We start from the raw sequence: 56828 nt of genomic DNA, 5'->3' as shown, positions 1-56828 counted from the left end.
CCCCGCCGGCGTGTAGGAATCGTAATGCAGAGCGCTGTTGTGCGGAGCCACCCACAGTCCGGGTTTGCGATTTTCATCCCCACTTTTGCCCAGAATGCCGTGGTACGCCCCATCATCTAGAATAGAGGGCTTTACCCACAAACAAATGCTAAACGCCGTATTGTTCTCGAAGGGATCTTGGACTTCCACGGAGTCATCCTTGCCGTCGAACGCCAGCACCGGCGCTTGCGCTATCGGTGTGTGCGCTGGAATCGGGAAAGGCAGTTCCGCTTGCTGCCATATAGCCCCTCGAATTATCCCATCCTTGGGACGAGTGACGCACTCGTGAACGGTATTGCCGCTGCCTTCATTGAAGCCCCAGTAATACGTCAGTCCGGGCTCATCTCCCTTCAAGTGCCGGTGCGTGTCCTTTTGAATGTCCTCCTGCGTGCGAGCCACACTCCAGAAACTCACTTCTGTGATTCCCCCGGCAAAGAAATTATCCACCCGTCCAATCCAGTAACTCGTCTTGGCGGTATAAAACGTTTCCGGTGCCGGTTTGGTGGCAAACAGCTCCCCATTGCGGTAGAACCGGTACTCCGTTCCTTCTTTCACCCAAGTGATGTGAACCCACTCATCCAATGCTAAAAAGAAATTTTGCAATATATCCGAGTAACGGGTCTGCCCTTCAGGGGGGTAAGAATCATAATGCAAGGCACTTCTATCGGGCGCAACCCACAGTCCCGGTTTGCTACAGAGTTCTCCCCACCGCTTGCCCAGGATACCGTGCCAAGCTCCATCATTGAGTACAGATGGTTTCACCCACAGGGAAATCGTAAATGCCGCGTTATTCTTAAACGGATCTTTGATTTCTACAAAGTCATCTTTCCCATCGAATACCAAAACCGACTGTAGCGATTTTACAGGTGGAGTGCTGGGTTCAGATGGAGATGGCGTCTGGGACTCTTGCCCTGTGCCAGTCCCAGCCGTACCCTTGTCCGATTGAGCCGTGCCGGTGTCCGATTGAGCCGTACCGGTGTCCGATTGAGCCGTGCCGGTGTCCGATTGAGCCGTACCGGTGTCCGATTGAGCCGTACCGGTGTCCGATTGAGCCGTACCGGTGTCCGATTGAGCCGTACCGGTGTCCGATTGAGCCGTACCGGTGTCCGATTGAGCCGTACCGGTGTCCGATTGAGCCGTGCCGGTGTCCGATTGAGCCGTGCCGGTGTCCGATTGAGCCGTACCCTTGTCCGATTGAGCCGTGCCGGTGTCCGATTGAGCCGTGCCGGTGTCCGATTCAGCCGTACCCTTGTCCGATTGAGCCGTACCCTTGTCCGATTGAGCCGTACCCTTGTCCGATTGAGCCGTACCCTTGTCCGATTGAGCCGTACCCTTGTCCGATTGAGCCGTACCCTTGTCCGATTGAGCCGTACCCTTGTCCGATTGAGCCGTACCGGTGTCCGATTGAGCCGTACCGGGTGTCCCACCGGCACCGGGTGCTCCCCCACCGGCACCGGGTGCTCCCCCACCGGCACCCGCTGCTGGCCCACCGGCCCCTGAACCTCCGCCTGAGGGAGGTAGCGTCGGAGAAATTGTTTGCGGCGCGGCGTCTGGCGTTCCCGGTGCGGCTATCAGCTGAAGTTCTGCATTAGACAGAGCTCTGTCCCAGATCCGCACTTTCGCAATCAGACCGTGAAAGAAACAAGAACTCGCTCCAGGCTGTTCCGTTGCGCCGGCACCCACATGCATTGGGCTGCCACTATTGGGCCGGAAGGGTGTTCCTGTCCGCTGTGCCGACAGCTTGCCATTGACGTATAGACTCGCGGTTTGGGACTCTAAATTATAGGTTGCTGCCAAATGAGTCCAGACTCCGACTGTAGCTTGTGAGCCGGTCAGCGCCACCCAAGGAGCTCCTATCTTGCCGGTGCCGGCCCAGAACTGCCACTGCCCAGTCAGGTTAACGCAAAACAGATACCCCCTGCGTCCCTGGTTGGCGGAACCGCTCACCGAGCTCAAGACTGCCCGGTAGCCCCTGCCGCCCTGAAACCGCACCCACATCTCAACCGTAAAGCTACTCGCCGGGTTCAACTCCGCCGAATAGGGGATATTAATCCGATCGTTGATGCCATTGAAGTAGGGAATTGCCGGTGGATAATAACCGAGGTCAACCTCTTTTGCTTGCTCTCCCCCAGCCGCTTGTTGCAGTTTCATGGATTGCCTTACTTTTTGACTTTCTGGAAGTTTTCTTTTCCGTCCACCGGCACCCCGGTGAGCTTCTAGCCGCCACCCATTTCGCCCATCTAATTTGCTGCCATAGCGCCCAAATTCCTGGCGCGATTCCTGAATTTCTTGCCCCTCTACAGCCGGCTTTCCTCGCAGCGTGCCGGTGCTTGAAACACTTCCCCCACAGCGAAACGAGCGCGCGCCCTTTCCGAAACGGGGGTAAAGCTTTCCCGACCAGCATTTTACGGTCACGCTTCCGGGAAAGCCTTTTTTCTATTCCCAAGATTCCCCAGAACTGAAGAGCGCTACAGCTGATTATACCGCCGGCACAGCAGCTTGAGAGGTCAGGCCCACCGCTTCAGCGTACTTCAAATAGGTTTCTACGGAAGCGATCACAACCCGCGCTTCTACGGCTAGCAGTTCGATCCCCACCAGCGACACCCGCGCCCAAATGTCGATGACGACCCCTTTATCCAGAATGCGATCGATAACTTCAGCCAGACTGGAAGATGAGTTTACTTTTTCAACGGCCATGATAATTTCACCTAAATGCAGATAATTTTTCTAAGCATCTGAACAATTGAACAACTTCTCTGTCCCGACATGTCCAGAGGAATCGCTCTCATTTTTATGGACTAATATTCCCGTCAGTCAGTCTTTAAAGTTTTCCTCCTCCTGGCGCGCTCCTGTATTTTTCTCCTCTCATCGGTGAGCCTAAGGGATCAGCTTCAGCATTTCCACCGGCTCCCTTCCCAAGCTTAAGGTAGAGTCTTCAACAGATTTTCCTTGTTCGGGTGAGGTCTGTCCCTGTTCTTGTCTTGTCTGACTTTTCTTTTTAAAGACTATCATGACTGACCGCCGCTCGGGGAGAATTAAACAATTCTTAACACTCTGGCTCGCAGCTTTTTTTCGCAGCTCGCAAGCCGCCGGCTAGAAATGCCGGCGAACCCGACCCCACCCCAAATCTGGTTTCGTTTGGCCACCCCACCGGCAAATCGGTCTGCCAGGGGAGAGACGCCGGTTTCTTCCCCGCAGGACTCCAGCGGCATTTCTGTGCTGGCCTATTCTCCCTGAATGCAGCATTGTATTTATACTATGCCATTCAAAGTATCTAAATATAGATTTTTTAGCTTTTTTACTTACATTAATTTTGCATATCTTGGGAGCATGTTGCAGAACCTATCTGCCCTCCAGAAAAGGCTGTTGCCAAACCCGCACTCACTCCACAACAAGGTGCAGCCTCGATAAACTCAATTGCCAGAAATTGCCCTCACCGGCGCGCCAATCGCGAGCCGGTGAGTGGACTGGGATTGCTCTCTAATATCTGCCGCTGCCGTTTTGGTGGCCCTTTGGCTGGTTTTTGATCATAACCAGCCCAACCAGAGATTCCCAGCTGGAAGTGTTGATGGCCGCGTCATGGCCATAAGAAGTGTGGTCAGGGACTGTCAGGCCCGTCGCTTCTTTGAGGGGCCAGTATGCTACCAAGCCCGGAGCCTGACCCATCGCCAGACTGTTCATTTCTTTTTTAACGTCTTCCTGGGTGCAAACGCGATTCCAAATCCGGACATCCGTGATTTGCCCCGGGAAGAAGTTCGCCATTTTTCCATCTTGTATGCCGGCACCAATGCGCAAGAGTTCCTTGGTATTGGGCGCATAATAGATCGTTTTTTCCCCAGCCAACTCGCCGTTGATGTAGAATTTCATCACGCTGCCGTCGCAGGTGCCGGCCAGGAAAACGCGCTCGTTGAGCTTCACCTCCGAACCTGCAATCTCACTCCAACCGGCATCCCCCGATCCGAGGAGGAATTTCCATTTATTGTCCTCACCGGCACAGAGGATATACCCTCGGGCCAGAAACTCGTCACAGGAAGCCACAGCAGTGCGCGCCGTTCCCTGCCAATTATCTGTATTTACCCAGCAAGATACAGTAAACTGGCGCAGATTGAGAATCGGATAGTAAGGCACTTCCACATAGTTGGCGATCGTGCCGTGATGGCCGTAGGGGGTTTTATCCTTGACCGTGCCGCCCGAGCCTTCATTCAGAGGCCAGTACCCCGCCAAGCCGGCTTCCAAACCGATCAGCCGGTAATTCATCTGGTTTTGAATTTCCTTTTGGCTGCTGGCGATATTCCAGACCCGCACGTCGGTGATTTGGCCCGGGAAAAAGTGAGTTGGGTTGCCTTCCGTTGCGCCTGCGCCGATTCGCAAAGGATATTTTTCATTGACGGCAAAATCAGTGACGACTTTCTCGCCTACAAATTCCCCATTGACATAGAATTTCATGATTTTGCCGTCGTAGGTGCCGGCCAAGAATGTCCAGGTATGGAGCGCCAGTTCTGGACCGTTGATGCTCACCCACTCGTTCTTGGCGGTGCCCAGCCAAAATTGCCAGTGATTGTTCTCGCCAGCATACAAACAGTATCCCTGGGTTGGCGAACCCTCGCGAGAGGTGACAATAGAGCGCCACCGGCCCTGCTCGCCCCCGACATTTGCCCAGCAGGACACCGTGAATTGAGTCGGATTGAGTGCCTCGGAGAAGGGCACTTCCGCATAGTCGCCCCGCCCATCCAAAGTCAGGACTGCCGTATCGTCGGGCTCTCCCTCACTGGCCAGGGCTTCCAGCTCTCTTTGGGCCAGGGGCCGGCTCCAGAGCCTGACTTTAGTAATTTGACCGCGAAACAGACAGTGGCTCGCACCGGCCTGTTCGACGGCACCCGCCCCGACGTGCAGGGGGTTGCAAGAGTTCGGGCTGAACAGCGCTCCCGTCCGCTGGCCCACCGCCTGACCGTTGACGTACAGCGTCACAATCCGCGACGCTCGGTCATAGGTTCCCGCCAGATGCGTCCACACCCCCACTTTGGCTTTTGGGCCGGTGACCACCATCCAGGGATGCCTCATCTGGCCGTTGCCCAGCCAGAATTGCCACTGTCCGGCTTGGTTAACGCAGAGCACATACCCCTGGCGTCCCTGCCAAGCGGAACCGCTCACAGAGGTGACAACTGATCGGTAGCCGGTGCCCCCCTGATATTTAACCCACATTTCAGCCGTAAAGCTAGTCGGGTTAAATTCCGGAGTGTAGGGTAAAGTAATCTTGCAGCCGCAGTCACTGTCGTAGGGAGTGGCCTCGGCTGGATAGCACACGTCAAGTTCTGCTGGCTGCTTTTCGACAGCTGTTTCTTTAACTATCATTGCTCGCCCTATTTTTTGACTTTCTGGTTATTTCTAATCTCAAAGCGCCGGCGCTTTTGCCAGCGTCTCGCAGCGACGGTTTTCCAATCTCAGAAACCGATTTTTTGCTTTCCCTCCCAAAAATTGGTAACATTTCCCCTCGTTCCCAGCCTCAGGCTGGGAACGAGGGACAGTCTCTTTCAATCCTTGACCTGCGTTCTAGTAGCGGCGCATTTCCGCGAGGTATTTGTTCTGATAGCGCAAAAATTCCTGGCGGGATTCTGCAGTGCGGCGTTTGTTTTCTTCGTAAAACCTGTTTCGCTGCTCCTCCTGCTGGCGGAGCCGGCTCTGCTGGTCGCTGAGAAACTCATTTTGATGCCGGAGATACTCCGCGTGCCACTCCGAATAGCGGCGCTGGTAGTCCCGGCCCATCATTTGGCGGTAGTGTTCGTGCGAAAGAAATTCTGGCGGAATCAGATCGAGATTTGTCATGACTGAAGACCTCCTGGGGGAGAGCGAATTATCTGTTTCGTTTCCACTGTTCGATCAGCCACTGCCTGCGGGATTCTGCCGCCAGCATTTTTGCTGACGCACCGGTGCGGCGGGCGCGATCGCTCGCAGACAGGTCCAAATGGCTGGCAGTCTGGCAAGCCCGGAAACTGGCGATTGTCCCGCTAGTGCGGATTTGCCGCATGGTGCGAATAAGCAGCATTGACTTACCTCCGTTTCTCGGAAACTTTCTTGGCTGGCGGAACTTCCTGAAACAGTTCCTTGAGAATTGCGACTGTCTCGTTGTGCGGGATTTTGGAACGGGACAGCAAGACATCCGTGCAGATATCTCGAAAGTCAGCGTTAGTCGCCACCACAGGAATATTATTGGTCTGGCAGACTTTTGCCACGATCAGGCACGCCCGCAACCCAGAGGATTTTTCATGAGTCTGCGTGCGCTGCCGGTAATTCCGAATCAGGCTGACGATTGTTGCGGCATCCGCTCGCGGCAGTCCAGATTTTTGGACAACAATCTCCTGCTGGGTCAGTTCGTCAGGCTCTGGAATATCGATGGTTATCAGGCGATCCATCAGTGCGTCCTGCGCTTCGTGAACTCCGCAATATTCCTCTGGATTGGAAGTAAAGATGACTCGGAACTGGGGGTGGGCGCGAATGTATTCCTGTTGCTGGGAAGCAGCTGGCAGGACTAGCAGCCTTTCTTCCAATACGGAGAGCAGGACGTTGTTGACTTCCGGACGGGAGCGATTGAATTCATCGTAGACCAGGGTGAAGCCTTCGCGACAGGCTGTGGTCAGGCGGGCGTCCACCCAAGACTGGCGGAATTCATCTTCCAGCTTGACAACCGTGTGGATAAAATTATCTACAACTTTTTTGCGGTTGTAGCCCCTCTGGTTGCCAATCAGATCCGCGGATGTGTACTCATCATCGCCAAACACCAGCAAAATTGGGCGCTCTAGAAGATTCGCCAAATGGACGGCCAGTGTTGTTTTGCCTGTTCCTGCCGGCCCGCGGAGGTGGACGGAGAATCCCGCGTGCAGGTAGCGCAAGGCGCGCTGCGTCAGGCTGTGGATTGCCGGTGTGTCAACAAAATTCTGGGAGTTGACTTGCAGAACTGTGGTCACAGCTAACTATCTCCGCATTAGATCAGTTTGCCTAGCTTGGGCGCTGGCAGGGGTGAGACACTTTTTCCCACACCGGCATCTCCAATAAACTCCGGCGCTGTCCCCCACACATAATCGCGCATCGCTGCCACATACGCCGCTCTCTGGTTTTGCTGCTCCAGCCATATTTCCTGCTGGTAAGCTCTGGTATCTTCCAGAAAGTTAGCCATGCTAGATTGCAGCGTGCTGTGGAAATTGTGCAGCGAGTCCCACATCGCAGCTGACATTGCCGCTCGGTGTGTCGCTCTGGCAGACAGGTCCATCTGCGTCTGCTGCCGGTGTTCCAGCACCTGCTGCTGGCGGAACTGAATTTCCTGTTGGCGCTGCGCTCGCGCCGCGTACCATTCATCTCTAAGAGACACAGCTCGCACTCCTTTCCTGCTGTCTTTTGCAGAAAACTCAAAATTTAGCCTCTTGTATCCTATCGGGCTGCCGGCCCTCCGCACCCGATTCCCAGCGAAACACCTGCTGCTGCGGCAGTGCAACCAGCAGGCTTCCCGTGGGTGCCGGTGCGGCGCACCCGATTATACGGCTGGCACTGCAGCTTGAGACGTCAGGCCAACTGCTTCTGCGTACTTCAAATAGGTTTCTACTGAGGCGATCACAACCCGCGCTTCTACGGCTAGCAATTCGATGCCCACCAGCGATACCCGCGCCCACAAGTCGATGACGACGCCTTTGTCCAGAATTCGGTCGATGACTTCAGCCAGACTGGACGATGAGTTGACTTTTTCAACTGCCATGATATTTTCTCCTAAATGTCGATAAGCCTTTTCAGAACCTGAATCGCTTATCTGTAACGGACTGTATCGCGCAATCGCTCTGATTGTTCAAACACACCTGCAACACACCATTATCCTGCAGCCGGCTCTCTTTTTCGACTGCTTGAGCACCTCTACCCACTCTCCTTTTCAGGGCGAAGTATTTGTCGCAGTTTTCTTGCCGGCTTCGCGGAAAATATAACAGCGCCCAGGCTAAAGCCTTTCCAGAGCAGCGAGCGGGTTTTTGGCAGCATCCTCAAAAGATTTTGCCCTCCGAATGGAATCCCTCTGCTTCTGGCTGGGTTGTAGCCTGTAGCGGTTATTGTACTGTCTGGGTTGTCTTTTAAAAGACTACCATGACGGCAGCGAGCTTGGTCTAAATTTAATAAATCTTTATAATATTGCCGGCAGTTTTTCGGGCTCTCGCACGCCTTGTGCGAGCGACGGAGCCGCCGGCACCGGCATTTTTACTCGCTCTCGCCGCCAAACCCAAATTGCAAAAATCTCTCCGCCTTTGAGGGGTCTGGCTAGTGGCCTGTCAAGGTGGCTGTCCGCAGTCTGGATGCCGGTGCCATCTGCTTTTAGCCCAAAAAGCAACTTCTCACACTTCCGCAGCCATTTATCGCCCAGTTTCGCACAGCAGCTGCTGTCGCAGAGCGACTGGCTCTGTCTCTCGAATCCTGCCTTATTCAGGAGGCGCGGCAAGTCAGCTGCGGGGTGAATGTACAGGCGCGACATGTCGCGGCTCTACAGTACATGTCCAAGACGCGGTTCGGCGTTTTACAGCAGATGTCAAAACGCCACATTCCTGCGTTTTTACAGCTCTCTCCCCCTGTCCCAAAACCGGAGGCGGTGTGGGGTATGGCCACCTTGCCCCACACCCCTCCCTAAGCGCGAAAAACCCTTTTTTTCCGCTCTCAATTGTATTAAAAGATAATTAAATACAATAAGATTCTCACGAGTGCCGAATCAACTGTTAACTTTTAATCTGCTTCTTTCTTGAAAGGAGGCAGAGCCGGCAGCGCTGCGTTTATCTGAATATCTCAGAAAGGGATAGAGATGAATAGCGCAAATTCAATGCCTAACAGATAACAGCTGTGCGAATGAGCTCTTATATATAGAAGGGGGAGAATTAATTCTCTGCGACCTCACCGGCACCCAACACCCGAGATCGTTTGTAAGTTCAGCGTAGCCCAAAGGTTTGTAGTTGGGCTTCAGCCCAAAGCTCGTAGTTGGGCTTCAGCCCAAAGGTTAGTAGTTGGGCTTCAGCCCAAAGGTTAGTAGTTGGGCTTCAGCCCAAAGATTTGTAGTTGGGCTTCAGCCCAAAGGAAAGTAGTTGGGCTTCAGCCCAAAGGAAAGTAGTTGGGCTTTAGCCCAACCGGTGCGCCCATTGCTGTTATCCGGCTGATCGCAGCCCGGAAAAAACACCCTTGCAAGCCACGAAAGTGGGGCCGGTGGGGTGATACATCCCGCTCCGAACCCGAGTGACAGGCATGGGAGACACACCGGCACAAGCTCGGTCAGCCATCCGATCTCCGTTTAATTGCCCCTAATTCGTTCCCCCGCCGCTTTCGGACGGGAGTCAGCGTTTTACAGGATCTCCCCCGCCCTAGCAATAGATGATTTTTCAACCAAAGGTTATATCAGATAACCCCTAACCCCTAACCCCGCGCCCCCAGCGGGCTGTGCTGCTGCCAGAGTAAAATAGAACTTAGCACCTGCCGGCGCAGCCCAAGCTATTCCTGAGCTGGCTCTGCAATGGCCGGACGGCAAGCTAAACGAAGTTTGATTGCTTTTTATTGCTGGGCTCAGCGCGCTGTAATTTTTCTTAATATTTTTTAAAAAAACTAAACTTACAAACCCACTCGCTCTGATATATATTATGAAGAGGTGTGGCAGTTGCCAAACCCTGCTAAAATAGCCAAATTCTTCAAAAGACATGCCGGTGGTTCCACCGGCTCGCGTCAATTGAGCTATGCCGCCCCTATCCTGCGAGGTGCCGCACAAACTAAACCTTAGCATTCAGCGTGTCAAATACCATTAAAGAGGCGACCCCATCGTGACTGCTACGCCGATAGTGCCGAAAAGTTCGCAATCCAACAGCGACCGCCGAACCATTGCCACATCTACCCAAGGCTCGACTTTGGCGGATATTCTCGAACGAGTTTTGGACAAGGGAATTGTGATTGCCGGCGATATTTCTGTGTCTATCGCCTCCACCGAACTCCTGCACATTCGGATTCGGTTGCTAATTTCTTCAGTGGATAAAGCGCGGGAGATGGGAATCAACTGGTGGGAGAACGACCCCTATCTCAGCAGCAAGACCCAGAATTTAATCGAGGAAAATAAACAGCTGCACGAACGGTTGCAAAGTTTAGAAGCCGAAATGCGCTCCCTGAAAGCTGTGGCGACCAGCCAGCTAGATTTTGGCCAAACTGACCGGCCAAAACCGCGCTATGCGATGCCGGAAAATCAAGCCTCTATCGAACTGGAAACGGAAGCCGAGGAAGTGGAAGCAGAAGCGGAAGCGGAAGCAGTGGAAACCCCCCTGAATGAAGCGTGAGTGAAAGCTGCGGATTGCCAGCCATTGAAAAGCCGGTGAAAAAGTGACCTTATGCCCTTAGTTGGCCCACTCGATGAAAACTCTCCTGAGACTGAGACAGTTCCCACCACGTACAAACTGAACAGTGGGGCCGGGTTTGCTTCTTTACTGTTAACGGTGGTAGAATTGCTTCGCCAGCTCATGGAAGCGCAAGTCATTCGGCGAATGGAACAGCAGGTTCTCAGCGAGACAGACTTAGACAGAGCGGCAGAAAGTTTGAAAAAGCTGGAAGAAGAAGTGCTGCGCTTGTGTGAGATATTTGAAATAGACCCAGAAGATTTGAATGTGGATCTCGGAGAGCTGGGCACCCTGCTGCCGCCGCCGGGAACTTACTATCCTGGAGAAACCAGCCAGAAGCCTTCTGTATTGGAACTGATAGACAGACTTTTAAATATCGGACTTGTGGTGCATGGCGATGTCGATATAGGGCTGGCGAATATGAATTTGATTCACGCCAAGCTGCGATTGCTTGTGACCTCAAAGCCGATCTAACTGTTGCAGGGAGAGAAAATTTTTATGAGTTTAGGGTTTTATCTGTATGGGATTTTACCGGCACCGCTTTCGGAAGGAGTGGCGCTCGAAGGACTGGACAAGCAACCCGTTCGCAGCCATACGGTTGACGGTTTAAATTTTCTGTACTCGGAAGCCAAACAGGAAAAATATCTCACTTCCCGGCGCAATTTACTCTGCCACGAGAAAGTGCTGGAACTGGCGATGAGTGAGGGGTTCCGCACCCTGCTCCCGCTCCGCTTTGGACTGGTCGTGAAAACCTGGGAAACCGTCATCGAGCAATTGACTCTTCCCTATAAAGGAAAACTGGAAGAGCTATTTCAAAAATTGGAGGGACGCCGAGAAGTGAGCGTCAAGGTGCTGTGGAACAGCCAGTCGGAGATCCAGGCATTGCTGGAGGAAAATCCCAGCTTGAGAGAAAAGCGGGATGCCAAGTCAGGGAGAGCGTTGAGTATGGAGGAAGTCATCGAAATTGGCCAGCTGATTGAACGCGGTTTGCAACAGCGCAAGGAAGCGGTCATTGATGTTTTTCGCGATCAATTGAACCCAATGGCTGCAGAAGTGTCGGAAAATGATACGATGACGGAAGAGATGATTTACAATGCGGCGTATTTGATTCCGTGGGAAAGTGAATCTACGTTCAGCGACACAGTAGAGGCGATCGACAAAAAGTTTGGCGACCGGCTGCGCATTCGCTACAACAATTTTACCGCTCCTTACACATTCACTCAGCTTTCTTAAGGGGAGTCAAAGCTATGTTTCTGAAGCTATTAACTTTTCCGGTATCGGGACCGCTTGGGGGAATCATCTGGATAGGAGAGCAACTTCTAGAACGCGCTAGTGCTGAATTGGACGACCAGCAAAATTTGCAGAAACAATTATTAGCTTTGCAGCTGGCGTTTGATATCGGGGATATTTCCGAAGAGGAGTTTGAAATTCAGGAAGAGGAACTGTTGCTGAAAATCCAAGCCCTGGAAGAAGAAGCGGAAGACTCTGAGTGAAGGGCTTTTCTCATATTAGTGAGGTGCTGAGAGGTGTTGAGAAACCCGGTTTCTTAAAGAAACCGGGTTTCTGGAGCGCACTTCATCCAACTGAGAACCGCTCTATTAAAAGTCAAAGTAGAACGTCTCGAATTTACTGGAGTTCCCCTCACTCTTAGGAGCGGGAGAGCTTTTTTGAGAGGAGGAAGCCCGAGGAGCGGAGGCACTTTTTTTGGCGGCGCGAACTCTGGGAGCCGGCGCAGTTGCGGGAGGACTGGAAACAGGATTTAAACTGGCTTGGCGCAAGGTCTTAATCGTTTGCTCCGCCTCCTCTATCTGGCTGTCAATAATGCTCAGTTGCTGTTTCAAGAGTTGGGTGCGCTGTTCTATAGAGTGCAGTTCCTGCAGGATGCGCTGCCGTTTTGTTACCTTTTTGTACAGCTCTAATTGTTCTGCAGCCTCACTGTTCTCCCGAGGGATGGTGTGGAGTTTCGGTGGAATTGGGCTGCGGGGGCGAGTTTTTTGCTGCATACAGGCTTGGTGCGTGAGGGATTAATAGGATTATAGCGGGAAACCCCAAGTAGGCAAACAGAAATCAACCAATATTTTGCAGGTGGTTCCGCACGCGGCTAAAGCCCGGGCGTTCAGGGGCTAAGAGCGGGTTTATAAAGTAATTGTTAAGAGAGCGAGGGGCCAGAAACCGGGAATCTTGCTGCTGGCGCGCCAGTAGAAACCCGGTTTCTTGTGACTTTAGAAACCCGGTTTCTGTAAGAAACCGGGTTTCTCACGCTATAAATGGCCTCTAAAGCCCAGACAGCTGTCCTGAGGCGCAGATTTTAAGTTGAATTTCGCTCACCGGCTGACTCATTCTGCTGCCAATCTCTGCGACTGTGCCGGTGTCGTGCCGGTTGCAGTTGAGCGGCAGAGGAAAAGCGCCCTAATAGCGCCCCAGTTTCTGGAGCGCTATGCCCAGATGCTTCAGCGTCCAATCTTCCGGGTAGTCAGGGTGGCACTCCAAAGCTCTGTCGTAGCTGGCTACAGCGTCGGAGTAGCGCCCTAACTTATACAGGGCAATCCCCCGATTGTTCCACGCTCGGGAGTAATCGGACATGCGTGCCAGGGCTTGGTCGTAGCTGGCCAGGGCTTCCTCGTAGCGGCCCAGCTCGTCGAGTGCGGAGCCCCGGTTGTTCCAGGCTTCTGGACAGTTCGGCTGCAAGTGCAGGGCCCGGTCGTAACTGGCCACAGCGTCCTCGTACCGGCACAAGTGCCCGAGGGCAATGCCGCGATTGAACCAGGCGTCGGCGCTGTCGGGCTCAATCGCCACAAGTTTGTCCCAGCTGGCGAGGGACTCCTCATGCCGGCCTAGATCGTCGAGGGCGATGGCGCGGTAGAGCAAAGCTTCTGTGTCCAAAGGCGACTGCTGCAACACATTCTCGAAACTTTCGAGCGCCTCGGAGTAGCGGCCCAAATTCCCCAAGGCCAAGCCTCGCAGGTTCCAGACTTCTGCCCAGTCCGGGTGAATTTCCAGGGCGCGATCGCAGCTGGCGAGGGCTTCGGAGTGCCGGCCCAAATCTTCGAGCACCTGGGCTCGGCTGTACCAGGGTTTACCGGCACTGGGCTTGATTTCCAGGGCGCGATCCAAGCTGGCGAGGGCGTCGGAGTGCCGCTGCAACTGCTGTAGCGCCACCCCGCGCCGGTACCATATCCAGTAGTCCTGCGGGCGGATCTCTGCGGCTCTGTCGAAGCAGGACAGGGCTTCTTGTGGCTGGCGCAGGTCATCGAGCGCCACGCACCCCCGCTGATACCAGGCCCAGTAGTCGTTTGGCCTTACTTCCAAAGCTTTATTGTAGCTAGCTACAGCCTCAGAGTAGCTACCGGCATGCCTGTGCGCCTGGCCCCGCTCGTACCACGCCCAGTAGTCATTCGGTCGCCTTTGCAGCGCTTGGTCGAAGCTGGCAATGGCTTGCGAGTGCCGGCCTAACTCATCCAAAGCGATCCCGAGATGATACCAGCTCCAGTAGTCCTCCGGTTGCAGTTCCAGCGCCCGCTCGTAGCAGGCCACCGCTTCTTCGTAGCGACCTCTAGCCCGCAACTCATTCCCCTGCCGGTACAAATCGCTATAGCTTTCTGGCCGGCTCTCCAACATTCTCTCTTCCATAACGATACCCCCATTAATACGCCCTCAATTCAATTCTGAAATTGATTGTCTCGCCGAAGGTCATCAAAAGCTCCCACTCTCTCAATCCTTCATTGATTTTTAAGGAATGTCTCCGCCACGCCTTGAAAGGGCGATTGTAAAAAAATAATTATCTTTTTCCGCCGGCAGTGCTGGCCTTGCGCCGGCGTTTCCCAGCTGCGCCCAAGCCCTTTCGGGAGTTCAAGTTCCCGCATACAAGGTGCGAGACAGGACCCCCGTGCCGGCGCAAGCTCTCTCGCCTTCCCACACTCAGGAGTGCGCGAGAGCGTCGAAGAGCCCCACTCTCCGCCACACGCCCCTATTAGGGCGCAAGCTCTCTGGCACAGACGCGATCTAGCACTAGCTAAATTGGTCAGCACAGTGAGAGCCGGTGTTTCGCTACGGAGATATAGCGCTTCTCCGGTGGATGAACGTGTTTGCCCAGAAACCCGGTTTCTTAAACAAACCGGGTTTCTCAGTAGCAAGCGCTCCCATCCTGAGTGCCGGCAACTTTGCTATTGCTTGCCTGCCCCCATCAACGCCTGAAACCGCTTATTTTTGCGCAGGCAATCCAAATCCGGATCGGTTTTGGCTGCCGGCAGATATTTAGCGGGATTCTTCTGAATCGCCTCCTGCAAATGGTTCACCGCCAGAGGCACCTTCCCCTGCATAGCATAGCAGTACCCCTTATTATAAATTGCATTCACATGATTGGGGTTAACCGCCAGCGCCCTGTCGAAATTCTCCATCGCTTCTCGATAGCGCTTCAACTTCACAAGCGCGTAGCCCCGATTGTCCCACGCTTCATAATTATTCGGGTCGCACTCCACAGCCCTGTCATAGCAGGGAATCGCCTCCTTAACGCGACCGGAGCGCCGCAGCACCAGCCCCTTGTTATTCCAAGCGTGAGTTTCTTCCGGATCGATTTCTAGGGCTCTGTCATAGCTAGCCAGCGCCTCTTTATCCTTCCCCATGTCGGACAGCACCGTCCCCAGGTTAATCCAATACGCCACCCGATCTGGCTTAATCTCTATCGCCCTCTCATAGCTGGCGAGCGCTTCTTCCGACTGCCCCCAGACCATCAAAGCGCACCCTCTATTATACCACACTTCTGGGTCATTTCGCTCAATTTCCAGCGCCCGGTCATAGCTGTAAATTGCCCGCTTGTGCTTGCCCAAATTCAACAGGGAATTCCCCCGGTTGCTCCAGGATTTATAATCTTCTGGGTTAATTTTTAAAGCTCTGTCGTAGCAGGATATCGCCTCTCCATTGCGCCCCAAAGTTCCCAGACAGTTGCCTTTGCTGCTGAGCGCCTCCCAGCTGTCTGGTTTAATTTGTAAAACTCTGTCAAAGCTAGCCATTGCTTTTTCAGCGTAGCCCCACTCCAGCAGGGCGATACCCCGGTTCAGCCAGATGCGTTCGTCATTCGGACTGAACTCTGTCGCGCGCTCAAAACTCTCTACGCATGCCTCGTAGCGCTTCAAGTGCCCCAGCGCCAGCCCCCGGCACGCCCAGGCATCTCCAAAGTGAGCTTTTAGCTTTATCGCTCCCTCGAAATGAGCGAGCGCCGCTTCAAAGTCTCTGGACTCCAAACACCGCAATCCTTGCTGGAAACAGAATTCAGCAGTTCCCGGATCTGTCATGGCTGTAGATGTAATCGCACTCCTCTCCCATTTTAGCCCGGGCTTCCGGCAATCAGGTACTGAGAAACCCGGTTTCTTTAAGAAACCGGGTTTCTGATCCGCAGTACATCCAACTGAGAGCCGCTATATCTGGAGGGCTCCCCACCAGACGCGCCAAAGAGGGCTGACCCGCCTTTGAAATCCGTTGAATTGCTTTATTTATTAAAGCTCTCCCCCAAGCCTGAAACTAAATTCAGTTTAGCTTTTCCGATTAAAACCTATCTCAACCATTAAATATTCAAGACAAATTAACGGGCGAGTGGCGAGCCTGCTGCCAGCTGCAACTCCTGTCACTCGCCACAGAAGGAAGCGCCTATTTTTTCACGCTTCAGTCTTGGCTCTTAACTTCCTCTTGAATCAGCGCTTGAAATCGCTCATCTTGACGGATCTCGTCAAAATCCGAGTCAGTTTTTGCCATCTGCCGGTATTGCTCGGGAGACAGATTAATGGCTTGTTGCAGGTTCTCGATGGCCAAATCGACATTGCCGGTGCCGGCATAGCAGCAAGCCTTGCTGTACCAAGCCTTGTGCCGGTCGGGGTCAAATTCCAAAGCTTTGTCAAAGCTGGAGATCGCCCCATAGTGGCAGCCTAACTTGTCCAGCGCCTGACCCCGAAAGTACCAGGCATCGGGACTGTCAGGCTGAAGGGCCAAGGCTCTGTCCAAGCTAGCGGCGGCTTTGGCGTACTGGCCTAAATTCAGCAGCGCCATCCCCCGGTTATACCAAGCCCAGTGGTAGTTGGAGTTATAGTGCAGGGCTTTCTCGTAGTTGAAAATGGCTTGTTCGTACCGGCCCAGATCGTAGAGGGCATTCCCCCGATTGTGCCACGCCTCGTGGAAGTTGGGCTTGATCTCCACAGCTTTATCGTAGCTAGCGACCGTTTGCTCCAGCCGGCCCAGGTGTCTCAGCGCGATCCCACGGTGATACCAAGCCCAGTAATAGTCCGGTTTGAACTCAATTGCCCTGTCGTAGCTGGCAATTGCCTCCTCAAAGCGCCCCAAGTTTTTCAGGGCAATGCCGCGATTGTTCCAAGCCCAGAAATAGTCCGCCTTATAGTGAATTGCCCGATCGTAGCTGGCGATTGCCTCTTCAAAGCGGCGCAAGTCATCAAGCGCATTCCCCCGGTTGTTCCACGCCTCATGGAATCCCGGCCTCCACTCCAGGGCTCTGTCATAGCTGGCGACTGCCTCAGAGTAACGCCGCAAGTGATACAGCGCATTGCCCCGACTGTACCACACGTCGGGATAATCTGGTTGAAGTTCCAAAGCTCGGTCGTAGCTAGCAATTGCTCGCTCATATTGCTCAGCCCGATTAAGCTGCAATCCCTTCTGGAAGAAAAAGTCAACTTGCAAATGCGTAGCGTCACTCATAGAATCTGGCATCTAACCGTAGGATGATTTCATCTAAGATGCCCAAAACAATAGCACGATTCAACAGCCACGCGCTGCATGGCTAGCAAAAATCTGGCATCTTTCTTAAGGTAGATTTCATCCGACCTGCAGGAGATCCGGGTGATTCCTGTTCGATACCCTGCGGACTGCCAAAAACCAGAAACTCAGGACGCTCACGGGTTTTATTCTACCCGAAGAGTGTCCCGACCATAACGTCCAGTGCAAAATTCTCGCATTCTAAACGCATGACCGAACAACCCCACACCGACTTCCGCACAGAACGCGACTCAATGGGAGACCGGCAACTTCCCGCCGGTGCCTACTACGGCATCCAAACCCTGAGGGCGCTGGAAAACTTCCCGATCAGCGGCATCAAGCCCCTGCCAACCTACACAGAAGCCTGCGTGCTGATCAAAAAAGCCACCGCCCTTACCAACGGGGAACTCGGATGCATACCAGACGATATCTGTCAAGCAATTGTCCGGGCAGCGGATGAAGTCCTCGCCGGCCAGTTTCGCGACCAGTTCCTGGTGGACATTTACCAAGCCGGTGCCGGCACCTCCCACCACATGAACGTCAACGAAGTCCTCGCCAATCGCGCCCTAGAAATTCTCGGCGAAGAGAAAGGCAATTACAAGCGCGTCAGCCCCAACGATCACGTTAACTATGGCCAGTCCACCAATGACGTAATTCCCACCGCCATTCGCATCGGGGGGCTGCTGGCTTTGCACAAGACACTGCACCCAGCCCTCTCAGAAGCCACCGCCGCCCTCCACAGCAAAGCCGGCGAGTTCCAAGATATCGTCAAATCCGGCAGGACCCACATGCAAGACGCCGTGCCGGTGCGCCTGGGAGAGACCTTCCGCGCCTGGGCGCAAATCCTCAGCGAGCACCAAACGCGCATAGAAAGGGCGTCTGAAGATTTAACCAAACTGGGATTGGGCGGAAGCGCCGCCGGCACCGGCCTGAACACCCACCCGAAATACCGGCACCGCGCCGCCGAAATCCTCAGCGAGATCACCGGCCTGAGCCTGAAGCCGGCACCCCACCTGATGGCCGCCATGCAGAGCATGGCCCCCTTTGTCGGCGTCTCCGGTGCCTTGCGCAACCTAGCCCAAGACTGCATTAAGATGTCCCACGACCTGCGGCTGATGGATTCCGGGCCAAAAACCGGCCTCAAAGAGATCCAGCTGCCGCCGGTGCAGCCCGGGTCCTCGATTATGCCAGGAAAGTACAACCCCGTGATGGCAGAAATGACATCAATGGTGTGCTTTCAGGTCATGGGCTACGACGCCGCCATCGCCCTCGCCGCACAGGCCGGCCAGCTGGAGCTCAACGTCATGATGCCCCTGATTGCCTACAACCTAATCCACAGCATCGAAATTCTCGGCAACACCCTAGCGGCGCTGACTCGCTTTTGCCTGCACGGGATTAGCCCCAATCGCGATCGCTGCCGGGCTTACGCCGAGGGAAGCCTAGCCCTCGTCACCGCCCTCAACCCCCACATCGGCTATCTCAACGCCGCCGCCGTCGCCAAAGACTCCCTAGCCACCGGCAAATCCCTGCGGGAAATAGTCCTCGATCGGGGGCTGATCAGTGAAGAAGAACTAGCCAAAGTGCTAGATTTAGAGAGTATGAGCGCCATGCCCTCGCCCGCCGGCGAGCAAGGCTGAGCCTGACGGAAGCAGGATTTAATCCTGGATTCTTGACGCAAAGCAGCGGAACGCGGTATAATGCAATAAATCAGGACCAAAATAGCGTTAGCCAATCATGCCAACCGTTTGATGTCGCGCTTAATTCTCGACCCGCCTTTGAGACTTCCGACACGGTTGCCAGGTGAAACGGGTTCTTGAGCTTAAAGCAACAAAAACGGCGCTGACTTGAAGACGCTCAAGGTGAGGGGGTGCCAAAACACCGTCTTAAAACGTTCCTGAAATAGCGCGGACGGGATTTTCCTGAAAGCTTTGCGGGATACCGCCTCTATCACTTTTATCGGGGATAGTGCCATCCTTGCGTTGTCAGGGATTGTCCCAGATAACGTCGCGTAAATGTATCAGTGCAGTTAATGATTTTACGAACCGCAGAGGGCGCGCCAATCGCCAGGGAAAGCCACGACCGGCCCCTTGTTCAGGCCATCCTTGGCGCAGCGCCTTTGCGGTTTTTTTACAATCAGGTCAGGCACAGAAAGGGAGCTTTTTCATGCACGCCCAAGACAGTGTTATCCCGCCTTCCTTGCAGCTGACATTTCACTTTGTCAGCGGGGAGAGAAAATCTTTCAACATTCAACCGGCGATCGACCCAAACACAACCGTTCAGGACATGCGTCAGGAAATACGGCGCTTTCTCAAAGAAGACTGGTGGGTGATCAAAACAGCAGAGCGGACCATCTTTATCAATCGGGACAGCGTCCTCACAGTTGACTTGACCCCTCCCGTCGAGTTTCTTGAAGGAGAAGGATTTCTCCACACAGGACTTGCCACTGAGATCTAGCGTCTCTCATATTAGTGAGGGACTGAGAAACCCGGTTTCTTAAAGGAACCGGGTTTCTGGAACCTGCGGCACTCAACTGAAAATCGCTAGAATCGGGCGAGCTGCCATATAAACTTTAGCGGAGCTTTTTTAGCCATGCCTATTCAAGACACCGTCACACAGGTGACCTTTCACTACGTCAGCGGTCAGTCCGAAACCTTCACTATCCGAGCGACAGCACAAGATTTTTACCGGCAGTTGCAATTAGCGTCAGACTCCGGCTGGCTGACGATGCACCTGCTGGATCAAAGCGTTGCGGTCTGCATTGACAAAGTGGTGAAAGTGGAAGTGAAGCCCGCCTTCCCGGAAATCAAAGGAGACGGCTTCTTCCCAGACGCCCAGAGGATCTCCGCCCTGCAGCGCGGGGCAGCCCGGTGACAAATTTAGATTTCAATTTTAGAGTGGAAAGAGTTCCCTCGCTGCCGGCAAGTGCCCGGAAAGGGGCGCAGGTGCTTCGGGAGCATCCCGAAGCAAGCAAAGACTGTCACCCTCACCCCCCTTACTCCTCTCTCCCAGGGCGGGAGAGGGGGGGAAATAAAGAATTCTCCCCTCTCCCCAAAGTGGGAGCGGGGTTGGGGGTGAGGGGGATTACAAAAATGGGATGCTCCCCAGGTGCATTTCAATCCCGTTTCCTTTGATTCGCTGGCCAAAAATATTCTCCCCCTGCCCCCTGCTGAAATCATTATCGCATTGAGATGGGCTTGTTCGCACAACCCTTGATGCTCCCTTTCCTCACGACCCACAATCGAAAATCATGCCTGCTGTAAGTTTAATTCGCGCGGACTCTTACGACCTAAAGCTTTTGCAGGCGTCTCTGGAGAAGCTGCTGGAACCCCTCGGGGGGATGGCAGCAATTGTCAAGCCAGGGGATCGCGTCCTGCTCAAGCCCAATTTGCTCACCGGCGCGCGCCCCACTAAGGAGTGCGTCACCCGCCCAGAACTGGTGTGCTGCGCCGCCAAAATGGTGCGGGAAGCCGGTGGCAAGCCGTTTATGGGGGACGGGCCCGCTTTTGGCAGCGCCCGGGGCGTGGCTGTGGCCAATGGCTACCTGCCCCTGATCGAAGAACTCGACCTGCCGGTGGTGGAATTCCACGGGAAGCGCTACGAGACAGTCAGCGAGGAATTCAACCACCTGCTGCTGTCCAAAGAAGCAATGGAAGCAGACGCCGTGATTAACCTGCCCAAGGTGAAGTCCCACGCCCAGCTAACTCTGACGGTGGGGGTGAAAAACCTTTTTGGCTGCGTTCCCGGCAAAATGAAAGCCTGGTGGCACATGGAAGCCGGTAAGGACAGCGCCCGATTTGGCCAAATGCTGGTGGAAACGGCGCGGGCGGTTGACCCAGACCTGACGATTGTGGACGGCATCATTGGCCACGAAGGCAATGGCCCCAGCGGCGGCGAACCGCGCTTTTTGGGCATGTTGGGCGCTTCCCCCGATGTCTTCGCCCTGGATCGGGCGGTGGTGGAAATTCTCAATCTCCCTCCCCAGACAGTGCCCACAGTGGCGGCGTCTGAGAGATTGGGGCTTTGCTCAAATCTGGAGGCGATTGAATTCCCCCACCTGCCACCGGAGGAACTGAAAGTGCTCGATTGGAAACTGCCCGACAAACTCATGCCTATTGACTTCGGCATGCCTCGGGTGATTCGATCTACCTTCAAGCATCTGTACATCCGATTCATTAAAGAGCCGGTGGCTGCCTATGGCGGTCGCCGGTAGGCAAGCGCCCCGGATTTTGATGCCAGTGGGGTGCTGACGCGGCGCACCCCACCTTGGCCAACTCAGGTAAATTGCCACTATTAATTTTCCTCAGAGACTACCTCTCTCTACCTTCTTCTTGGCGTTCTTGGCGTCTTGGCGGTTCATTATGAAAGTAAATCAATCAGACGTCAGACTCCCCCCTCTCCACCCGGGTGACGCCGCACGAGCGCGCACAGCTTGGACGCGCTAAGCTTAAATTATTTAAGCCCAGCTAGCAGCAGTGTGAGGAACTCATTCATGCGAGTTTTACTCGTTTATCCCCTGTTTCCCAAAACGTTTTGGTCTTACGAAAAAATCCTGGAACTCGTGAATCGCAAGGTTTTGCTGCCACCCTTGGGTCTGGTGACGGTGGCGGCTATCTTGCCGCAGGAGTGGGAGTTCAAGCTTGTAGATCGCAATATCCGACCGGTGACGGAGGAGGAGTGGCAGTGGGCGGAGATTGTCATCTTCTCTGCTATGATTGTCCAGAAAGCGGACTTGCTCGCCCAAATCCGGGAAGCGAAGCAGCGCGGCAAGCGTGCCGCTGCCGGCGGGCCTTACCCAACTTCTCTGCCGGAGGAAGTCAAAGGAGCCGGTGCGGACTATCTGATTCTGGATGAGGGGGAAATTACTCTACCCATGTTTGTGGGGGCGGTTGAGCGGGGCGAAACCGGGGGCGTTTTCCGCGCCGGCGGCGAGAAACCGGATGTCACCGGCACCCCCATCCCCCGCTTCGATTTGCTGGAGTTTGACGCCTACGATTCGATGTCGGTACAGTTCTCTCGCGGCTGCCCCTTCCAGTGCGAATTCTGCGATATTATTACCCTGTACGGTCGCAAACCGCGCACGAAGACGCCGCAGCAGCTGCTGGCTGAGCTGGATTACCTCTACGAATTGGGGTGGCGGCGCGGCGTGTTCATGGTGGATGATAATTTTATTGGCAATAAGCGCAATGTCAAGCTATTCCTGAAAGAGTTGAAAGTCTGGCAAGCAGAACACCAGTATCCTTTCCGGTTTAATACGGAAGCGTCTGTGGACCTGGCGCAAGATCCAGAACTGATGCAGCTGATGGTGGAGTGCTTTTTTGATGCGGTGTTTTTGGGGATTGAAACGCCGGATGAAGAGAGCTTGCAGCTGACTAAGAAGTTCCAAAATACCCGCAATTCGCTGATTGAGTCGGTGGAAACTATCACGCGGGCGGGGCTGCGGCCAATGGCTGGGTTTATTATTGGATTTGATGGGGAGAAGAAAGGGGCCGGTGAGCGGATTGTCCGGTTCGTAGAATCGGCAGGGATTCCTACCACAACTTTTGCCATGTTGCAAGCCCTGCCCCACACGGGTCTCTGGCACCGGCTGGAAAAAGAGGGGCGACTGCGGGATAAGGATGGCACGATCAACCAGACGACGCTGATGAATTTTATCCCGACTCGACCGCTGGAAGAGATTGCCCGGGAATATGTGGGAGCGTTCTGGCAGCTGTACGATGCTGAGCAGTTTCTTGACCGGACTTACCGGTGTTTTTTGATGCTGGGCGCACCGGCATGCCACCCGCCGTTTAAGTGGCCGAGCTGGGTGGATTTGCGTGCGCTGCTGATTGTCTGCTGGCGTCAGGGGGTGAAGCGCAAGACTCGCTGGAAGTTCTGGCACCACCTGTTCAGCATGATTAAGCGCAATCCGGGGGTTTGGGAGCACTATCTCACGGTTTGCGCCCACAATGAGCATTTTCTGGAGTACCGCCAGATTGTCCGCAACGAGATTGAGGCGCAACTGGCTGAGTTTCAGGCGCAAGAGGCTGGCAGGCAGGTGCCGGTGGGGCTGGCCAGTTAGGGCGGTTCCTCGCTCCCGGGCGAAAGCCCGGGAAGGAGGTGCCGGGTGGGTTCCGCGCGCTCGATTCGTCCCCCTGTGGGCGAAGCGAGCCGGCGGAGCACCGCAGCTGCTTAGATCAGCTTGATGGCGCGAAAGCCAAACATCAGCCCCGCCGCGAGGACAAAGGCTCCACCGAGAAGGACAGCATAAGTGACGATTCCAGATGCGCTCATTTACATTTCTCCATAAAAACCGATTACAATTATTGAAACATGGGGTGCGGTACAATACAGCCCGCAACCTCTTGTTGATTGGGTGTTGGCCATGACTTCTGTCATCCGCGTTAATCTACCGCAGCAGTCTTATGACATTGCGATCGCCACCGGCGGGCTCAATGCCCTGGGCGCGCAGATGCAGCCGCTGAATCTGGGGAAGAAGGTTTTGGTGGTTTCTAACCCGGTGGTGTTCGGGCATTACGGACAGGGGGCTGTTGCTTCCCTGGAGTCCGCTGGGTTTGCTGTCGAGCGCTGCATCCTCCCGGATGGCGAGCAGTACAAAACTCTGGAATCTGTCCAAAAAATCTACAGCGCCGCTCTGGAAAGCCGCCTGGAACGCTCCTCAACGATGGTGGCTCTCGGCGGCGGCGTGATTGGGGACATGACCGGCTTTGCCGCTGCCACTTGGCTGCGCGGGATTAACTTCGTGCAGGTGCCCACCACTCTGCTGGCAATGGTGGACGCTTCGATTGGCGGCAAAACCGGCGTCAACCACCCCAAGGGCAAGAATTTAATCGGCGCGTTTTACCAGCCGAGCTTGGTGATCGTTGACCCGCAGGTGCTGCAAACGCTGCCGGCACGGGAGTTCAAAGCCGGCATGGCGGAGGTGATCAAGTATGGGGTGATTTGGAATGAGCCGCTGTTTGAGCTGCTGGAGCAGAGCAAGCGCCTTGACGAGTTGCGGTATATAGATGCCGGCACTCTGCAAGAAATGATCGGCTGGTCTTGCCAAAGTAAGGCTGATGTGGTAATGCAAGATGAAAAAGAATCCGACCTGAGGGCGATTCTCAACTACGGTCACACGATCGGTCATGCGGTGGAGAGTTTAACCGGCTACAAGTCGGTGATTCATGGCGAGGCGGTGGCGATTGGCATGGTGGCGGCGGGCCAGCTGGCGGTGGCGCTGGAAATGTGGGACTTTGAGTGCGACCGCCGGCAGCTTTTGCTGATTAAAAAGGCGGGACTGCAGGTGTTGCTGCCGGCGGGGCTGGATGTTGACGAGATTGTGGAGAGTTTGCAAACCGATAAGAAGGTGAAGGGGGGGAAGGTGCGGTTTGTGCTGCCGGCTCATATTGGTGCGGCGACGGTGACGGACCGGGTGCCGGCGCATTTGATTCGCCAGGTGTTGCGGGGGATGATGTAGGGAGGGGAATAATTTGAACCGCCACAGACGCCAAGAGCGCCAAGGGGGGAGGTGGGTTTTTTGGCTAGGACTCTCCCCGCTGGTTCAAAGTGCGCAGAAATAGAGCCGGTGTCAAAATTTGGGTGCCGTGGTAGTATTTGAGTGAGAGCAAATGGTTATCGACCGAAACCAAATAATCTGCTTTGGCTTCGTAAGCTGCGGCTAAGAATTTATTGTCGTCCGGGTCAATTTGGTCGAGCCGAGTTGATTCATAAACGCCAGGGATGTGCAGAGCAATTGACCTAATATCAAAGAGCAGAGCATCTATATCTGCCTGAGACACTCCTTTCCGGACGAGCTTGACTACTAATTCTCGAAGCAGCTGGGGTGCCATAACCAGCGTAAAGCGCCCCTGACGCCACTGATTTAAAAGTTGACGCGGACTGCTAGTGATCGTTGGACGCAGAAGGGCGGCAACAAATACAGAAGTGTCGATGACAGCCTTAACCATCGCTTTTTATCCTCGCAACCTGAGTTTCAACCGCCGGTTCAGATTTTGGAAGTTCTTCTGCTATCCTGTCTAGAGTGGCTTCAAAACTTGTCCAAATTTCTTCTGGTGGACGGGGTGGCATAGCCTCGGCGCGGGCGAATGCCCGTTTAATTATCTCATCAGCTTTGGCAAGTTCGTCGGCAGTGGGTCCGTCACTGTCCTCAGGCTCAGCTTCGAGCGCCAGCAAGTCATTGGGTGTGCATTTAAAGAACAAGCAGAGTTTGGCCAGGGTGCCAAATTCGATGGCCTGGGCTTCACCGCTTTCCAGATCGCTCAGCTGGTTTTCGGCGATGCCGGTGAATATGGAAACTTCCTGGCGCTCGATGTGACCGCACTTAGCCCGCAGTGCCGCTAGCTGTGTTTTTACTCTCATGGCTTGCCTCCTCTTTTTTCTTTCATTCTACACTGTTTGGGCAAGTGTTGGCGCTCGCCTGTGAGCGCCGGCTTCAGGGGAGTTGTATATTACCGGCATGAACCCCAGCGCAACCCCTACCCCTATACGGGGAGCGGGCTAGGGGGTGAGGTTGCTTCAGATGAATGCAAAGAGTAAAAATTGGGGCGTCTCTGTCTCCCAGGCACACCGGCACACCGGCTCTCCTGCTATACTATTTTTGCCAAAGTGAGATATAGCGGTTCTCTGGCATAGAAACCCGGTTTCTTAAAGAAACCGGGTTTCTCAGTACCTCACAAAGGATGAGAAACGCTATACTCCCCTTCCCCAGGAGCCAACGCCGGTGCTCTTTCTTTTCTCTGTGACGCTTTTTCTGAGCGCTTTCCTGCTATTTTGGGTGCAGCTGATGGTCGCCAAGATGATTCTACCGCTCTTGGGCGGCTCTCCCGCTGTGTGGAATACCTGCCAGTTCTTTTTTCAAGCCACTTTATTGCTCGGTTACGCATACGGGCACCTGACAGCAAGGTGGTGGGAGACTCGCCGGCAAGCGGTGATTCACAGCTTTCTCCTCCTGGTGCCGGTGGCTTTTTTGCCGGTTGCTGTTCCGAAGGGTTGGATTCCTCCTGCAAATGCCAGTCCTATCCCTTGGTTGCTGGCGCTGTTGCTGGTTTCCACCGGCATCCCTTTCTTGGCTGTTTCTACCACGGCTCCTCTGGTGCAGAAGTGGTTTGCCGGCACAAGACACCCCAGCAGTCAAGACCCCTATTTCCTCTATATTGCGAGCAATTTTGGCAGTATGTTAGGGCTGCTCAGCTACCCCATCCTGATTGAGCCGAATTTTTCCCTAACGCAGCAGAGTTGGCTGTGGGCTGCCGGTTACGGATTGCTGATTTTTCTGACGCTCGGGTGCGCCGCATGCCTGTGGCGCTCGCCTCAAAAGGCTGTGCCGGCGCAAACAGTGAGTGATATAACCGATGTAGAGATGCAACATGTCGCGTCTCTCCCTTTGACACAAACCGATGGAGAAGAAACCGGCTCTACATCCGCTACAGCGGGCTACCCATCTGCTGCAGAGCGAGCACGCTGGGTGTTGCTGTCGTTTATTCCCTCCAGTTTGCTTTTAGGAGTCACCACTTATATTACAACAGATATTGCCTCTCTGCCGCTGCTGTGGGCTGTTCCTCTGGCGATTTATCTGCTGACGTTCATTTTGACCTTTGCTAGCAAACCGCTGCTGCCGCACAAGACTTTGATGGCGCTGCTGCCTTTATTACTGACGCCACTAATTATTTTATCTTTGCTGAAGGTGATGCAGCCGGTGTGGCTGTTGCTTCCGTTGCATTTAGCGGGATTCTCTGTCGCCGGCTGTGTTTTTCACGGGGAATTGCAAAGGAGCCGGCCTAACAGCCAGCACCTCACCAGTTTTTACCTCTGGATTGCTTTTGGCGGTGTCCTCGGGGGCTGGTTTAATGCCCTCGCAGCCCCTTTGCTGTTTCCCTCTGTTCTGGAGTACCCTCTCATCATGTCGCTCAGCATCTTGCTTGCGGGAGATTATACCTCTGAACAAGCCAAACGTCAACCCCACCGAGCGAGTGAATTGGCGGAAAAAGACAGCCGGGAGAAATTTTCATTTTTAAACTTGAAATTGCGGACGGCCAGACTTGTGAGCTTGGGTTTACTATTCGGCGCTCTAATCGTTGGGTTCGATCCCAAAGGCTTCACGGGCAACCTGTTGGGCAATCTGGTGGCATTTAGCCTGCTAGCTGCCATGTTTTACACTTTTTCCCTCGGGCTGGGGCGGCTTGTCACCGGCTTCATCTTAATTGTTCTGCTCAGCCAGTTTGCTCTGGGAAACATGGGGGGAGTCCTCCACATCGACCGGAGTTTTTTTGGGGTGAACCGGGTGGTGACTGACCGGCGCGGAGAATACCGCAGTCTCTTGCACGGCACAACCCTGCACGGAAAGCAAAGTCTCGACGCGCAGCGCCGGCGGGAACCCCTGACCTATTTTTACCGCACTGGCCCTATCGGGCAACTATTCCAGTCTTTGAATGCCAGCAAGCGCCTGTCTCGCGTGGCCGTGCTGGGGCTGGGAATTGGGACGCTAGCCGCCTACTCAGCACCGGGGCAAAAGTGGACATTTTACGAGATAGATCCGGCGGTGGAAAAGCTGGCTCGCAACCCCAATTATTTCACTTTTCTGGAAGACTCAAAAGCGCCTTTTTCTGTGGTGCTGGGGGACGCTCGCCTGCAACTGGCGCAGGTGCCGGACAGTCACTATGACTTGCTGGTCATGGATGCGTTTAGCTCGGATTCAATTCCAGTCCACCTGGTAACGCGGGAAGCTATCCAGCTGTATTTCAGCAAGTTGACCGAACACGGGTTGCTGGCAATTAATATCTCCAACCGCTACATTAATCTAGAGCCGGTCTTGGGCGCTTTAGCGCGTCATTTAGGGCTGTCAGCGCTGCAGCAGTTGCAGCGGGAGATTTCTCCTGCGGAGAGGGAAAGGGGGAAATCGCCCTCTCACTGGGTGCTGCTCGCCCGCCGGCAGGGGGATTTTGGCACCCTCGCCAGTGACTCGCGCTGGCAGCCGGTTCCCGCAACGGAGGGAGATCCCCTGTGGACGGATGATTTTTCGGATATCTTTCGGGTGCTTCGCGGTTTTGGGGGGTGAGCCGATTTTGGATGCCCGGATTTTCGATTTTGGATTGAAAAAAGGGCAGAAAAGCGTTTTCACCAACCCGGGGGAACACTCTAGCGTCTCTCATATTAGTGAGGGACTGAGAAACCCGGTTTCTTTAGAAGCCGGGTTTCTGGAGGGCATCTCATTCAAATGAGATGCGCTATATCTATCTCAAATTGCTAAACTGTTAGGCTTTTAATCCGCATGTGGTCGAAAGGAGGCAGAGCCTCCAAAGCGGCTTTCCCAGGCTCTGCCTGGGAACGAGGGAAATGACCGGGCGCTGCCAAATGCGCTATGTGCGAAAAAGAGATGCTGCCGGTGAGATCAGTCGATGAGGACGTCTGCTTTAGAATCCTCAATATGCTGCCAGTCGATATTGGGCATGTGCTCGACAGCCTTTTTCAGGTGTTCTTCCCACAACTTGCGAATCTGGGCCAGATAGGGGTCTCCCAGACGCAGTTTCAGCTGGTGCCGGATAATAAAGCTGTCAGTCTCGTACATCGCCAGGTTAATGGGTGGCCCGACAGAGATGTTGGACTTCATCGTCGAGTCAATGGACAGCAGGGCGCATTTCGCCGCCACTTCCAAGGGGGTTTCAAAACTGAGGGAGCGGTCTAGAATCGGCTTGCCATATTTGGTTTCGCCAATCTGCAGAAAAGGGGTTTCCTTGGTGGCGTGAATGCAGTTTCCCTGGCTGTAAACGAGATACAGTCCCGGTTCTTCTCCTTTTATTTGGCCTCCTAAAAGGATGCTGCACTGAGCGTTAATGCCGTCTTGCTTCAGCCAAGACTTGTCTTGCTCCTGGATGTGGCGGATCTTCTCCCCGATATAGCGAGCGACGTCGTATAGGGTTGGCAAGCTGTGGAGACTGGGGCTCTCCTGAACCTTGATATCTCTGCGCAGCAAGGTTAGAGCGGCTTGGGTCATCGACAGGTTTCCTGAGGTGCACAGCAGGAGCACCCGCTCCCCCGGATTGGAAAAATCAAACAGTTTCTGGTAGGTGGAGATATAATCGACTCCAGCATTGGTGCGAGAGTCCGCAGCCATGACTAAACCAGAACGGGTAAGGACACCAAGGCAATAGGTCATGAAGTCAGCCATTAGAAAAGACCTCGATCAATCTTATTATTTCTGCCGGCCCGCATCAGGTTCTGCGGGAATTCCGATCCGGCGGTGGCGCTGCCGGGTTTCCCAGACGCCTGCTGCGGTTCAAAGTAAAAAGCCCGCCTGGTGCGTCCAACCGAGCGCCACCGGCAGGCATATCCGGTTAATCAATTTCTTCCGGATGAACCTTAAATAAAAGCACTACCCGTAATTAATATAAAATTAATCATCCGGATAGTAGGCATTGCTTTTGGCTTTTACCGCGAGATAAAGTGAACCCAGAAGTCCCCGTCAGGGATGCAGGTCTGGCGGATCAGGTCATATGAGTATGGCAAAAATGCACCGCTGAGGTCTGTGCGATAGCCGGTGGAGAACCACTCCCCGTAGGGATCGTGGACGATAAAGCCGTTACTGTCATAACCGACCAGGGTGATAATGTGGCCAGAAGAGGTGAAGTACCCGTGGATAACTGCGGGATTGCCGCCGGCTAACCAACGTTTTACCTCCTCGATCGTAGCATTGGGGTTGAAGTCATCGCGGCAGCCATAAGCTTCCACAATCCTGGCCAAATCTAAGGGCTCGTGCCGGCTCAGGCCGCGATTTTCGGCGTACTCGTAAAGCTCATCCTCAAATTGGCCATAACTGCTCTTGCGAGAAGCGCCCAGGTACTCCAGACACATGGCCAGGGATGTGACATTGCAAGCGCCTGTCGGGTTGTACCAGTTGTCAAGCTGGGACTTGTAAGGGACTGAGAGCTTAACGCTGCCGGCTGCAGAGGGTGAGGAAATAGGGGGTTTGCGCTGGTCGGTAACGATCTGCACATGTTGCCCAAAGGCGTACCAAGTATTCCGCCCTTTGAAGAAATCCTTGCGGAGCGCAAATCGAATGTGATTCCGAACGTAAGAATAGGAGTGGAGTTCCAATTCTTTCCCCGCTTTTATTTCGTATTTTTCTGCTGGTGTAAGCTGGTCTGATGGCACCGGCTTCAGTTTCAAAATCGTGTCTCGGAGAACCTTAAGTTTCGTTACCATAGGAAAAAGTCCTGAAGTAATTAATTCGCTAATAGCCGGCTGTTGTATTTTTTTATTCGCACTCTTTGAGGTGTTAGTCCGGAGATTTTGAAGCGGATGGGAGGAGGGCTGCAGTTTGGCGCTCGGTCGGCAAGCGCCGTTCGGGAAATTAATTACCCAAACCGCAAGCTTAACGTGCGGGAGCGACCCTTTGATTAAACCAGCTTCGCATTTAGTGCTGGTGCGCCCTCCGGACTGATTGCCTTGCTATCCGGAATCTCCAGAAAATCTCTGCCGGTTAAATACGCCCGCAAGCGCGGCACCCGGCAGTCGCGGGCATGCGAACTCCGCTCGCGGGCACCGGCAACAAGCCCTTGCTGGTGCCGCCTGCATTAATTTCCCCTTTCCCGCTCCTTTTTCAGGAAACAGCACGCCTCGCCCGCTGCAAGGGACACACAGGCGGCATCCAGCCGGCCAGCCAGTCGCCCCCACGGTTCCTGAAGTGGGAAGCCGGTGATATCCAGTGATTGCAATCAAAAGCATTGCGACCGCCCTTTCCGAAGGCCGCCGCAACGGGCGCGTCCTGCAAGATTATCTCCTGTTAATCTCCGGAGGATTTTTCAAAGAAGGGGTTATGTAGCAGTTGTAAATTATTTGCGCACTCGCTTTTGGCCGATAACCCCGGGTTCTTTAATAAACCGGGGTTCTGAAATTGACAGGAAGGGTATTGACGCCTTATATATCGCAATAGACCCTCCGTTTAACAGATAAGCAATGCGTGCCGGTGCCGTGTCCATTACTGAGCTGTCCCTTCCTGTATAACCCCTCTCCCACTTTGGCAGAACCCTTCCCGCGCCCAGAACCGTCTCACAACATCTGCGGAAAACCCTAACCCTACCCGGTGCATAAGCTAGTGGAGCCGGTGCATTGGCAAGTTGAGCCGGGCTCCGCTTTAGCTCGGGAATGAGGCTTAGCTTCTCCCTCTTATATATAAAAGAGAGTTTGCCCTGGCGGCTGGGGAGTGGCAGCGGCAGCATCCCACTTTGGTCAATAGGCGCTCTCGGTGCGTTCCCTTTCCCACCGCACCCTACAGCTGAAGTACACTTTACCGAACATGGATCGGATCGGTTTAGCCTGCAGCCTGAATGGGGCGACCCATACAGCTTGAGAGTGCGGAAATTACCAGTCAGGAACTCGTTAGAACCGAATTTACTCCCGCAGCCATCCTGCATATGCTAACTATCAGAGGCGGAAATTCAGGCAACAGCCTCAGCTTAATCCCAACCTTAAATTCAGGAGGCAACCCCTATGGCACTCGTTCGTTGGAACCCTTATCGCGAGATGGAAACCTTGCAGCGGGAAATGAACCGGCTCTTCGACAGCCTGACGGCACCCAGCAATGGGGAAAACACTGTTACCGACTTTATCCCCCCAGCTGAGATCACCGAAACCCCTGAAGCCATCCACCTGAGACTGGAAGTTCCCGGCTTGGAACCCAAAGACTTAGACGTGCAAGTCACAGCGGAAGCGATCGCGATTACCGGCGAGCGCAAGCATGAAGCCCGAACCGAAACAAAAGGCGTGACTCGCACAGAATTTCGCTACGGTCAGTTCCGCCGCGTGATTCCCTTACCGGCTCGGGTGGAAAATACCAAGGTACAGGCTGAATACAAAAATGGCATCCTGAACCTAACCCTGCCGAAAGCCGAAGAAGAGAAGAACCGAGTTGTGAAAGTTAACCTCGGATAATCTAAACGTGATGCCGGGTGCGTCCTGACGCACCCCGCAGTTAGAAGGGCTCGCCTAAAACCATCATTTAGCATCAATTAGGAGTTAAGATTATGGCAAAAGTAGTCGGCATTGACTTGGGGACCACCAACTCTTGTGTGGCAGTGATGGAAGGTGGGCGACCCGTGGTGATTGCTAACGCAGAAGGCGGTCGCACCACCCCCTCTGTCGTCGCTCACACCAAGACCGGCGACCGCTTGGTCGGCCAAATCGCCAAACGCCAAGCGGTGATGAACCCCGAAAATACCTTCTATTCAGTCAAGCGCTTCATCGGGCGCAAATACAGCGAAGTCACCCACGAAGCGACCGAAGTTTCCTACAAAGTCCTGCGCGACAGCACCGGCAACGTCAAACTGGACTGCCCCGCCGCTAAATCCCAATTCGCCCCCGAAGAAATTTCCGCCCAAGTCCTGCGCAAACTCGTGGATGACGCCAGCAAATATCTGGGCGAAAAAGTCACGCAAGCCGTTATTACCGTCCCCGCCTATTTTAACGACTCGCAGCGCCAAGCGACTAAAGATGCCGGCAGAATTGCCGGGATAGAAGTCCTGCGCATCATCAACGAACCCACTGCCGCCTCCCTAGCCTACGGTCTGGATAAAAAGAACAGCGAAACTATCCTCGTCTTTGACCTGGGCGGCGGCACCTTTGACGTGTCAGTATTGGAAGTGGGCGATGGCGTATTTGAAGTCAAATCGACCAGTGGCGATACCCATCTCGGCGGCGATGACTTCGACAAGAAAATAGTCGATTGGCTGGCGGATGAGTTCAAGCGCAACGAAGGGGTTGACCTGCGCAAAGACCGGCAAGCGCTGCAGCGGCTGACTGAAGCGGCGGAAAAGGCAAAAATTGAACTGTCTAGCGCCACTCAAACCACCATCAATCTCCCCTTCATCACCGCCACTCCACAAGGGCCAAAACACCTGGACGTGAGCCTGACGCGAGTTAAATTTGAAGAACTTTGCTCGGATTTGCTCGAGCGCTGTCGCGGGCCGGTGGAGCAAGCCCTGCGAGATGCTAAACTGAATGCGGCGGATCTCGATGAAGTTGTGCTCGTCGGCGGTTCCACCCGGATTCCCGCCGTGCAGCAACTGGTGAAGCGCCTGACCGGCAAAGAACCCTGTCAGGGCGTTAACCCCGATGAAGTTGTGGCGGTTGGCGCTGCAATTCAAGCCGGCGTGCTGGGCGGTGAAGTCAAAGATATCGTGCTGCTGGATGTCACGCCTCTCTCTCTTGGCGTGGAAACTCTCGGCGGCGTGATGACGAAAATCATCCCCCGCAACACCACCATCCCCGTCAAGAAATCGGAAGTTTTCTCCACCGCTGCAGACGGGCAAACAAACGTGGACATCCACGTCCTGCAAGGCGAGCGAGAAATTGCTTCTGACAGCAAGAGCTTGGGCAACTTCCGCCTGGATGGGATTCCCGCAGCACCCAGAGGCGTTCCCCAAATCGAAGTCACGTTCGACATCGACGCCAATGGCATCCTGTCCGTCTCAGCTAAAGATAAAGGAACTGGCAAGCAACAGTCCATTACCATCACCGGTGCCTCCACTCTCGATAAGAGCGACGTAGAGCGGATGGTTAAAGAAGCTGAGCGGAATGCAGAATCTGACCGCAAGCGCCGCGAAGAAATCGACACCAAGAATATGGCGGATTCTTTGGCTTATCAAGCCGAGAAACAGCTCAAAGACTTGGGCGATAAAGTGCCGGCTGCTGACCGGAGCCGCGCTGAAGGGCTGATTAAGGATTTGCGGGAAGCTATCAACACTAACAATTCCGATCGCATCAAGTCTCTCAGCGATAATTTGCAGCAAGCTATGATGCAAATTGGCAGCGCGATCTACGCTCAAGCGGGAGGCAGCGCTCCCAGCAGTAAAGCTCACGCCGGCGATCCCGGCAGCAGTGCCGGTGGCGAAGATGTGATTGACGCCGATTTCGTCGAACGCCGGTAATTAATGTGAGGAATCGGTCGGCTCTGCCTCCCGGTTCTCATTCCCAGGCTCTGACTTGAAAAGGTTTGTAGTAGGGCTTTAGCCCTACCGGCCCTCCCTTGTAATTCCGAGGTGAGACGATAGGTAGCGCCCCAAATTACTTCCTGTAAGTTTCAGAAACCCGGTTTCTTAAAGAAACCGGGTTTCTGGGCCAACAGCGGTTGCGCAAATTATTTAAAACTGCTATACTAAACGGGAATAAGAATAAAAAGTCGAGCCGGTTGAGCGGTCTTTAGAAAGTGGAGGGGTTCCCCAATGACATCTTCTTCTGAGCAACGTTTTCCGCCCCTGCGTCAAGTCGGCGGTTACGCCCTAGCGGCGGTCTTGAGTTTTGCCTTGACCTTGGCTACGTTGCGGGCATTTCCCAACCTGCTGATTCCCAAACTGGCACCTGTGCCGGCGGTTTCGCAGGTTCAGCCGGCTGAGCTTGCGGCAGTTCCAGCGCTGCGTGCGGACAGCGGCAGCTTTGTGACAGCCGCCGTGAATCGAGTCGGACCGGCAGTGGTGCGCATCGACACCGAGCGCGTCATCACCCAGAAAACACCTGATTTCTTCTTTGACGACCCTTTCTTGCGCGACTTTTTTGGAGACGGCATGTATTCCAGACAGCCCAGAGAGTATCACCAGCGCGGTCAGGGGTCCGGTTTCATTATTGACAGCACCGGCATCATCCTCACCAACGCTCACGTCGTCAGCGGTGCCGATACCGTCAGCGTCACCCTCAAGGACGGGCGCACTTTCAAAGGATCTGTCAGGGGAATTGACGAGCCGTCCGATCTGGCGGTGGTGAAAATTCCTGGACAGGACCTGCCGGTGGCACCCTTAGGAAACTCCTCTCAAGTACAGGTGGGAGACTGGGCGATTGCAGTTGGCAACCCCTTGGGGCTAGACAACACTGTCACCCTGGGAATTATCAGCACCACCGACCGCTCCAGCGCCCAAGTCGGCATTCCTGACAAACGCCTCGATTTTATTCAAACGGATGCCGCTATCAATCCCGGCAACTCTGGCGGACCCCTGCTGAACGAGCGGGGTGAAGTTATCGGAATTAACACGGCGATTCGCGCCGAAGCGCAGGGGATTGGGTTTGCCATTCCTATCGAGAAAGCCAAGCAGATTAAAGACTCCCTGGCTCGCGGCGAAAAAATCCCGCACCCCTACATCGGCATTCGCATGCTCACGCTGACTCCAGAAATTGCCAAACAGTCCAACAGTGACCCCAATTCGCCCTTTACTGTACCTGAAATGAATGGGGTGCTTGTGGTGCAAGTGATTCCCGACAGTCCATCCGCCGCTGCCGGTTTGCGCCGCGCAGACGTGATTTCAGAAGTCGATGGGCAGCCTGTAACCACTGCCGAAAAGTTGCAAAGCGCGGTGGAAAAAAGCCGCATCGCCCAGCCTTTGCGGCTGACAGTGCAGCGGGGGGACCAAACCCTGGAGCTCACCGTTCGCCCTGGGGAACTGCGGGAAGCGGCTCGCTAGTATAGCACTAGCCACTTAGGTTAGGGCAGGCGTCTCGCCTGCCCTACGTCATAACCTCGCAGGATAGGCGTTCCTTTCCGACGGGTGTGTCCGAACCTAAGTGAATATTGCTAGAACCCTCAGGTTGGGCTGATTTCCTTTTCAGTTGGATGAAGTATGCGCCAGAAACCCGGTTTCTTTAAGAAACCGGGTTTCTCAGCACTTCGCTCGAATTTTTTGTTAATAAATGCCACTCCAACTGCGCAATATTGGAATAATATAAGAGATGGGGGCGACTTCTTCAACTTTGACTCGGACTTGGGCAGTTGTGCCGGATGAAATTTTTAAGGACGGTCCTTTTGAGGAAGACCATTTGTAACCGCTGGTGGTGCTTGAGTCTTCTTGCAGCCGCACAAAGACTTGCACCCGCGCCCCACTATCGCTGGCGAGGCTTCTTGCCAACTCTTCGTTGCCGACAATCGCTGTAATGTCTTGAACTGTAACAGGAAAAGGCGAGACTTTCGTCACGACTCCCACAATACCGCCGTAGCGTTCGCGCTGGACGACACTGGGAGTCACTTGCACCGGCATTCCGGATTTAATTTGCTTGCCATCCCTATCCGCAAAGTAGACAAGGCTTTCTAATTTGGCGTTCGCCTCTTCAGCTTCCATCGCGCCAATACGGGTGCCGGCGCTGACAATTTGACCGGCAACCGCGCTCAATTCTAAGATTTGGCCATCATAGGGGCTGACAATTTTGCTTTCTTTTGTTAATTGCAGCTCCAGTTGCTCGATCCGGCGCTTAACTTGCTGAATCTCGTTCGTTGCGTCGTTTTGTTTTTCCAGGGTTTCTCGGTTCAGCTTCGCCTCTTGGGCGTCGAGATCCTTGATTTGGGTCTTAATTTGGTCAATTTTGTTGAGGCTTTGCAGGTACTCGCGCTCGGCGCTGGCGACGTCAACGTCGATTTGCTGGAGGCTGGTTTTGATGTCGTCCATTCTGTTCTGGCTTTGCAGGTAATCCCGTTCGGTGTTGGCGACTTCCAGGTCGATTTGTTGCAGGCTATTTTTGATGTCGTCAATTCGGTTGAGGTTTTGCAGGTAATCTCGCTCAACGTTGGTTTCTTGAACGTCGAGCTCTTTCAATTGCGCTTCCAGGTCCGCCAGCTGTCTCTGAGCGCTGAAAAGTTCTTCCTCTGCTTGCAGCATGATGTCTTGGCTGACGAGCTTCTCCTGAAATAGGCGACGCCTGGTTTCGACTCGCTGCTGTCTGGTTGCCAGCAAGGAGGTGATTTGTTCCTTTTGCAGCTGCAGGCTTTTGCGCTTTTCGGCAAGCGCCGCCAGATTTTCCTGTCGCAGGTTTGGCGCGACTTGCTCTCGGCGCAAGCTCTCCTGAAGGCTTTTCCGTCTTTGCTCCAATGCTGCTAGCGTTTGCTGGCGCAGTGCCGGTGCGATTTGCTCCCGGCGCAAGCTTTCCTGAAGGCTTTTGCGCTTTTGTTCCAGCGCTGCGAGAGTTTTTTCCCGCACCACCGGCGCGACTGCCTCACGCTGCAAACTTTTCTGCAAATCTCTCCGCTGCTGCTCAATATTTCTTCTTTCCAGAGCAACCTGCTGCTGTTCGAGGGTGCCGGCATTTTTCTTCTGCTGTTGCAGTTCCGCTAGCTTGGCTCGCTCTTGCTGCAGTTCTTGCTTCAGCTGTGATTGGTCGATTGTCGCCAGCACCTCACCTTTTTTTACCGAATCTCCCGCCTTAACGCTAATATTTAATACCTGACCGGCACTGGGCGTCTGAAATTGCACCACATTCCGGGGGCGCACCAGCACGCCCACGCCAGAAACCGTCAGTGGAATTCGCCCCACCACACTCCAAATTCCAGCCGCCACCACTAAAAAGCCGGTCGCCGCCAGAGGCAACCATGTTTGGGGGCTGACAGCGCGCATGAGCCGGTCGAGCTGTTCCGGCGAAGACAGCTGCTCTAGCGCTTCTTCCCGGAAGATTTTCCTGCCTTTTTCTTGCATTTTATCTGTCCTTGTTCGCGCCCTCGCCTATTCCGGTAAACTCACCTCTTATTATAACCTGTTAGGCTTTCAATCCGCTTGTCCATTCACAGGAGGCAGTCGCTTCCGAAATGCGGGCAACCGCCACCTGTGAAAACTTCGCCGGCAGTAGAGGATCTGGTCGGGCTAAAGCCCAACTACAAACCTATCATTCCATCTGTCGCGCCACTAATTCCGCAAACAGCCCCTCCTGCCTCACCAACTCCTCAAACGCACCCGCCTGCACCACCCGCCCCGCTTCAATCACATAAATCCTGTCAGCATTGCGAATCGTACTTAACCGGTGCGCAATCGCAATTCGCGTCGCATTCAACCTACCCAAACTCTCAGTCACAATCGCCTGCGTGCGGTTGTCCAGAGAGCTTGTCGCCTCATCCAGAAAAATAACCCTCGGCTTATTCACCAGCGCCCTAGCAATCAGCAACCGCTGCCTTTGACCCCCCGAAAGATTCGTCCCCCCCTCACTGACAACCGTGTGCAAACCCATCGGCATTTGCTGGATATCCTCAGCAAAACCGGCCATCTGCGCCGCCACCCAAGCTTCCTCCTGCGACACCAGCCCCCCCGCCGCAATATTTTCAAAAATCGAACCCGCACCTATTCTACCATTTTGCAGCACCACCCCCAACTGCCGGCGCACCGCCACCAAATCCAATTCCGCCAAATTTTTACCATCATAAAACACCCCGCCCGACTCCGGAGTTTCAAACCCCAGAAGCAATCTCAAAATCGTTGACTTCCCACTCCCAGAAGGCCCGACAATTGCCACAAATTCCCCCGGCTCCGCGCGCAAACTCACCCCATCCAGAACCGCCGGCCCATCTTTTTGGTAGCGAAACGAAACCCGATCCAGAGCAACCCGCCCCCCCAGCGCCCCCGGATTTGCCTTCGCGGAGTCATATTCCAGTTGCGCCTGCAAAATCGGCAGCGTTCGCTTCCACAGCGGCACAATTCCTAACAGCCCAATCGCCGTATTGCTCAAATCAATCGCCCCCGACAGAAAAATCCCCAGCGCCGAATTAAACGCCAGAAACGCACCCGAAGTCAGCCCGCCACCCCCCTGCTGAGATATCTCAACCGGCTGCACCCCCACCCAGTACAGCACCGCCGAAGTCACCAAAGGCAGCGCCTCAGTAAAAATAGCAACCGCATCATTAATTTGCTGCAAACTCACCTCCAGTCGGACGCGATCGCTGTACTTATTCGCCCACGCCGCAAACGCCCGCCCTTCAGCCATCGCCACCCGCAGTTTCGCCACCCCATTAATCAGCTGCACCGCCAGCCCATTAATCGCCCCATCCAAATCCAATTGCTGGCGCGATTTGCGGACTGCCCAATAGCCAGAAACCCCCGTCACCAAAACCGCTAAAAGCGAAACCCCAACCCCCACCAAAGCCAGCTGCCAGCTGTAAGCAAACATCAAAAACAAATTCAGCAGCGCAAAAACCCCGCTGAGCAAGGTGCGCTGCGTCGCTCCAGAAAGCTTCTGGCGGATAGCGCTCGCCGACATCGTGCGGCTGAGCAAATCCCCCGAAGAATACTGGCGAAAAAACCCCGGACTCAATCGCAGCAGCCGGTCCCAAATTGCCGGCTGCAAAGCGCTGTCGGCGGCATTTTCCACCCGCAGGGAAAGAATCCCGCGCGACATCTGAAACGCAGACTGCCCGCACGCGATCGCAAACAGGGCCAAACCCAGCTGCCACAGCATCCCCCGATCGCTGTCCGGAATGGCGCTGTCCACCAAAATTGCCGTCGCCTGAGGCACCACCATCCCCAGCAGCGAGCCGATCGCCCCAATCGCCAGAATGCCGGCGGCGTCCTTTTCGTAGCCCCGGATGCCAAATTGCAACAGCCCCACCGGCTTGTCCGCCACCTTGGGCAGAGGCCGGTAGAACATGTAAGCGTTCCGCGCCAGAGTCGCCGCCTCCGCCTCACCCACCGGCACCTTTTGCCCGCTCGCCGGGTCCAGCAGCAGGTAACCGCGCCCAGCCGGCAGCAGGGCGACCGGGCGGCTGTCCGCAGCGATAGAGCCCAGCAAAGGGCCACATTCCTGCCGCCACCAGCCATCCTCCAGAGTCACCCGCCGCGTGCGAAATTGCGACGCCCTAGCGATCGCCCCCACCGGCTCCCTCAGCGTGCTCCAGTCTTCCGACTGAGCCGGTGGGCGGACCTCAATCCCCAGCGCCCGCCCCACCGCACCCGCCGCCGCCAGCAGCGGCGCGCCCTCCTGAACCGGCGGCTCAACCCGCTGCGGTTGCAGCGCCGCCGCCAGCTGCAAAAGCGCCCCGCTCACCGCTTGCCGGTTGACGCGCTCCCGCTCAACAAACCGGCGAAAAGCCGCCTCAGTTTCCTCCCGCTCCAGCCAATTCAAATACCGGAAAAAATCCGCGTGCGAACCCGCCAAAAAAGCCGGCACCTCCGCAGCGCTCACCGGCTCCTTCAGCAACAAATTTCCCCGAGAATTCGCCTCAGGATACTCCCAGCACCCCGTCTCCCCCAAATGCCGCACCCAACCTCTCACCAGCGCCAGCGCCCCCGCCTCACCCGCCGCCACCTGCGCCCCCAAATCCGCCATTGAAAATTGGGACAGTTCAGTCGCCTCAACCGCCACCGCCAAAATCCCAATCTGCGTCCCACTTTCTCCCTGATCACCCCCATCAAGCGCCGCCCCAAACAGAGCCTCCAGAGCACCGGCACTGAACAGATAGCGGCGCTCACCCTCAGGCAAATTGTCCTTAACTTTCGTCGCAAATAGCGCCACACTGCCCGACAAAATTACCCACACCTTTTTTGGGTCATCTAGTAGCAGCGGTTCATTTCCTTTAAGCCGGCACAAAATTTCCATCGTTAGGGTTTAAGGTTTAGGGGTTAGGTTTTAGCGGTTAGGGTTTAGGGTTTAGAGTTTAGAGGTTAGGGTTTAGGGGAAAGCCCAATGCCCCATGCCCCATGCCCCATGCCCCTTAAACTCAGTGTTCAGAGCGGATCAAAGCAGCATATTTCCCCCCAGACTGCCACAACTGCTCGTGAGTTCCGCGCTGCACCACTTTCCCTCGCTCCAGCACAATAATCTGATCGCAATCGCGAATTGTGCTCAGCCGGTGAGCCACCACAATGCAAGAGCAACCGCGCCGGCGCAAATTCCTGTCAATCGCCAATTCAGTTTGAGCGTCCAGAGCGCTCGTCGCCTCATCCAGCGCCAGCACCGCCGGATTTCTCACCAAAGCCCGCGCGATTTCCAGCCGCTGGCGCTGTCCGCCACTGAAATTCATCCCCCCCTCAATTAAAGCCGCCTCATACCCCCCAGACCCAGATACAATTAAATCGTGAATCGCCGCATCTTCGCAAGCCCGCACCAAATCCGCTTGCGGGACAGTCGGGTCCCAGAGCGTCAGATTTTCCCGCACCGTCCCCGCAAACAGAAAAATATCCTGCTCCACCATTGCCACAGAATTTGCTATAATAGATCGGGGCAGCTGCGAGCGCGGCACCCCATCAAAATAAATCTCCCCCTCCCACGGTTCATAAAGACCGCAAATCAGCTTCACCACAGTAGACTTCCCCGAACCCGAACCCCCGACAATCGCCACGCGCTGTCCTGGCTTCAAACTCAAACTAAAATTCTCAATCAGAGGGCTAGCCACGCGGCTGTAGCCAAACGTCACATTCCGCAATTCCACATAGCCCTGCAAGCGAAAAGAAACTTGCTCCTTCGCGATCGGCGCTGCGAATTGAGCCGCGCCCGACGACTTGTCCTCCCCTCGCGCCACTTCCGGATCGACCGGATTTTGCAGGACATCATCCAAGCGATCCAAATCAGTTTCCAAATCTTGCAGCGTGCTGCCAAAATTAATCAAACTGCTCACCGGCTCCAGGAAACTCGCCATCAAACTCTGGTAAGCCACCAGCATGCCAACGCTGAGGCTTCCTGCCATCACCTTATACCCCCCCACCATCAATATAGCAGAAGTCGTCAGCGACGTCAAAATAGCCGGCAGCACCGTCAGGATTTGACTCTGCAAAGCCAATTCTTGCTGGGCGTTGAGCGCCTTAGCGTAGTAGCCGGCAAACTTAGAGAACGAGTCCGACTCCAGCCCCGAAGCCTTCAGCGTTTCTATCATTTGGATGCCGGCAATCGCCATCCCAGAAACCTTACCGTATTCCTGAGCCAGCTTCATATTCGCATCAACCCGCGTCCGCGACAGCAACTGCAGCGCCAGGAAGTTCACACCGGCAAACCCGAACGCAATGCCGGTGAGCAGCCAGTCATACTGTAGCATAATCAGAAAATAAAACACCATCATCAGCGCATCAATTGCCGTCGTAGCCAGACGCCCCGATAGCACCTGCGCCACCTTATCATTAAGTTGAACCCGACTGCTAATTTCCCCCGCATAGCGCTGAGCGTAAAACCCCACCGGCAGCCGCAAGATGTGCCAGAGAAACTCCCCCGACATCACCACCGACAATTTTACCATCAGCCCCCGCAAATAGAGCAGGCGCAAGCGAGCCAGAACCCCGCGAACAGCCGCAGTGAAAAGCATCCCCAAAACCAGGGGGCGCAACCACTCCGTTCGCTCCGCCACCAGAATTTCATCCACAAATACTTGAGAGAAAGCCGGCACCGCCAACCGGGGGACCGTCAGCAGCAGCCCCGCCACAAGACAAGAGATAATAATCCCCCAAGAAAATTGCAGGCGCTCCCCCAAAGCCGAGAAAGTATTTCTTTTCTTCCCCCCCTTCTTAAAATCCGGTCCCGGCTCCATCACCAGCACCACGCCGGTGTAAGCGCGGTCAAACTCTTGCAGAGAAATCTTCCTGCGCCCCGCCGCCGGATCGTTCAAATAGACCCTATCCCCAGCGAACCCCTCCACCACCAGAAAGTGATTGAAATTCCAGAACACAATGTAGGGAGGTTCAGTAGCTCTCACACTGTCCAGATTTTTCTTAAATCCCTTAGCATTCAAGCCATAATTCTTAGCAGCTTTGAGAACATTCAAAGCATTGCTGCCGTCTCGCGAAACCCCACACTCGCGCCGCAGCTCAGCCAGGGGCACCACGCGACCGTAATACCCCAGAATAATACCTAGAGAGGCAGCGCCGCATTCAGTCGCTTCCATTTGCAGCAGCGCCGGAGTGCGAACGCGCCTCATTTTCCGGGATTGCCAAAGTTGAGAGAACTGGCCAAAAGGCATAAGTGAGTTAAATCTAGCAGACGGGTAGCCGTATTTAAGCGTCGCACAGAGCGCGGGATGAGCCCCTCCTAGCCCCCTTCCCGCATGCGGGGCAGGGGTTGGGTGCCGGGTTCGGCTGGACCGGCGCAAAAAGTTTCAATCATCCCTTTATTGTGCAATATGAATATTTTATAGCGATTTTCATCTGAGTGAGGCACTCAGAAACCCGGTTTCTTAAAGAAACCGGGTTTCTGGCATGTACTTCACTGAAAACCGCTATATCCCCACCGGCAGCTCTAGGGGAGGGCCAATTGCCCCCGACCGGCGGGCCAATTGCCCCCGCCCGGAGCGGGACAAGCCCCGAACTCCCAGCACCCCATAAGAGTGCCGGTGCTAGCGCCCAGATGGGGCGCAGCGACGCGCCGGTGGTGGGAGAATCCGCCGCCTGCGGTTCGGTTCGGCTCACTTTGCCCCCCTGCCGCCCTTGCTAAATTAGTATCCAGAGCGCAAACACATCTATAAATTGCAGGTAAAAACCGTGACCAATCTGTCAAATCGAGCCCCAAAATTTTTTGGCAGCGAGTCGGAAGGCGGCAACTTGTTGTGGCAATATGTTCAGTCCATGAGCCCAGAAACCGTGGCGCAACTGTCCAACCCCTCTAACGCTGAAGTGTTTAAAGTCATGGAGGACAACATTGTAGAAATGTTGGGAGGCTTACCGCCGCAGCACTTTAATGTCACCATCTCCACCAGCCGCGAAAATCTAGGCCAGCTTCTGGCTTCCGCAATGATGAGCGGCTACTTCCTGCGCAACGCTGAGCAGAGAATGGCGATGGAAAACGCTTTCCAGCTTGCCGACTCAACCCGCTCAGCCGATAGCTAGCACTTCCAGGCATGGTGCCAGCACTAGGGGTGAGCTCTCGCCGCACAGCCACCCCCGCACCCTCCAACCTCTCCCCCCACAGGACTTACATCCCACGCTCCGCTTCGTGCCGGTGCAAACCGACCTTCAGAGAAACTTTTATATTTTTGCCTCCCTAAACCGAGAGTATCATCTATCCAAAGACAGATAAATATAGCCTTTCTCTTATTAGTGAGAGACTGAAAAACCCGGTTTCTTAAAGAAACCGGGTTTCTTATGCGTACTTCATCCAACTGAGAACCTTAATTGCTAGGAGAGAGGGAGGCGGAGCCTCCTTTCAGGCGTTCCCAGCCTCAGGCTGGGAACGAGGAAATGCCATGCATGCGTGATGCCCAATGCCATGCATGCGTGATGCCCATTCCCAGACTTCTCTGTTTCTCGCTAAAGTGAGAGGAGTGCAACCCGCAACAGATCGCCCGCTCAAACACCTATGACAAAACAGCCCGCACGCATTTGCATTCTCGGTGGAGGCTTTGGAGGTCTCTACACGGCTCTGCGATTGAGTCAGTTCCCCTGGACAAAGCCAGAGAAACCGGAAATTGTGCTGGTGGATCAAAATGACCGCTTTTTGTTCTCGCCCCTGCTGTACGAACTCGTCACCGGCGAACTGCGTTCCTGGGAGATCGCCCCACCGTTTGCAGAACTCTTGGCCAACACCGGCGTCCGCTTCTATCAAGCCGAGGTGGCTAAAATTGATATAGAGTCCAAGGAAGTGCGCCTGCAGGACGGTCACGATCTCCCCTACGACCGGCTGGTGCTCGCCCTCGGCGGGGAAACGCCTCTGGACAGGGTGCCGGGTGCCGACCGGCACGCTTTGCCGTTCCGCACCATTGCCGACGCCTATCGCCTGGAAGACCGACTGCGAGTGCTGGAGGCGTCAGACAGAGATTTTATTCGGGTGGCGGTTGTCGGTGCCGGTTACAGCGGCGTTGAGGTGGCGTGCAAGCTAGCAGACCGGCTGGGCCAACGGAGCCGGTTGCGTCTGGTTGAGCAAACGGACACAATTCTGCGCACCTCTGGCGAGTTTAACCGGCAAGCTGCCACCAAGGCGCTGGAAGAGCGGGGTGTCTGGATCGATCTCGAAACGTCAGTGCAATCGATCGCCGCAGACACCATTTCCCTCCTGTACAAAGGACAGGTGGACATCATCCCCGTGGATTTGGTGCTGTGGACCGTGGGGACGCGGGTAGCGCCGGCGGTGCGATCGCTCCCCCTCAAGCAGAACCAGCGCGGACAGCTGGTCACCACACCGGCACTGCAAGTGGCAGAGCGCCCAGAAATCTTCGCCCTGGGAGACTTGGCCGACTGCCTGGATGCCGGTGGCCAGCGAGTGCCGGCAACCGCCCAAGCTGCCATGCAGCAAGCGGATTATGTCGCTTGGAATATCTGGGCGTCTCTCACTGATCGCCCCCTGCTGCCCTTCCGCTACCAGGGGCTGGGAGAAATGATGACCTTGGGAATGGACAGCGCCACCCTCACCGGCTTGGGCGTCAAACTCGATGGCCCTCTCGCCAACCTGGCGCGGCGTCTCACCTACCTCTACCGCATGCCCACCTTTGACCACCAGCTGAAAGTCGCTTTCAACTGGATGGCTCAGCCCCTGCAAGACATGCTTTCCTGACTCTAGGCGCTATCTCTGGCGGCAAGCTGCTTACTCTCTCGTTCCCAGGCTCCGCCTGGGAGCGCAACGCTCTTTGGCTCTGCCTCCTTTCTCAACCCAGGCACCCAGCGACAAGCTGTTGCGCATTTAATTCGCGCTATCCATCTCTACTCTCTCGCCCCCAGGCTACTCCTGGAAATGCAACCCTGTAGGCTAGGCCCCCTCTCTTGAATATGCAAATTAAAAGCAGAGTTTTGAACCGGTGCGGGACGCGGAGATGGGCCTCTAGGGGACAGGTCAGGAGGAAATTTGATAATATCCGGAAGAAAGCATATATACAAAACAGGTCTGAATTCGGACTTTTTTGAAAATCATTTAGTCGTAAATCGTTTTATTGCTCTCCGGGCCTGAAAAGCGAGCGGGGGGGAGATTTTCATCGGGCGGGGGGACTGGGTTTGGCAGGTGGGTGTGAGATGGTAGTAGCAATCCAGCGATCGAACATCCAAAGTTGCAATGCGACCGAAAGTGATTTTTTTAGATGCCGCCGGCACCCTGTTTGGCGTGCGGGGCAGTGTGGGCGAGGTGTATGGCCGGCTGGCGAGCCGGTGTGGGGTTGAGGTTTCAGCGCCGGCGCTCAATCGGGCCTTTTTCGAGAGCTTCAAGGCATCGGCACCGGCATGCTTTCCGGGGGTTGAGCCGGCGGAGATTCCCCAGCGGGAGTTCCAGTGGTGGCTCGCCGTCGCCCGCAGCACCTTCGAGCGTGCCGGTGCTCTCAACCAGTTCGCCAACTTTGACAGTTTCTTTGCCGAACTGTATGGCCACTTCGCCACCGCCGAGCCCTGGGCTGTCTATCCTGATGTGCGACCGGCACTAGAGCGGTGGCGCGAGCAAGGTATCCAGCTCGGCGTGCTGTCGAATTTTGATTCCCGGTTGCGCCCAGTGTTGCGGGCGCTGGATCTGGCCGAGTTTTTCACCTCGGTGACTGTTTCCACCGAGGTGGGTGCGGCGAAGCCAGACGCCCAAATTTTTGCCGCCGCATTGCAAAAACATGACTGCTCAGCGGAAGCAGCCCTGCACATTGGCGACAGTTATAGAGAAGACTGGCTTGGAGCCACCCGAGCCGGTTTGCGGGGCGTCTGGCTGAACCGGGACCAGCCCCGCCCCGGAGAAGAGGGGTGCGCTTCAGCAAGCCAGCTGCTGGAACTCGCTTTCTAGCAGCTGGAGCAGTTTTTTGTCCCCCCGGGCAATGGCTGCTTGCATGCGCCGCTCCAAGTTGTGGTAGAGATTGGCGCGGTGAATTTTGGCCGTTTCACAGAGGAGGGCTTTGCGGGATTTGGGGATGAAGGCTGCCATCTGCCAGAGTGCGGCGGACGGTGGGACGCGAGCTTCGGGTTGTGCCGGCTGGCCAGTGCCATAGGGCACGCCCCGATATTTCAGCTCGGCAATCGGCTGGACCTCGGGCATGTGTCTGGGATAGCGCAATCTCCACGGCTGCCCCCGATATGTCCCGCCAATATCGCCTTCGAGCATGTCGGTGGTGGGGAGTTCGTATGCCGCGCTGGCACCCCGATAGGTGAGTTTCATATCGGCGCTTCTCCTGGGATAGCTGGACCTGTCGGAATTTGAGAGGTGCATGAGGTAAAACTATTTCATTTCTGTATCTAATTTTACCGTTTTCTCGCAAAAATGGCAAATGTACCCAGAGTAAAACGGACTAGCGCGCCGGTGGGACGCCGGCGGAGTGGGCTCTCAGCCGGCGCTGTGCCGGTGCTTGTGGCCCTATAGGGAGAGGGCTACCACTTCTTGTAGGGCAGGAACTTGCCGGACATGGTGATTTTGACGCGCTCGCCCTTGGGGTCGGGTTCTTTGTCCACATCCAGGGTGAAGTCGATGGGGAGCATCCCCGTTGTGCAAATCTGCCCAAATGAATGCGACAATGATTTCAGCAGGTTGCGGGAGCGGATAATTTTTGGCCAGCTGAATCCCGGAAACGGGATTGAAACAAGTCAATGGCGCTCATAATGCCGTCGCCGAACTTCTCGTGGATGATGGCCTTGAGCGGCATGCCGTAGACCTGCATGATTTCGTAGAACCGGTAAATCAGCGGATCTGTGGGGACGACTGGGCCCAAGCCTTTCAGGGGGGGCTCGGTGAGCGGTTCAGCGGCAGCCGCTCCGAGTCCGAGGGCGTCTGCGAGTTTTTGGGCTTCTTCAAGGGAGGCGGTGGCTTGCCGGTAGAAGAGGGCGGCAACCCACACCTCATCGCGCCCGAGAATTTTTTCCAAATCGGCAAAGCTGAGTCCCTTAGCTTTTTTGGCAGCTAGGAGTTGGGCAGTGATTTCGGGGATTTCCATTGAGCGTTCCTCTGTCTGCAAAGACGGTTAGGGATTGTTCTTGATTTTCCCAGATTTGGGGTGCCGGCTTGGGTGATTTTGGATACCGGCACTCAGTCCAGCCGGCAATTCGCGCTTCGGAGGTGCGCCCCATGACGATCTTACTCCCCTCAAGTCGCGCCGGTTATTTCCCTGAGTGTTTGCAAGTAGCAATTCGCTATTTGGGGTGAAAAGCAAACAAAGATAACCTTTTCAAGCGAGGCATTTTCCTCTAAAAAGTTCTTAACTTCAGTGACGGCGATGCCAGTGGCTCGCTGCATCGGGAACCGGTAAATGCCGGTGCTAATTGCGGGGAAGGCAATCGTTTTAATGCCGTGAACTTCTGCCAGCGCCAAGCTATTGCGATAGCACTGAGCTAATAGCTCATCCTCGTTGCGAAAGCCACCTTGCCAAATTGGGCCAACGGTATGAATAACCCACTTAGCGGGAAGTTTGTAGCCCTGAGTGATTTTGGCTTCTCCTGTGCGACAGCCTTTGAGCTGCCGGCATTCTTCCAGGAGTTGCGGACCGGCGGCGCGGTGAATTGCGCCATCAACACCGCCACCGCCCAGGAGGGAACTGTTGGCGGCGTTGACAATTGCATCCACCCGTTGCCGAGTGATATCCCCCTCGATGACGGCAATGCGATTGAGTGCCGGTGAGGGGGTTTGGGACTGAGAGTTTTCCATGTTTGCTGGCCTGACTGCCACAAGTTATATTATCATATTAGTAGGTGCGTTGCTAAGAGCAACGCACCCTACAACCCGGCTCTTTCTCAACCCCCCACCGGCAACTCGCGGAGAAAGTAAAAGCGATCGCTCTCCCAGTCACTTGCCCGAACGCGACCTAAGTAACCCGTTAAAGGAGAAGAAATCTCAATCAAAATATCCCGCAATTGTTCGCGACTTAAAAGAGGTTGCGGTGGGTTGGAATAGACATAAACCCCGTGAAGCTGACTGAACCCAACACTTTGACCGTTTGTTCTGTCCGAGAAATCTTTCACCAGACTGATGATATGCGAACGCAGCTTAAGTTTTTCCCACACACTGTCAATGTAGAGGTTTACCTCCGTGTCAGCCCCCTCACCAAAAGGAGTTTGCAGCAAATAGGGTTTTAGCTCTAACAAGTTTACAGCACCAGGGTGCTTTGCTTTCAGTTCAACTAACCTTTGCAGAGTTCTAGGACGCATAACATTTATTTGGTTTCCAACAGCTGCATTTTCCGCGTATATAGTTAAGGAGCCAGCGGCAACAATTATCTTGATTGAGCGGTCAAACTGTTCCGCACCGAGATGTGTGTGACCCAGATGAATGAGCTGGGCGGACACACTATTTGGCACACTTTCATTTTTACTGGCTTTACACTCCCCTACCACAGAATAGGGAGTTTCGCAATAGAAATCTAACCCCCCAGCGCCGCCGGTTGCATTGGGATTTAGGCTGGCTTCTGGTTTGCGGTTGGAGTTGGAAAAACCGAGTTTGAGGAAACTGCGGCGGACAAGCTTTTCAAAAGATTGACCGTCGCTGGAGTTGCCAACTTCAGCAATAGTTTTAATCCAATCCAAATCCGCATCGGGTTGACTCACCGGCACCTCCCCACGCCAACCCAGAAAGATTTGGAGTTCCTCGTTTAGCTGTTTAGCCGCTGGGTTGGTGAGGGCGATTTGGGCGAGTTCCGCCTGCAATTCTTCCAATTCAGGATGCGCCGGCACTTCTCGCTTTTCCAACCTCACCCGCCGGTTGGTGAATTCAGAATCGCTGAGTGCCGGTGCAGATTCTGTTTCCCTCAAAGTAGGGCGCAAAGGCACAAATTTCCCTATCATCTTCTGGCTGTTAGGATTCACCGGCACTTCAACTGGTTGAGACAGCCGGTAGACGCGCAAGTAAGCCAAAAAAATACGCTGTCGCTGCGCGAGTGTTTCCTGCAAAGCCTCAGGTGTCCATACTGTCAGACGCGACAGAGCATCTGCATCTAAAGATTCACTGCTCTCTACGATTTGGCAGAGTTCGCACCTCGCCCAAGCTTTAATCGCCACCGGCTGATCGCACGGCTGACTGATAGAAGTTTGAGCGACAGGCAAGAAATTTGAGCTATAATAACGTTCGGGAGGGAGTGAATTAATTGAGGCATCCGCTGGGTAGAGGGAAAATGCTCGCCCCGGATTTATAAATATCCGAGGCATAGCTAAGATTGTTCGCCCTTGGATTAAGGCTTCCACATCGGGAGCCGGCAGAACTAGCGCTGTTTGGAGCATAAGGGATTCGCTCACGCTTAATTAAACAAATCACCCAAATCGTCCAAGTCATCTGTGCTGTCTTCACCGACAGCATCATCTGGAATATGACCAGAGGGAGCGCTCAAAATCTCTCGCAGCAAAGGATTGTCCAGGATGAGCCGCTTCTGAGATATGAACTCAAAAAATTGCTCCTCACTTAACTTATAAGCTTCCCGTTTGTGAAACGCAGAATATGCGGCAAATATTGGGATAATTTGCTCTTCTATTAGTCGGACAAACTCACCGCCCATTTTTGATGTCAGTTGGTGCAGCCAGAAGTGAGACATGGAGTTGCGATTAATTCTCTTTTCTGCGGAGCGAACTAAACATCCCCGAGTCAGATCATATTTCCTGTAGTTGTTTAACCGCTCCAACCCGTACACCAGTGAGTTAGACCGGCTCTCCAGAACCGCCACGCCAATTTTGACCGCTTTGCCGTTTTCTTGGCCGTTCACTTTGAAATTGATATATTTGTCTTTGATGCCATCTTTCACAAATACATCTGTTACCGCTTCAATCGTCACGCCTTCCACCGTCTGCCCTGTCAGCGTATGAAAGCCAAATTTGAGCGCCTCAGCAATCCGGGAATTATCCTTGAGATGCTCTTTGAAATCAGCTTCAAGTTCTCGCGTGAGAGCCAGTTCAAATCGTTCAGCTGGGTTTTCTGGAAGTTGGGGTGCGGGAACCTTAAAGTTCTCCGCACACCATCGCAACGCTTCCCGTACAGTTGGTTTTTGCTCCGCAAATTCTCTGAGTTCAGTCTCTTCAAATGGGTAAAGCGGTTGAGGTGGCGTTAAATTGCGGGACTGGTAAAACTCTTGCAGCCACAGGGAGATTAATTCAACGAAAGAATCTCCTCCCAGATATTTTAAATCAATGGGAGAGCCTTTGGCTGAAACGCGATCCGGTATTCCCCCTCCGAGTAACTTAACAGTCTTTGCCCAGGTATCAGGCATCATTACTGTGAGAAAGACAACCCCTGTACTGCTGGGCGATTGATGGACTGTATCAAACAGCCTTTTAACTAAATCAGCAACGACCTGAGGCGTTGTCAGCCCAGCCTCATTGCAGTTGTTGAGGACATCTATTTCGTCAAAGCAAATAATTGCCGTTTGGTAAGCCGTCACCAAATTCAAGATTTGACGGACTGTATCAAGGGCTTTATTTTCTCGGTCTGGGTTGGTTCTTGTAGGATTAGGCAATCCCAGTTCCGCCGCATGAGATTGCTCCAGTTCTTCACCCGACAGCCATTTGATGGCAAAAGGTGCGCGAGTCTCTGAGAGCGTCCACAAAATAGCCCGGACAATATAAGGATCTGCCTGCGGCTTGTTTCTGAGAACCGCTTCCGTCAAGTGTTCCATCAACTTATTATTTTTAGCCAAGGCATAGGGAAACTTATTGGCAATCATATTAGTGGGTGAATTCTGCGTCTTTGTAGCGGTGTTTACCATCGCTGTCGCCACTTCTTGCCACTGCATGACCCCTTGACTGCCACGCTGTTTCAGGCTTTCTGCCAAAGTTTTCTGGAATTGGGACTTCATCAGGTTCAAGTCCCCATATTTATCGACGCTGGCATACACAAATACACCACCGCCCTCGCGCTCAAGCCGGTGGCGAATCCGGCTGATGATGTGACTTTTCCCCACGCCCTGCTGAGCAGTTATCACGAATGAAGTCACCTTATCCTGACTGGATTGACTTGTCCGAACCCACTCAAGAGCCTGAAAAACGGCATCAGAAGCGTGAGCGTTTAGGGTGGGAACATCAGGGAATCCCTCCCCCCAGACATCCGGATCTTTCACAATCGCCGGTTTGTCAAATGGGTTGCGGCTTTGGATGGCGGCGTGGAGGTCTTCCATCGGAGAAACTGGGGTATTTTCCATAGTAATTCGGATTGGGGGAAGGAACTGCAACAGAATTCAGGACAGTCTAATTAACTCTAATTAACTCAAGCGCTTGGCGTAGTAGCGCAATCCGCCTCCGGGAATGACGAGCGAGTCTTGGCGCTTATCGGGGGTGATGTCTGGCACTTCTCCCGCCATCAGCTGAAAAATGTCCTTGGCTTGCATTTCCATCAGCCACTTGTTGAACATCTCGCGGCTAACCCGCTCCCCAATCTCCCGCCGAATCCGGTAAATTGGCACCAGATTGTCAAAATTGTAATCCCGGTTCAGCCGGGCGTAAATTTCCAGCACCACCTGTTTAAACACTTCATAAGCCCCAATTGCCGGCACCACCGACTTCACTTGAGCCGCCGGCGCACTCACCGCACTATCAAAATGGCGAATCCACTTCAGCAGCGCCTTGACGGTTCGCGCTCCCCCACTCGCCTCATCCTCGAACTCAGACTTTTTCAGACCATCGCCTAGCATTTCCAGCCCCATCTCAGTCAGCGAGATTTTCTCGACTCGCTTTTCCTTGGCGATGGAAATCGCTCCTTCCTTCTCTAGTAGTTGATACAGGCTCTGATAATCCCCCGATTTTTCACCCGTCCGTTTGACTTTGCCAGTCAGGTCACTTTTGTTAACCTCATTATTACCTTCCCCTAAATCCCATAAAGCAAGCAGGAGACGAGTTTTTACTTGCGCTTCAGGGTGATGATTTTCGTTGGCAGTGTGAGATTTTGGCGACATATTGATAGATCCTGATAGTTGGGATAGGGACTGAAAACTTAGCCCCTGATAAACTTATAGAACGCTATTTCCCAGTTCCCCGAGCCTATCCGGAAGGTTTTGAAAAAAAAATTCTGAATTCCCAGGCTAATCCTAGAAACGGCTTCGCTAAGCAAATGGAGAATCTTCCTCCGCTCCCGTGCGCGCGCAGGGGTAGGGGGTGGGGTTGACTCCCCTACCTCCCCTAGGCGTGCACGCAGCCGGTAGGGCTAAAGCCCAACTACGAACCTTTTGGAGGCTCTGCCTCCAAAACGGCGTTCCCAGGCGGAGCCTGGGAACGAGGGTAACGAGGGTAACGAGGGTAACGAGGGGAATCGCACCGGCACCACGCCACCCCGCGCCGACGCCTGATACGCCACAAACTCATTACTCTTAGCAACGCACCCCACAAATCGGCTCTTTCTCAACCATCCACCGGCAACTCGCGGAGGAAGTAGAAGCAGTCGCTCTCCCAGTCACTTGCCTCATCGCGCCCTAAATAACCCGTTAAAGGAGAAGAAAGCTCAATCAAAATATCCCGCAATTGCTCGCGACTTAACAGAGGTTGAGGTGGATTGGAATAGACATAAACCCCGTGAAGTTGGCTGAACCCAACCGTTTCATTTTTGCTTTTGGCCAAGAAATCTTTCACCAGCCCGACAATGTGCGCTCGCACCCGAATCTTTTGCCACACCTTGTCAATATAGCGGTTCAGCTCAGCGTCAGCCCTCTCACCAAAAGGGGCTGACTGCAAATAGGGCTTTAGCTCTAACAAGTCTATAGATCCAGGGTGCTTTGCTTTCAGTTCAAGCAGCCTTTGCAGAGTTTCAGGGCGCATCACATTAATTTGGTTTCCAACAGCTGTCTTTTGAGCGTCTCTAGTTAAGGGGCCAGCCGCAACAATTATCTTGATTGAGCGGTCAAACTGTTCTTTGCCAAGATGAGTGTTACCGAGATGGATAAGCTGGGCGGACACCTTATTCGGCACACTTTCATTTTTACTGGCTTTACACTCTCCTACCACAGAATAGGGAGTTTCGCAATAGAAATCTAACCCCCCAGCGCCGCCGGTTGCATTGGGGTCGAGGCTGGCTTTTGGCTTGCGGTTGGAGTTGGAGAAACCGAGTTTGGTGAAACTGCGGCGGACAAGCTTTTCAAAAGATTGACCGTCGCTGGAGTTGCCAACTTCAGCAATAGTTCTAATCCAATCCCAATCTGCATCGGGTTGACTCACCGGCACCTCCCCACGCCAACCCAGAAAAATTTTGAGTTCCTCGTTTAGCTGTTTAGCCGCTGGGTTGGTGAGGGCGATTTGGGCGAGTTCCACCTGCAATTCTTCCAATTCAGGATGCGCCGGCACTTCTCGCTTTTCCAGCCTCACCCGCCGGTGGGCGAATTGAGAATCGCTGAGTGCCGGTACAGATTCACTCACGCTCAGAGTGTCGGGCAAAGAGACAAATTTCCCTATCATCTGCTGGCTGTTGAAATTCACCGGCACCTCAATTGGTTGAGGCAGCCGGTAGACGCGCAAGTAAGCCAGAAAAATATGCTGCCGCTGCGCGAGTGTTTCCTGTAAAGCCTCAGGTGTCAATCCTGTTAGCCGCGACAGGGAATCTAAAGATTCACTGCCATCTACGATTTGGCAGAGTTCGCACCTCGCCCAAGCTTTAATCGCCACCGTCTGCTCACCCAGCTGACTGCTAGAAGTTTGAGCGACAGGCAATAAATTTGATCTATAGTAACGTTCGGGAGGGAGTAAATTAATTGAGGCATCAGCTGGGTAGAGGGAAAATGCTCGCCCCGGATTTATAAATATCCGAGGCATAGCTAAGATTGTTCGCCCTTGGACCAAGGCTTCCACATCGGGAGCCGGTAGAACTAGCGCTGTTTGCAGCATAAGTGATTCGCTCATGCTTAATTAAACAAATCAGCCAGATCGTCCAAGTCATCTTTGCGAGAGTCCCCAGATTTTTCGCTAGAATCTTCTACAGATTTAGTGTCATCCTCGACGATACCCTCGGGAATATTCCCGGACGGATCGCTCAAAATTTCTCGCAGCAAAGGATTGTCCAGCGTTAGCCGCTTCTCAGAGACACACTCGAAAAATTGCTCCTCGCTTAACTTATAGGCTTCCCGTTTTTGAAAGGCGGAATATACGGCAAATATTGGGATGATTTGGTCTTCTATTAGTGGGACTAACTCACCACCCATTTTTGATGTCAGTTGTTGCAGCCAGAAGTAAGACATCGAGTTGCGATTAATTTTATTCTCTGGAGAACGAACTAAACATCCCCGAGTCAGATCATATTTTCTGTAGTTGTTTAACCGCTCCAACCCATGCACCAGTGAGTTAGACCTGCTCTCCAGAACAGCCACGCCAATTTTGACCGTTTTGCCGTTTTCTTGGCCGTTCACTTTGAAATTGATATATTTGTCTTTGATGCCATTTCTCACAAAGACATCTGTTACGGCTTCAATCGTCACCCCTTCTACCGTCTGCCCTACCAGCGTATGAAAGCCAAATTTGAGCGCCTCAGCAATCCGGGAATTATCCTTTAGATGCTCTTTGAAATCCGCGTCAAGCTCTCGCGTGAGAGCCAGTTCAAATCGTTCAGCTGGGTTTTCTGGAAGTTGGGGTGCGGGAACCTTAAAGTTCTCCTCACACCATCGCAACGCTTCCCGTACAGTTGGTTTTTTCTCCGCAAATTCTCTGAGTTGAGTCTCTTCAAATGGGTAGAGCGGTTGAGGGGGCGTTAAACTGCGGGACTGGTAAAACTCTTGCAGCCACAGCGAGACTAATTCAACGAAATAATCTCCCCCCAGATGTTTTAAATCAATGGGAGCTCCTTTGGCTGAAACCCGATCCGGTATTCCCCCTCCGAGTAACTTAACAGTCTTTGCCCAGGTATCAGGCATCATTACTGTGAGAAAGACAACCCCTTTACTGCTTGGCGATTGATGGACTGTATCAAACAGTCTTTTAACTAAATCAGCCACCACCTGAGGCGTTGTCAGCCCAGCCTCATTGCAGTTGTTGAGGACATCTATTTCGTCAAAGCAAATAATTGCCGTTTGGTAAGCCGTCACCAAATTCAAGATTTGACGGATCGTATCCAGAGCTTTATTTTCTCGCTCCGGGTTGGTTACTGTAGGATTGGACAATCCCAGCTCCGCCGCATGAGATTGCTCCAGCTCTTCACCCGACAGCCATTTGATTGCAAACGGTGCGCGAGTCTCTGAGAGCGTCCACAAAATAGCCTGGACAATATAAGGATCTGCATGAGGCTTGGTTTTGAGAATCGCTCCCGTCAAACTTTCGACCAAATTCTTCTTTTTGGCCAAGGCTAATGGAAACTTATTGGCAATCATCTCAGTGGGTGAGTGCGGTTTTTTGGTAACGCTGTTTACCATCGCTGTCGCCACTTCTTGCCACTGCATGACTCCTTGACTGCCTTGCTCTCTCAGGCTTTCTGCCAAAGTTTTCTGGAATTGGGACTTAATCAAATTCAAGTCCCCATATTTATCGACGCTGGCATACACAAATACACCACCGCCCTCGCGCTCAAGCCGGTGGCGAATCCGGCTGATGATGTGACTTTTCCCCACGCCCTGCTGAGCAGTTATCACGAATGAAGTCACCTTATCCTGACTGGATTGACTTGTCCGAACCCACTCAAGAGCCTGAAAAACGGCATCAGAAGCGTGAGCGTTTAGGGTGGGAACATCAGGGAATCCTCCCCCCAGACATCCGGATCTTTCACAATCGCCGGTTTGTCAAATGGGTTGCGGCTTTGGATGGCGGCGTGGAGGTCTTCCATCGGAGAAACTGGGGTATTTTCCATAGTAATTCGGATTGGGGGAAGGAACTGCAACAGAATTCAGGTCAGTCTAATTAACTCTCATTAACTCAAGCGCTTGGCGTAGTAGCGCAATCCGCCTCCTGGAATGACGAGCGAGTCTTGGCGCTTATCGGGGGTGATATCTGGCACTTCTCCCGCCATCAGCTGAAAAATGTCCTTGGCTTGCATTTCCATCAGCCACTTGTTGAACATCTCGCGGCTAACCCGCTCCCCAATCTCCCGCCGAATCCGGTAAATTGGCACCAGATTGTCAAAATTGTAATCCCGGTTCAGCCGGGCGTAAATTTCCAGCACCACCTGTTTAAACACTTCATAAGCCCCAATTGC

The 56828-nt window shown here is 54.1% G+C and carries 54 protein-coding genes and 2 pseudogenes (1 of these 56 running past the window's edge); 20 read left to right on the top strand and 36 right to left on the bottom strand.

What is annotated here, in order from left to right; all coding sequences use genetic code 11:
• From OSC10802_RS48385 to OSC10802_RS0136595, 11 genes are all read right to left on the bottom strand, one after another.
• Positions 1-2454 carry the 5' portion of a LamG-like jellyroll fold domain-containing protein gene (locus tag OSC10802_RS48385; protein ID WP_017721734.1) on the bottom strand. Its footprint begins 1797 nt before the window's first position, so the window shows 2454 of its 4251 coding nt (coding positions 1-2454); its start codon is at positions 2452-2454; its stop codon lies off the left edge, out of view.
• Positions 2455-2517: 63 nt separating this feature from the next.
• Positions 2518-2736, bottom strand: a complete 219-nt coding sequence (gene gvpA / locus OSC10802_RS0136640; RefSeq protein ID WP_017721733.1) for a gas vesicle structural protein GvpA — start codon at positions 2734-2736, stop codon at positions 2518-2520.
• Positions 2737-2916: 180 nt separating this feature from the next.
• The gene (locus OSC10802_RS56085) at positions 2917-3051 is read right to left on the bottom strand and encodes a hypothetical protein (protein WP_017721732.1); all 135 of its coding nucleotides are present in this window, start codon (positions 3049-3051) and stop codon (positions 2917-2919) included.
• Positions 3052-3074: 23 nt separating this feature from the next.
• The gene (locus OSC10802_RS52295; RefSeq protein ID WP_017721731.1) at positions 3075-3251 is read right to left on the bottom strand and encodes a hypothetical protein; all 177 of its coding nucleotides are present in this window, start codon (positions 3249-3251) and stop codon (positions 3075-3077) included.
• Positions 3252-3519: 268 nt separating this feature from the next.
• The gene (locus OSC10802_RS0136630) at positions 3520-5391 is read right to left on the bottom strand and encodes a LamG-like jellyroll fold domain-containing protein (protein ID WP_017721730.1); all 1872 of its coding nucleotides are present in this window, start codon (positions 5389-5391) and stop codon (positions 3520-3522) included.
• A 198-nt stretch (positions 5392-5589) separates the two neighbouring features.
• A complete protein-coding gene (locus OSC10802_RS43535; protein WP_017721729.1) occupies positions 5590-5862 on the bottom strand; it encodes a hypothetical protein in 273 nt (90 codons plus the stop codon).
• Between the two features lie 28 nt (positions 5863-5890).
• The gene (locus tag OSC10802_RS0136620; RefSeq protein WP_017721728.1) at positions 5891-6082 is read right to left on the bottom strand and encodes a hypothetical protein; all 192 of its coding nucleotides are present in this window, start codon (positions 6080-6082) and stop codon (positions 5891-5893) included.
• Positions 6083-6086: 4 nt separating this feature from the next.
• Positions 6087-7001 (bottom strand): gas vesicle protein GvpN, encoded by a 915-nt coding sequence (gene gvpN / locus OSC10802_RS0136615; RefSeq protein WP_017721727.1) that lies wholly within the window; start codon positions 6999-7001, stop codon positions 6087-6089.
• A gap of 17 nt (positions 7002-7018) precedes the next feature.
• Positions 7019-7402: a hypothetical protein gene (locus OSC10802_RS0136610; RefSeq protein ID WP_026099120.1), complete on the bottom strand. Its 384-nt coding sequence runs from the start codon at positions 7400-7402 to the stop codon at positions 7019-7021.
• A gap of 162 nt (positions 7403-7564) precedes the next feature.
• Positions 7565-7783: a gas vesicle structural protein GvpA gene (gene gvpA / locus OSC10802_RS0136605; RefSeq protein ID WP_017721725.1), complete on the bottom strand. Its 219-nt coding sequence runs from the start codon at positions 7781-7783 to the stop codon at positions 7565-7567.
• Positions 7784-8194: 411 nt separating this feature from the next.
• Positions 8195-8539 (bottom strand): hypothetical protein, encoded by a 345-nt coding sequence (locus tag OSC10802_RS0136595; protein ID WP_017721724.1) that lies wholly within the window; start codon positions 8537-8539, stop codon positions 8195-8197.
• Between the two features lie 1321 nt (positions 8540-9860).
• Here OSC10802_RS0136595 and OSC10802_RS0136585 point away from each other — a divergent pair.
• From OSC10802_RS0136585 to OSC10802_RS0136570, 4 genes are read left to right on the top strand one after another with little or no spacing between them, the layout of a single operon-like run.
• Positions 9861-10364, top strand: a complete 504-nt coding sequence (locus OSC10802_RS0136585; protein ID WP_017721722.1) for a gas vesicle protein — start codon at positions 9861-9863, stop codon at positions 10362-10364.
• Between the two features lie 51 nt (positions 10365-10415).
• Positions 10416-10895: a gas vesicle protein K gene (locus OSC10802_RS0136580; protein ID WP_017721721.1), complete on the top strand. Its 480-nt coding sequence runs from the start codon at positions 10416-10418 to the stop codon at positions 10893-10895.
• A gap of 24 nt (positions 10896-10919) precedes the next feature.
• Entirely contained in the window at positions 10920-11654 is a 735-nt protein-coding gene (gene gvpF, locus OSC10802_RS0136575; RefSeq protein ID WP_017721720.1) for a gas vesicle protein GvpF, read from the top strand.
• Positions 11655-11668: 14 nt separating this feature from the next.
• A complete protein-coding gene (locus OSC10802_RS0136570; RefSeq protein ID WP_017721719.1) occupies positions 11669-11914 on the top strand; it encodes a gas vesicle protein GvpG in 246 nt (81 codons plus the stop codon).
• Positions 11915-12019: 105 nt separating this feature from the next.
• Here OSC10802_RS0136570 and OSC10802_RS45275 read toward each other — a convergent pair whose 3' ends face one another.
• Together OSC10802_RS45275 and OSC10802_RS43525 are read right to left on the bottom strand one after the other, a co-directional pair.
• Positions 12020-12424: a prefoldin domain-containing protein gene (locus tag OSC10802_RS45275; RefSeq protein WP_017721718.1), complete on the bottom strand. Its 405-nt coding sequence runs from the start codon at positions 12422-12424 to the stop codon at positions 12020-12022.
• Positions 12425-12830: 406 nt separating this feature from the next.
• Positions 12831-14051: a tetratricopeptide repeat protein gene (locus OSC10802_RS43525; protein WP_017721717.1), complete on the bottom strand. Its 1221-nt coding sequence runs from the start codon at positions 14049-14051 to the stop codon at positions 12831-12833.
• A gap of 238 nt (positions 14052-14289) precedes the next feature.
• On the opposite strand from OSC10802_RS43525, the gene OSC10802_RS53750 reads away from it, so the two are divergent.
• Entirely contained in the window at positions 14290-14427 is a 138-nt protein-coding gene (locus OSC10802_RS53750) for a hypothetical protein (RefSeq protein ID WP_198525379.1), read from the top strand.
• A gap of 157 nt (positions 14428-14584) precedes the next feature.
• Here OSC10802_RS53750 and OSC10802_RS0136555 read toward each other — a convergent pair whose 3' ends face one another.
• Together OSC10802_RS0136555 and OSC10802_RS0136550 are read right to left on the bottom strand one after the other, a co-directional pair.
• Complete coding sequence (locus OSC10802_RS0136555) at positions 14585-15712, bottom strand: tetratricopeptide repeat protein (protein WP_017721715.1); 1128 nt, start codon at positions 15710-15712, stop codon at positions 14585-14587.
• A gap of 367 nt (positions 15713-16079) precedes the next feature.
• Positions 16080-17120, bottom strand: coding sequence for a tetratricopeptide repeat protein (locus tag OSC10802_RS0136550; RefSeq protein ID WP_017721714.1), 1041 nt, complete (start codon positions 17118-17120; stop codon positions 16080-16082).
• 266 nt (positions 17121-17386) lie between these two features.
• On the opposite strand from OSC10802_RS0136550, the gene OSC10802_RS0136545 reads away from it, so the two are divergent.
• The 6 genes and pseudogenes from OSC10802_RS0136545 to OSC10802_RS0136525 all read left to right on the top strand — a co-directional run bounded on the left by OSC10802_RS0136545 (position 17387) and on the right by OSC10802_RS0136525 (position 23235).
• Positions 17387-18814: an aspartate ammonia-lyase gene (locus OSC10802_RS0136545; RefSeq protein WP_017721713.1), complete on the top strand. Its 1428-nt coding sequence runs from the start codon at positions 17387-17389 to the stop codon at positions 18812-18814.
• Positions 18815-19075: 261 nt separating this feature from the next.
• Positions 19076-19189, top strand: a pseudogene (locus OSC10802_RS53745) (RNA-guided endonuclease TnpB family protein); the annotation flags it as partial.
• Positions 19190-19340: 151 nt separating this feature from the next.
• Positions 19341-19631, top strand: a complete 291-nt coding sequence (locus OSC10802_RS0136540) for a hypothetical protein (protein WP_017721711.1) — start codon at positions 19341-19343, stop codon at positions 19629-19631.
• A gap of 135 nt (positions 19632-19766) precedes the next feature.
• On the top strand, positions 19767-20048 hold the full coding sequence (locus OSC10802_RS0136535) for a hypothetical protein (RefSeq protein WP_017721710.1): 282 nt from the start codon (positions 19767-19769) through the stop codon (positions 20046-20048).
• 376 nt (positions 20049-20424) lie between these two features.
• Complete coding sequence (locus OSC10802_RS0136530; RefSeq protein ID WP_017721709.1) at positions 20425-21387, top strand: Npun_F2552 family protein; 963 nt, start codon at positions 20425-20427, stop codon at positions 21385-21387.
• Positions 21388-21666: 279 nt separating this feature from the next.
• Positions 21667-23235: a B12-binding domain-containing radical SAM protein gene (locus tag OSC10802_RS0136525; protein ID WP_017721708.1), complete on the top strand. Its 1569-nt coding sequence runs from the start codon at positions 21667-21669 to the stop codon at positions 23233-23235.
• A gap of 110 nt (positions 23236-23345) precedes the next feature.
• Here OSC10802_RS0136525 and petL read toward each other — a convergent pair whose 3' ends face one another.
• The gene (gene petL, locus OSC10802_RS0136520) at positions 23346-23447 is read right to left on the bottom strand and encodes a cytochrome b6-f complex subunit PetL (protein ID WP_017721707.1); all 102 of its coding nucleotides are present in this window, start codon (positions 23445-23447) and stop codon (positions 23346-23348) included.
• Between the two features lie 91 nt (positions 23448-23538).
• Between petL and aroB the strand changes: the two genes are divergently transcribed.
• Positions 23539-24633 (top strand): 3-dehydroquinate synthase, encoded by a 1095-nt coding sequence (aroB, locus tag OSC10802_RS0136515; RefSeq protein ID WP_017721706.1) that lies wholly within the window; start codon positions 23539-23541, stop codon positions 24631-24633.
• Positions 24634-24697: 64 nt separating this feature from the next.
• On the opposite strand, the gene OSC10802_RS0136510 is transcribed toward aroB, so the two are convergent.
• Together OSC10802_RS0136510 and OSC10802_RS45270 are read right to left on the bottom strand one after the other, a co-directional pair.
• Positions 24698-25123 (bottom strand): putative toxin-antitoxin system toxin component, PIN family, encoded by a 426-nt coding sequence (locus OSC10802_RS0136510; RefSeq protein ID WP_017721705.1) that lies wholly within the window; start codon positions 25121-25123, stop codon positions 24698-24700.
• Positions 25116-25535, bottom strand: a complete 420-nt coding sequence (locus OSC10802_RS45270) for a helix-turn-helix domain-containing protein (protein WP_017721704.1) — start codon at positions 25533-25535, stop codon at positions 25116-25118. The genes OSC10802_RS0136510 and OSC10802_RS45270 overlap by 8 nt, the downstream gene beginning before the upstream one ends.
• A 361-nt stretch (positions 25536-25896) precedes the next feature.
• On the opposite strand from OSC10802_RS45270, the gene OSC10802_RS0136500 reads away from it, so the two are divergent.
• On the top strand, positions 25897-28230 hold the full coding sequence (locus OSC10802_RS0136500) for a fused MFS/spermidine synthase (protein ID WP_017721703.1): 2334 nt from the start codon (positions 25897-25899) through the stop codon (positions 28228-28230).
• A 333-nt stretch (positions 28231-28563) separates the two neighbouring features.
• On the opposite strand, the gene OSC10802_RS0136490 is transcribed toward OSC10802_RS0136500, so the two are convergent.
• Together OSC10802_RS0136490 and OSC10802_RS0136485 are read right to left on the bottom strand one after the other, a co-directional pair.
• Positions 28564-29328: a proteasome-type protease gene (locus OSC10802_RS0136490; protein WP_026099118.1), complete on the bottom strand. Its 765-nt coding sequence runs from the start codon at positions 29326-29328 to the stop codon at positions 28564-28566.
• A gap of 272 nt (positions 29329-29600) precedes the next feature.
• Entirely contained in the window at positions 29601-30374 is a 774-nt protein-coding gene (locus OSC10802_RS0136485; protein WP_017721700.1) for a C39 family peptidase, read from the bottom strand.
• 317 nt (positions 30375-30691) lie between these two features.
• Here OSC10802_RS0136485 and OSC10802_RS0136480 point away from each other — a divergent pair, with 317 nt between their 5' ends.
• The 4 genes from OSC10802_RS0136480 (at position 30692) to OSC10802_RS0136455 (ending at position 35617) form a co-directional block, all read left to right on the top strand.
• Positions 30692-30880 carry a hypothetical protein gene (locus OSC10802_RS0136480; protein ID WP_017721698.1) on the top strand — a complete coding sequence of 63 codons (189 nt, stop codon included), beginning with the start codon at positions 30692-30694 and terminating at the stop codon, positions 30878-30880.
• Between the two features lie 781 nt (positions 30881-31661).
• Positions 31662-32102, top strand: a complete 441-nt coding sequence (locus OSC10802_RS0136465; RefSeq protein WP_026099117.1) for an Hsp20/alpha crystallin family protein — start codon at positions 31662-31664, stop codon at positions 32100-32102.
• A 92-nt stretch (positions 32103-32194) separates the two neighbouring features.
• Positions 32195-34096: a molecular chaperone DnaK gene (dnaK, locus tag OSC10802_RS0136460; RefSeq protein ID WP_017721694.1), complete on the top strand. Its 1902-nt coding sequence runs from the start codon at positions 32195-32197 to the stop codon at positions 34094-34096.
• Positions 34097-34390: 294 nt separating this feature from the next.
• The gene (locus tag OSC10802_RS0136455; RefSeq protein ID WP_017721693.1) at positions 34391-35617 is read left to right on the top strand and encodes an HhoA/HhoB/HtrA family serine endopeptidase; all 1227 of its coding nucleotides are present in this window, start codon (positions 34391-34393) and stop codon (positions 35615-35617) included.
• 219 nt (positions 35618-35836) lie between these two features.
• Here the strand turns inward: OSC10802_RS0136455 and OSC10802_RS0136450 are convergent, their stop codons facing one another.
• The 4 genes from OSC10802_RS0136450 to OSC10802_RS52290 all read right to left on the bottom strand — a co-directional run bounded on the left by OSC10802_RS0136450 (position 35837) and on the right by OSC10802_RS52290 (position 43288).
• Positions 35837-37612 (bottom strand): NHLP bacteriocin system secretion protein, encoded by a 1776-nt coding sequence (locus tag OSC10802_RS0136450; RefSeq protein ID WP_017721692.1) that lies wholly within the window; start codon positions 37610-37612, stop codon positions 35837-35839.
• 187 nt (positions 37613-37799) lie between these two features.
• Positions 37800-40496 (bottom strand): NHLP bacteriocin export ABC transporter permease/ATPase subunit, encoded by a 2697-nt coding sequence (locus OSC10802_RS0136445; RefSeq protein ID WP_017721691.1) that lies wholly within the window; start codon positions 40494-40496, stop codon positions 37800-37802.
• 121 nt (positions 40497-40617) lie between these two features.
• On the bottom strand, positions 40618-42801 hold the full coding sequence (locus OSC10802_RS0136440) for an NHLP family bacteriocin export ABC transporter peptidase/permease/ATPase subunit (RefSeq protein WP_232731911.1): 2184 nt from the start codon (positions 42799-42801) through the stop codon (positions 40618-40620).
• Positions 42802-42982: 181 nt separating this feature from the next.
• A complete protein-coding gene (locus OSC10802_RS52290; RefSeq protein WP_155969214.1) occupies positions 42983-43288 on the bottom strand; it encodes a hypothetical protein in 306 nt (101 codons plus the stop codon).
• Positions 43289-43360: 72 nt separating this feature from the next.
• On the opposite strand from OSC10802_RS52290, the gene OSC10802_RS0136425 reads away from it, so the two are divergent.
• From OSC10802_RS0136425 to OSC10802_RS0136415, 3 genes are all read left to right on the top strand, one after another.
• Positions 43361-43705: a DUF760 domain-containing protein gene (locus tag OSC10802_RS0136425; RefSeq protein WP_017721687.1), complete on the top strand. Its 345-nt coding sequence runs from the start codon at positions 43361-43363 to the stop codon at positions 43703-43705.
• 469 nt (positions 43706-44174) lie between these two features.
• Positions 44175-45365: an NAD(P)/FAD-dependent oxidoreductase gene (locus tag OSC10802_RS0136420; protein ID WP_017721686.1), complete on the top strand. Its 1191-nt coding sequence runs from the start codon at positions 44175-44177 to the stop codon at positions 45363-45365.
• A gap of 492 nt (positions 45366-45857) precedes the next feature.
• Complete coding sequence (locus tag OSC10802_RS0136415) at positions 45858-46559, top strand: HAD-IA family hydrolase (protein ID WP_017721685.1); 702 nt, start codon at positions 45858-45860, stop codon at positions 46557-46559.
• Here the strand turns inward: OSC10802_RS0136415 and OSC10802_RS0136410 are convergent.
• The 12 genes and pseudogenes from OSC10802_RS0136410 to OSC10802_RS0136370 form a co-directional block, all read right to left on the bottom strand.
• Positions 46527-46928: a DUF4278 domain-containing protein gene (locus OSC10802_RS0136410; protein WP_017721684.1), complete on the bottom strand. Its 402-nt coding sequence runs from the start codon at positions 46926-46928 to the stop codon at positions 46527-46529. The genes OSC10802_RS0136415 and OSC10802_RS0136410 overlap by 33 nt on opposite strands.
• A 209-nt stretch (positions 46929-47137) precedes the next feature.
• The gene (locus OSC10802_RS56080; protein ID WP_071593422.1) at positions 47138-47245 is read right to left on the bottom strand and encodes a cyanase; all 108 of its coding nucleotides are present in this window, start codon (positions 47243-47245) and stop codon (positions 47138-47140) included.
• Positions 47246-47286: 41 nt separating this feature from the next.
• A complete protein-coding gene (gene cynS / locus OSC10802_RS43515) occupies positions 47287-47697 on the bottom strand; it encodes a cyanase (protein WP_082218493.1) in 411 nt (136 codons plus the stop codon).
• A complete protein-coding gene (locus OSC10802_RS52285) occupies positions 47648-47830 on the bottom strand; it encodes a hypothetical protein (protein ID WP_155969212.1) in 183 nt (60 codons plus the stop codon). Before OSC10802_RS52285 ends, cynS begins: the two co-directional genes overlap by 50 nt.
• 16 nt (positions 47831-47846) lie before the next feature.
• Positions 47847-48404, bottom strand: coding sequence for an O-acetyl-ADP-ribose deacetylase (locus OSC10802_RS0136400; RefSeq protein ID WP_017721683.1), 558 nt, complete (start codon positions 48402-48404; stop codon positions 47847-47849).
• 86 nt (positions 48405-48490) lie between these two features.
• The gene (locus OSC10802_RS0136395) at positions 48491-49984 is read right to left on the bottom strand and encodes a DUF1802 family protein (protein ID WP_026099114.1); all 1494 of its coding nucleotides are present in this window, start codon (positions 49982-49984) and stop codon (positions 48491-48493) included.
• A gap of 2 nt (positions 49985-49986) precedes the next feature.
• Entirely contained in the window at positions 49987-51873 is a 1887-nt protein-coding gene (locus OSC10802_RS0136390) for a P-loop NTPase fold protein (protein WP_017721681.1), read from the bottom strand.
• A 60-nt stretch (positions 51874-51933) separates the two neighbouring features.
• Positions 51934-52623: a hypothetical protein gene (locus tag OSC10802_RS0136385; protein WP_017721680.1), complete on the bottom strand. Its 690-nt coding sequence runs from the start codon at positions 52621-52623 to the stop codon at positions 51934-51936.
• A 442-nt stretch (positions 52624-53065) separates the two neighbouring features.
• Positions 53066-54553 (bottom strand): DUF1802 family protein, encoded by a 1488-nt coding sequence (locus OSC10802_RS0136380; RefSeq protein WP_026099113.1) that lies wholly within the window; start codon positions 54551-54553, stop codon positions 53066-53068.
• 2 nt (positions 54554-54555) lie between these two features.
• The gene (locus OSC10802_RS43510; RefSeq protein ID WP_017721678.1) at positions 54556-56268 is read right to left on the bottom strand and encodes a hypothetical protein; all 1713 of its coding nucleotides are present in this window, start codon (positions 56266-56268) and stop codon (positions 54556-54558) included.
• Between the two features lie 83 nt (positions 56269-56351).
• The gene (locus OSC10802_RS56075) at positions 56352-56483 is read right to left on the bottom strand and encodes a hypothetical protein (RefSeq protein WP_017721677.1); all 132 of its coding nucleotides are present in this window, start codon (positions 56481-56483) and stop codon (positions 56352-56354) included.
• Between the two features lie 60 nt (positions 56484-56543).
• Positions 56544-56828 (bottom strand): annotated as a pseudogene (locus tag OSC10802_RS0136370) (hypothetical protein); the annotation flags it as partial.

It is taken from the genome of Kamptonema formosum PCC 10802 (assembly GCF_000332335.1).
In the GTDB taxonomy this organism is placed as follows: domain Bacteria; phylum Cyanobacteriota; class Cyanobacteriia; order Cyanobacteriales; family Oscillatoriaceae; genus Oscillatoria.
This window is presented reverse-complemented; position numbering and strand designations above follow the sequence as displayed.

Excerpts from the sequence above, each read along its gene's own strand:
- OSC10802_RS0136535 (WP_017721710.1), top strand. The coding sequence starts at position 19,767 with ATGCCTATTCAAGACACCGTCACACAGGTGACCTTTCACTACGTCAGC.
- OSC10802_RS45270 (WP_017721704.1), bottom strand. The coding sequence starts at position 25,535 with ATGAGAGTAAAAACACAGCTAGCGGCACTGCGGGCTAAGTGCGGTCAC.
- OSC10802_RS0136620 (WP_017721728.1), bottom strand. The coding sequence starts at position 6,082 with ATGCTGCTTATTCGCACCATGCGGCAAATCCGCACTAGCGGGACAATC.
- OSC10802_RS0136385 (WP_017721680.1), bottom strand. The coding sequence starts at position 52,623 with ATGTCGCCAAAATCTCACACTGCCAACGAAAATCATCACCCTGAAGCG.
- OSC10802_RS0136445 (WP_017721691.1), bottom strand. The coding sequence starts at position 40,496 with ATGGAAATTTTGTGCCGGCTTAAAGGAAATGAACCGCTGCTACTAGAT.
- gvpF (WP_017721720.1), top strand. The coding sequence starts at position 10,920 with ATGAGTTTAGGGTTTTATCTGTATGGGATTTTACCGGCACCGCTTTCG.
- OSC10802_RS0136540 (WP_017721711.1), top strand. The coding sequence starts at position 19,341 with ATGCACGCCCAAGACAGTGTTATCCCGCCTTCCTTGCAGCTGACATTT.
- OSC10802_RS0136630 (WP_017721730.1), bottom strand. The coding sequence starts at position 5,391 with ATGATAGTTAAAGAAACAGCTGTCGAAAAGCAGCCAGCAGAACTTGAC.
- OSC10802_RS0136440 (WP_232731911.1), bottom strand. The coding sequence starts at position 42,801 with ATGAGGCGCGTTCGCACTCCGGCGCTGCTGCAAATGGAAGCGACTGAA.
- OSC10802_RS0136580 (WP_017721721.1), top strand. The coding sequence starts at position 10,416 with ATGCCCTTAGTTGGCCCACTCGATGAAAACTCTCCTGAGACTGAGACA.
- gvpA (WP_017721725.1), bottom strand. The coding sequence starts at position 7,783 with ATGGCAGTTGAAAAAGTCAACTCATCGTCCAGTCTGGCTGAAGTCATC.
- dnaK (WP_017721694.1), top strand. The coding sequence starts at position 32,195 with ATGGCAAAAGTAGTCGGCATTGACTTGGGGACCACCAACTCTTGTGTG.
- cynS (WP_082218493.1), bottom strand. The coding sequence starts at position 47,697 with ATGGAAATCCCCGAAATCACTGCCCAACTCCTAGCTGCCAAAAAAGCT.
- OSC10802_RS0136570 (WP_017721719.1), top strand. The coding sequence starts at position 11,669 with ATGTTTCTGAAGCTATTAACTTTTCCGGTATCGGGACCGCTTGGGGGA.
- OSC10802_RS0136485 (WP_017721700.1), bottom strand. The coding sequence starts at position 30,374 with ATGGTAACGAAACTTAAGGTTCTCCGAGACACGATTTTGAAACTGAAG.
- OSC10802_RS0136545 (WP_017721713.1), top strand. The coding sequence starts at position 17,387 with ATGACCGAACAACCCCACACCGACTTCCGCACAGAACGCGACTCAATG.
- OSC10802_RS0136465 (WP_026099117.1), top strand. The coding sequence starts at position 31,662 with ATGGCACTCGTTCGTTGGAACCCTTATCGCGAGATGGAAACCTTGCAG.
- OSC10802_RS43535 (WP_017721729.1), bottom strand. The coding sequence starts at position 5,862 with ATGACAAATCTCGATCTGATTCCGCCAGAATTTCTTTCGCACGAACAC.
- OSC10802_RS0136380 (WP_026099113.1), bottom strand. The coding sequence starts at position 54,553 with ATGAGCGAATCACTTATGCTGCAAACAGCGCTAGTTCTACCGGCTCCC.
- OSC10802_RS56080 (WP_071593422.1), bottom strand. The coding sequence starts at position 47,245 with ATGCTCCCCATCGACTTCACCCTGGATGTGGACAAAGAACCCGACCCC.
- OSC10802_RS0136525 (WP_017721708.1), top strand. The coding sequence starts at position 21,667 with ATGCGAGTTTTACTCGTTTATCCCCTGTTTCCCAAAACGTTTTGGTCT.
- gvpA (WP_017721733.1), bottom strand. The coding sequence starts at position 2,736 with ATGGCCGTTGAAAAAGTAAACTCATCTTCCAGTCTGGCTGAAGTTATC.
- OSC10802_RS52295 (WP_017721731.1), bottom strand. The coding sequence starts at position 3,251 with ATGCCGCTGGAGTCCTGCGGGGAAGAAACCGGCGTCTCTCCCCTGGCA.
- petL (WP_017721707.1), bottom strand. The coding sequence starts at position 23,447 with ATGAGCGCATCTGGAATCGTCACTTATGCTGTCCTTCTCGGTGGAGCC.
- OSC10802_RS0136455 (WP_017721693.1), top strand. The coding sequence starts at position 34,391 with ATGACATCTTCTTCTGAGCAACGTTTTCCGCCCCTGCGTCAAGTCGGC.
- OSC10802_RS45275 (WP_017721718.1), bottom strand. The coding sequence starts at position 12,424 with ATGCAGCAAAAAACTCGCCCCCGCAGCCCAATTCCACCGAAACTCCAC.
- OSC10802_RS0136480 (WP_017721698.1), top strand. The coding sequence starts at position 30,692 with ATGCGAACTCCGCTCGCGGGCACCGGCAACAAGCCCTTGCTGGTGCCG.
- OSC10802_RS0136595 (WP_017721724.1), bottom strand. The coding sequence starts at position 8,539 with ATGTCGCGCCTGTACATTCACCCCGCAGCTGACTTGCCGCGCCTCCTG.
- OSC10802_RS0136390 (WP_017721681.1), bottom strand. The coding sequence starts at position 51,873 with ATGGAAAATACCCCAGTTTCTCCGATGGAAGACCTCCACGCCGCCATC.
- aroB (WP_017721706.1), top strand. The coding sequence starts at position 23,539 with ATGACTTCTGTCATCCGCGTTAATCTACCGCAGCAGTCTTATGACATT.
- OSC10802_RS43525 (WP_017721717.1), bottom strand. The coding sequence starts at position 14,051 with ATGGAAGAGAGAATGTTGGAGAGCCGGCCAGAAAGCTATAGCGATTTG.
- OSC10802_RS0136550 (WP_017721714.1), bottom strand. The coding sequence starts at position 17,120 with ATGAGTGACGCTACGCATTTGCAAGTTGACTTTTTCTTCCAGAAGGGA.
- OSC10802_RS0136450 (WP_017721692.1), bottom strand. The coding sequence starts at position 37,612 with ATGCAAGAAAAAGGCAGGAAAATCTTCCGGGAAGAAGCGCTAGAGCAG.
- OSC10802_RS0136410 (WP_017721684.1), bottom strand. The coding sequence starts at position 46,928 with ATGAAACTCACCTATCGGGGTGCCAGCGCGGCATACGAACTCCCCACC.
- OSC10802_RS0136420 (WP_017721686.1), top strand. The coding sequence starts at position 44,175 with ATGACAAAACAGCCCGCACGCATTTGCATTCTCGGTGGAGGCTTTGGA.
- OSC10802_RS0136555 (WP_017721715.1), bottom strand. The coding sequence starts at position 15,712 with ATGACAGATCCGGGAACTGCTGAATTCTGTTTCCAGCAAGGATTGCGG.
- OSC10802_RS56075 (WP_017721677.1), bottom strand. The coding sequence starts at position 56,483 with ATGGAAAATACCCCAGTTTCTCCGATGGAAGACCTCCACGCCGCCATC.
- OSC10802_RS0136530 (WP_017721709.1), top strand. The coding sequence starts at position 20,425 with ATGCCTGCTGTAAGTTTAATTCGCGCGGACTCTTACGACCTAAAGCTT.
- OSC10802_RS0136400 (WP_017721683.1), bottom strand. The coding sequence starts at position 48,404 with ATGGAAAACTCTCAGTCCCAAACCCCCTCACCGGCACTCAATCGCATT.
- OSC10802_RS56085 (WP_017721732.1), bottom strand. The coding sequence starts at position 3,051 with ATGATAGTCTTTAAAAAGAAAAGTCAGACAAGACAAGAACAGGGACAG.
- OSC10802_RS52285 (WP_155969212.1), bottom strand. The coding sequence starts at position 47,830 with ATGGGGCGCACCTCCGAAGCGCGAATTGCCGGCTGGACTGAGTGCCGG.
- OSC10802_RS0136510 (WP_017721705.1), bottom strand. The coding sequence starts at position 25,123 with ATGGTTAAGGCTGTCATCGACACTTCTGTATTTGTTGCCGCCCTTCTG.
- OSC10802_RS0136415 (WP_017721685.1), top strand. The coding sequence starts at position 45,858 with ATGCGACCGAAAGTGATTTTTTTAGATGCCGCCGGCACCCTGTTTGGC.
- OSC10802_RS0136490 (WP_026099118.1), bottom strand. The coding sequence starts at position 29,328 with ATGACCTATTGCCTTGGTGTCCTTACCCGTTCTGGTTTAGTCATGGCT.